The following is a 55,142-nucleotide window of genomic DNA, read 5'->3' as shown; positions in this document are numbered from 1 at the left end:
CCCTCCTCCGCGATGGAGCCTGCAACCCATGAATCCTCAAGCCCGCGAACGGCGCCGGCGCCTGCCCGCGCTCCTGGGCGGAGCACTGCTCCTCCCGGCGGCGGCCTTCGCGTTCGCCCCGCCCGCCTCGGCCCAGGACGACGTCGTCTACTCCTCCGACTTCGAGGACGGCACCGCCGGCGACTGGGCCCCGCGCGGCCCGGTCACCCTCGCCGTCGAGGACGGCGCCCTGCTCACCACCGGCCGCACCGCCGACTGGCACGGCCCCTCGGTCGACCTCACCGACGTCATCGCCCCCGGCGGCCTATACGAGATCGCCGTGTCCGTCCGCTTCGCCGACGGCAGCGCCGGCGAGGCGGTCAGCGCCACCGTCCAGCGCGACACCGCCGACGGCACCAGCTACGACAGCGTCGTCTACCAGGCCGCCGCCGGCACCGAGTGGACCGTGCTCTCCGGCGAGTACAGCATCGCCTCGCCCGCGACCGCGCTCACGTTCTACGTCGAGTCGCCCACCGTCGACGCCTCCTACTGGATCGACGACTTCACCGTCACCGAACTCGAACCGCCCGGGATCGAACCCGACATCCCGAACCTCAAGGACGTCCTCGCCGACGACTTCCGCATCGGCGCGGCGATCGACGGCCGCGACCTCGTCGAGTCCTCGGGGCAGCTTCTGAACAAGCACTTCAACCAGATCACCGCCGAGAACCACATGAAGCCCGACGCGATCCAGCCGACCGAGGGCGAGTTCACCTTCGACGCGGCCGACGAGCTCGTCGAGTACGCCGAGGCGAACGGCATGGAGGTCTACGGGCACACGTTCCTGTGGCACACCAGCCAGGTCCCCGAGTGGTGGTTCCAGTACCCGGCCGGGCACCCGAACGCCGGCGAGCCGCTCGGCAGCTCCGACGAGGACCGCCAGATCATGCTCGACCGGCTCGAGGCCCACATCGGCGCGCTCGCCGAGCACTACGGCGACCGGATCTGGGCCTGGGACGTCGTCAACGAGGTCATCAGCGACAACAACGCCGAGGTCTACCGCCACAGCCGCTGGTACGAGATCTTCGAAGGCCCCGAGTACGTCCACGAGGCGTTCCGGATCGCCCGCGAGGCGTTCGACGCGGTCGGCGCCACCGACGTGAAGCTGTTCATCAACGACTACGGCACCGAGAACCCCGGCAAGCGCGACAACCTCTACGGCCTGGTCGAGGACATGCTCGCCGCGGGCGTCCCGGTCGACGGCGTGGGCCACCAGACCCACATCAACCTGAACACCTCGATCGACCAGGTCGAGGACAGCCTCCTCAAGTTCGCCGACCTCGGTGTGCTGCAAGCGGTCACGGAACTCGACGTGGCCATCGGCGCCCCCGGCGAGGGCGAGGAGTTCCCCGAGTACGAGGCGCGCCTCATCGAGCAGGGCCACTACTTCCGCGACCTGTTCGCCATGTACCGCGAGCACGCCGACCTCCTCGAGTCCGTCACTGTCTGGGGCCTGCACGACGGCCGCTCGTGGCTGCGCTCCGAGACCCGGCCCCTGGAGAGCCCGCTCGTCTTCAGCGACACCCTCCAGTCCAAGTGGGCGTACTGGGGCATCGTCGACCCGAGCGTCCTCCCCGAGATCCCGGACGGCGAGGAGCCCGACTACGCGCGCGTCCAGGTCCCGCTCGCCGAGACCGCGCCCGCGATCGACGGCGCGAAGGACGCCGCCTGGTCCGAAGCCGCCACCGTCGCCACCGGGGTCAATGTGGAAGGCGACGCCGAGGGCGCCAAGGCCGACGTCTCGCTGCTGTGGGACGAGGCGGGCCTCTACGCCCTCTTCGAGGTCACCGACCCGTCCCTGGACGAGGCCAGCGCCAACCCCTGGGAGCAGGACTCCGTCGAGGTCTTCCTCAACCCGGGCAACACCCGCGAGGGCGGCTACGGGGAGGCCGACGGCCAGTACCGCGTCAGCTTCTCCAACGTGGTGTCCTTGGGCGGCAACGGACCCGAAGCCGGCGAGATCACCAGCGCCGCCGCCGCGACCGACACCGGGTACCTGGTCGAGATCGCCATCGCGATGGCGCCCGACCAGGCCGCGGTCGGCACCGAGCACGGCCTCGAACTCCAGGTCAACGACGCCACCGACGGGGTCCGGACCGCGGTGCACACCTGGTACGACCCGACCGGCCAGTCCTGGAGCACCAACGCCAACTGGGGCATCGCCGAGTTCGTGGAGGAGATCGAGGAGCCGGGCGGCGGCGGCAAGCTGCCGACCACCGGCGCCGCGCTCACGGCCGCGATCGCGGGTGCCGCCGTCCTGGCGGTCGCCGGAGCGCTGACGGTGTTCGCCGTCCGCCGCCGCCGTGCCGCCGCCGACTGGGGCGACTAGCGACACCGCTCGACCCTGCTCGGCCCTGCTCGACCCTGCTAGGCCGTGCTAGGCCGTGCTCGACTCGGTCAGGGCCGGGGCCCGGACTCGATCCGGCCCCGGCCGCCCAGGGGGCTCCCTGAGGGAAACCGTTGCGCCGCAACCGTTCCGGCCTCGGGGAGCCCCTTCAGCCGTCCATGCCGCGCACGGCTGCGGCCCGGATACCCGACCCGACACCGCTGCGGGCCGAACGAATCCCCCGCCCGGGGGATCCGAACGGCCCCGCAGGGGGAGCCCGACGGCTCGCGGCGCCAATAGGTTCGGGGCATGATCGAGACTGAACAGCGCGAACGATCCGCTTCGACGACCGCCGCGAGGCTCACCCGCCTCGCCGGGTGGTCGCTCATCGCGATCGCCGCGCTCCACACCGCCGTGTTCATCCCCCAAGCGCCCTGGGGCGACTGGATCGACGGGTCGCTGCGATCCGCCGAGGCCGACATGGAGTCCGTCGCCGTCTTCTGGGCACTGCCCGGAGGCATCGTGGTCCCCGGAGCGCTCGCCGGTGCCCTGCTGATCCGCAGCGCGGGCCTGGGGACGCGGTTCGGGCTCGGCGTCTCGCTCGCGCTCGCCGCGTGGGTCTCCGCCTGTCTGTGGCTCATCGGCCCGAGCGGCTTCATGTTCCTCTACGTGACCGCGGGCCTGCTCGCCGCGGCCGCCGTCGCGGACCGCCGCCGGCGCTGACGGCCGCGGTTCAGTCCGCGCGGGCGCCGCCGCGCGGCGCCGATGCGACCGCGTACCGCGGGGACCGGCCGCTCTCATGGGTGCATCCGCGCGCCCTTGACGGTGCGGTCGACCGCGTTGCGGGGACCGTAGATCCCGATCCCCACGAGGTCGAGCTTGTCGGCCGGGACCGCGCGCACTGCGGTGCGGTTCTCCAGGTCGTGCGTCGTGGTGAACAGCTCCGCGGTGAACAGCGCGAGCCGCAGGCCGCGCGAGAGTGCCTTGGCGCGGGCGGAGGCGAGCTGCTCGGCGGCGCCTTCGAGGACCGTCACCGGCTGGCGGAACATCGGCAGGTAGGCGTTCGCGTCGGCGTCCTCGTACGGCTCGCCGACCACCTCCGGCTCGGCCGTGCCGAGGCCGCTGACGAGGAACGCCGTGACGTTCAGCCGCTGCCAGACGGCGAGGTCGTCGCGGAGCAGGACCGCGATCTTGGTGTCGAAACGAACGGGCTCTTGATCCATGGGCTCCACGCTACGGACCGGCGGGCCCCGGAGTCTTGTACGTTTTAAGCGTGGTGGTCGAGGTCAAGGCGTGGCGCCCGGCCGTGGCCGGGGTGGCCGAGGCGTTCCATGCGCACTTCACCGACCACGCCTACCCGATGCACGTCCACGAGACGTGGACGCTGCTCCTCATCGACGAGGGCGCCGTCCGCTACGACCTCGACCGGCACGAGCACGGGGCGCTCACCGGGCTCGTCACGCTGCTGCCGCCGCAGGTCCCGCACGACGGCCAGTCCGCGACCGCACGGGTTCCGCAAGCGGGTGCTCTACCTCGACGGCACGCTCCTGGACGACGACCTCATCGGCCGCGCGGTCGACGGCCCCGAGATCGCCGACGCCGCGCTGCGACGGCAGGTCCACCGGCTCCACGAGTCGCTGCGCCTGCCCGGCGACGAACTCGAGGCCGAGAGCCGGGTCGAACTCGTGGCCGACCGGCTCCGGCGGCACCTGCTGCGCCGCGACCCGGTCGCCGAACCGGTGCGGGACCGGCGTCTCGCGCACCGCCTGCGCGACCTCCTCGAACGCCGGATCGACTCCGGGATCGGCCTCCGCGAGGCCGCGGGGGAGCTGCACGCCCACCCGGCCCATCTCGTGCGGGCGTTCGGCCGCGAGTTCGGCATCGCCCCGCACCAGTACCTGGTGACCCGCCGCATCGACCGGGCCCGCCGCCTGCTGCTCGCCGGGCTGCCCGTCCACGCGGTCGCCGCCGCCACCGGCTTCTACGACCAGTCGCACCTGACGCGGCACTTCAAGCGCGTGGTCGGCACGACGCCGTCCCGGTTCGCCGCCTGACCGACCTGTCTTCGGCGCCTCGCATCGCGGCCGAGAACGCCTTCCGCCGCTCGGATCCGGCCGATACTCCACTAAATCGAAGATCTTGACTGTTTCAATCTGTGGATGTTAGCCTTCACATCACCTGTTCCGGCTGCCTAGACCCTGATTTGGAGTGGCCATGTCCGCATCCCGTTCCGCGCGCCTCACCCGCCGCGGACTGTTCACCGCGGCCGCCGCCGCGCCCCTCGTCGCCGCGTTCCCGGAAGTCGCGGCGGCCCAGACCACGTACACCGGTTATCTCATGGCCCACTTCATCGGCGAGGGCACCGGCGGCGAGCAGATCTACCTCGCCCACAGCGACAACGGCCTCAACTGGTCCGACCTCAACCGGGGCCAGATCGTGCTGCGCAGCCCGATCGGCACCCAGGGCGTCCGCGACCCGATCATCGTGCGCAACCCCGCGGGCAACCGCTACTGGATCGTCGCCACCGACCTGCGGATCGGCTCGGGCACCTCCTGGGACGACGCCGCCAACCGCGGCAGCCGCAACCTCGTCGTCTGGGAGTCGACCGACCTCGTCAACTGGTCGACCCCGTGGCTGCTCGGCGTGGCGAACGCCATCGGCGACGCCGGCAACGCCTGGGCCCCCGAGGCCATCTGGGACGCCGCGGCCGGCAACTTCCTGCTCTACTGGGCCACCAACTCCACGGTGAACGGCGTCAAGAAGCACCGCATCTGGAGCGCCCGCACCACCGACTTCCGCTCCATCACCGCGCCGCAGGTCTACATCAACCTGCCCGGCAACGAAGGCCTCATCGACACCCAGATCGTCGAGGTCGCCGGCAGCACCGGCGGCTACCGCTACTACCGCGCCTCCAAGGCCGCCCAGATCGTCATCGAGGGCGGCAACTCCCTGACCGGCTCCTGGACCCGGCTCGGCGACCTCGCGAACCTCACCGGCAGCGGCGTCGAAGGCCCCATGTGGGCGAAGTTCAACGATCGCAGCGAGTGGGCGCTGTGGCTCGACCAGTACGCCACCGGCCGCGGGTACATGCCCGTCCTCACCACCAACCCGGCCAACGTCTCCGGGTACCGCACCACCTCCGGCTACAGCCTCGGTTCGAACCTGAAGCGCCACGGCTTCGTCCTCAACCTCACCCAGGCCGAGGAGACCCGCGTCCTGAACCGGTACCAGAACCCGGCGTGGAACCGCCTGCAGTCCTACAACTTCCAGGACCGGTACGTGCGCCACGCCAACTTCGACGTGCGCATCGACCCCGGTGTCAGCCCGGCCGCCGACGCCCAGTTCCGGCTCGTGCCCGGCCTGGCCTCCTCCGGCGCCGTCTCGTTCGAGTCGGTGAACTTCCCGGGGTACTTCCTGCGGCACGTCGACTACGACTTCGTCCTCGCACCGCGCCAGAACACCGCGCAGTTCAACGCGGACGCCACCTTCAACCGGGTCGCCGGGCTCGCCGACGGCTCCTGGAGCTCGTTCACCTCGTACAACTTCCCGACCCGCTACATCCGGCACTACGGCTACGCGCTGCGCCTGGACCCGGTCTCGACCGCGACCGAGCGGGCCGACGCCACCTTCCGCGTCACCGCCTGACCGGCCCGGGGCGGGGCGCCGAAGCGATCACGAATAAAGAAGCGCCGGTCCCCGCCCCGGAAATAGCCTGAAGACATGATGCACATCGAACACATCACCATCGAGGCCGCCGACGCCGAGGCCGCCGAAGCCTTCTACACCACCGCGTTCGGTCCGGACCTCCCGTTCGAGTTCCGCGCCTCCGAGGAGCCGACCTCCGGCTTCCGCGGCTTCACGCTCGACCTGATCGCCTCGCAGCCCGCGAACGTGGACCTCCTGTTCAACGCGGCCGTCGACGCCGGGGCTGAGGTCGTCAAGGAGCCCGTCAAGTCCCTGTGGGGCTACGGCGGCGTGATCCGCACCCCCGACGGCGTGGTCATGAAGCTGGTGTCCTCCTCCAAGAAGGACACCGCGCCCGCCGAGAAGCGGTTCGACGAGGTCGTCCTCCTCATGGGCACCGGCGACATGAAGGCCGCCAAGCAGTTCTACACCGACCAGGGGCTCGAGGTCGCGAAGAGCTACGGCGGCAAGTACACCGAGTTCGAGCCCGGCAAGGGCGCGGTGAAGCTCGCGCTCTACCCGCGCAAGTCCTTCGCCAAGACCGCGTACGTCGACCCGGCGGGCTCGGGCTCCCACCGGATCGCCGTCGGCGGCTCCGGCGGGTCGTTCACCGACCCCGACGGCTTCGTCTGGGAGGGCACCGGGGTCTGATGGACCTCCTCATCCACTCCACGTCCCTGCCGCACGACGACCCGGACGCGTCCCTCGCGTTCTACCGCGACGCCCTCGGTTTCGAGGTCCGCTCGGACGAGGGCGACGCGGCCGGGCGCCGGATCACCCTCGGCCCGCCCGGAAGCCCCGAGACGTCCCTCGTCCTCGAGCCCCCGGGCGCCCGCCCCGGCGTCACCCCGGCCGAGCGCCGCATGATCGCCGAGATGATGGCCAAGGGCACCTATGCGGCGATCACCCTCGCCACCGGCGACCTCGACGCCGTCCACCGGCGCCTGCTCGCCGCGGGCGCCGAGATCGCGTGGGGCCCGACCGACCAGCCCTACGGCGTCCGCGACTGCGCCGTCCGCGACCCCGCCGGCAACCTCGTCCGCATCAACCAGCGCTGACCCGCGCCCGGCCCCGGCCGGGCGCGACGGCCTCACCCCAGGTCCGCGGCGGTGCGGACGACGACCCCGTACAGGTCCGCGATCGTGGCGAGGGCGGCCTCGTGCAGCGACGCCGCGTCCGTCTCGGCGACCGCGGTCCCGAGCGGGCGGGTCGCGCACGCGTCGGCGACGACCGTCGGCCGGTTCCCGCGCAGGAACGCGCCCTGCGCGGTGAACTGGACGCACATGTGGGTCATGAACCCGGCGATCACCACGTCGGGGCGGCCCGCAGCGTCGACGACGTCCCCCAGCTCGGTCCGCACGAACGCGTCCGGGACCGACTTCACCACCACGGTCTCGCCCTCGACCGGGGCCACCGCGGGGTGGATCCGGCCGATCTCGGCGCTGTAGTCGTACGGTCCGCCCGGCCCGCCGTCGTTCGCGACGTGGACGATGCGGGCCCCGGCGCGCCGCGCCCGGTCGAGCAGACCGGCCGCGGCCTCGAGGGCGGGCTCCCAGCCCTCGAGCTCCATCACGCCGCGCGTGTAGGTGTTCTGGTAGTCGACCAGGATCAGCGTCGCCTCCGACAGCGTCGCGGGGGTCTGGTCCAGGCCGATGATCTCGCGCAAGGTGCTGGCGCCCATGGGTTTCCTCCTCATGTCTCCGGCCGCCGGCGGCGGCCCGGATCCACGCTACGGCCGCTCAGGCGTGTCCGCAATGTCATGCGACTTGCAGATACCGACATCCGCTGCTAGCGTCGCCCCGGAACGGAGGAAGCCATGGACCGCGCCGGACGCCTGATCGTCATCGTGCTCTTCGACGGCGTCGACCTGCTCGACGTGACCGGCCCACCCGAGGTCTTCGCCCTGCTCAAGCGCGAACTCGGCGACGAGGCCGACTACCGGGTGGTGCTCGCCGCCGAGACCGAGGCGCCCGTGACGACCTTCGCCGGGGTCCGCGTCCTGCCCGACCTCGCCTTCGACGCCCTCGCGGGGGAGCGGATCGACACGCTCATCGTCCCCGGCCGCGTCGAGACCGGACCCGACGGCCGCCTCCGGGCCGCCGCCGACCCCGGCGTCGTCGAACGCGTGAAGACCCTCGCCCGCCGCACCGGACGCCTCGCGTCCGTCTGCGTCGGCGCCCACGTCCTCGCCGAGGCCGGCCTCCTCGACGGCCGCCGCGCGACCACGCACTGGTCCACCGCCGCGCAGCTCGCCGCCGAGCACCCGGCCGTCGAGGTCGACGCCGACCCGATCTTCATCCGCGACGGCGACGTGTGGACCGGCGCCGGCATCACCGCCTGCCTCGACCTCACCCTCGCGCTGGTCGCCGAGGACTTCGGTGAGGCCACGGCCCTGAAGGTGGCCCGGCAGCTCGTCATGTACCTCAAGCGACCGAGCGGCCAGAGCCAGTTCAGCGTCCCGCTCGAACCGGTCTCGACCACCCGCCGCGTCGAGGAGCTGCGCCACCACATCGCCCGGCACCTCGCCGAGCCGCTCACCCTCCCCGACCTCGCCCGCCGGGCCCACCTCAGCGAGCGCCAGCTCACCCGCGTCTTCAAGACCGAACTGGGCCGCACCCCCGCCTCGTACGTCGAGGCCGCGCGGGTCGAGGCCGCCCGGCACCGCCTCGAAAGCGGCGACGACACCTTGGACCGCATCGCGACCGCCTGCGGCTTCAACACCGTCGACACCCTCATCCGGGCGTTCCGCAGGCAGCTCGGCACCACCCCCACCGAGTACCGCAACCGCTTCCGCACCGCCGCGTAGCCCGGACCGGCCCGCACTGTCGGACCCCGGTGGCACGATGGCCCCATGGCTTACGACGAGGCGCTCGCCGAGCGGATCCGCGACGCGTTCGACAACCGGCCGTACGTGGTCGAGCGGAAGATGTTCGGCGGCCTCGGCTGGATGGTCCACGGCAACATGGCCGCGGCGGCGCTCGGCTCCGGCGGGGCGATGGTCCGGGTCGGCAAGGACGACTACGAGGACCTCATCGCCGAACCGGGCGCCGAGCCCATGGTCATGAGCGGCCGCACCATGACCGGTTGGATCCGCCTCGGCGACGACGCCTGCGCCTCCGACGTGGAGCTCCGCACCTGGATCGGGCGCGGGATCGCCTTCGCCGAGACCCTGCCCCGCAAGTGACCGAACCGCCCGCGCCGGTCGCCCCGCAGGCCCTCGCCGGCGGTACCGCCCGCGCGGGCCGCTCAGCGCGCGGGTGAGAGCGGCAGCGGCAGCCACTCGAGCGGACCGGCGGTGTACAGGGCCGCGGGCCTGCCGCCGTTGCGGACCGTGGTCCCGTCCACGGGTTCCAGGAACCCCTCGATGCGCAGGACCTTCCGGTGGAAGTTGCCCGGGTCCAGCCGGGTCCGCCAGACGATCTCGTACACCCGCCGCAGCTCGGCGATGGTGAACTCCTTGGGGCAGAACGCGGTCGCCGCTGTGGTGTACTCCAGGCGCCGCCGGGCGTGCGCCACGGCGTCGCCGAGGATGCGGGAGTGGTCGAAGGCCAGCGGCTCCTCGAGCGCCCGCTCGACGGGGACCCACGCGGTCTCCGCGGCGTCCCCGCCCGCGCGCGTCTGCGGCGGCTCGGGCACGAGCGCGGTGTAGGCGACGCTGACGACCCGGCGCCGCGGGTCCCGGTCGGGTTCGGAGTAGACCCCGAACCGCTCGAGCAGCGACTCGCCGGCCTCGAACCCCGTCTCCTCGAACAGCTCCCGGGCCGCGGCGTCGTCGACGGTCTCGTCGGCCTCCACGAACCCGCCGGGCAGCGCGAGCCGCCCCCCGAAGGGGTCCTTGCCGCGCTCGATGAGGAGGACGCGGAACTCGCCGCCGGTGATCGTCAGGATGACGATGTCCGCCGCCACATAGCTGGTCGGAGCCGGTTCGTCGACCACGGTGTCCCCCTTATTGATGACTTGACAATAATTGCGCGGCGTCTTACGCTCGACTTGTTGTATTCAGAACAATAACTCGCGAGCAGGTGCGGGCGCGAGCCGCCCGCCCCACCGCGCCCCGCGGCCGGAACCGCGGGCGAACGACTCGGAGACCCCATGGCCGACCTCCCGACCGCCGTCCTGTGCACCCCGATCGACATCGAGCGGGCCGCCGTCCTCGACCTGCTGCCGGGCCGGGCCCTCACCGACGCCGAACGCGACGGCGTGCAGTACCGCCGCACCGAACTGCAAGGCCGCCGCAGCGACTGGAACCTCGTCCTCGCCATGGGCGGCCGCGGCAACGAGCGCGCCGCGGCCGCGGTCGAGCACGCCCTCGCCTCCTGGAGCCCCCGGATCCTCGTCCTCTGCGGCGTCGCGGGCGGCCTGCGGGACGCCGCGGTCGGCGACGTCGTCGCCGCCACCAAGGTCTACGGCTACGAGTCCGGAGAGGACACCGACGCCGGCCGCCTCCCGCGACCCGACGCGCTGCCGACCTCCTTCTCCCTCCACCAGTTGGCGATGCTCCTCGTCGAGAAGGGGGAGTGGGCGGCCCGCCTCGGCACCGAGGCCCCGCGGGTGTTCCACCGCCCCATCGCCTCCGGCGCCAAGGTCGTCACCGGCCGGCGCTCGGAGACGGCCCGGCTCATCGCCCTGCACAGCGGGGACGCCCAGGCGCTGGACACGGAGAGCCATGGCGCCATGGCCGCCGCCGCGCGCCGCAGCGGCGTCGAGGCGATCGTCGTCCGCGGCGTCTCCGACCTGGTCGACGGCAAGAACAAGGCCGACGACCTCCGCGACCAGCCCCGCGCCGCCCGCAACGCGGCGGCGCTCGCCCTGGCGCTCATCGAGCACGCCGCCCCCGGGACCGCCCCCGCGAAGGACCGCCACGGCACGACCTACATCGGCGCCCTCGGCGCCGGCGCCCGCGCCCACATCGCGGCGATGGGGCCGAACGCCAAGGGCAGCATCATCTTCCGATCCCGCGACCAGTTCGCCTGAGCCGAGAGGCCGCCTTCCGATGACCGCACCCCCCGCAGCACCGCCCCCGCCGATGCCCCCTCCTCAAGAGGCGGGCGGCGGGGCCGGCTCCGCCAAGAACGACGCGACGGCGCACCTGTGCGCCGCCGCGTACATCGACCGCACCTTCCGCGACCAGGTGATCGACGAGGTGTACCGCCGCCACGACCGGGCGATCGCACCGAATCCGGGCACCGACGCGGCGCCGATCCTGCGCCACGTCCTGCGCGCCCGCGCTCTCGACACGCTCCAGCAGGCGATCCTGTCGGTCCTCCTGCTGCTCGCCGTGTGCGCGCCCGTGGTGGACCGCGGCGGCCTGCTCGTCGCCCTCGCCGTGTGGGCCCTCATCGGGCTGCCGGTGCTGGCGATCGACCGCGGCTTCGCGCCCCCGCCCGAGCGCCCGGAGGAGGCCCCGAGCGGAGCGCGGCTCCTGGGGCGCGCCGTCCTCATCACCGTCGCCGCGGTCGGCGGCCTCCTCCTCGTGGTCACGGCCCTCAGGTACCTCGGACTGGACTACCAGGCGGAGCAGTTCGTCGAGGGGCTCTTCGGCCAGAGCGAGTACGAGGAATGCGTCGACTACTACGACGACTACTACGGCGACGGGTACGGCGCCTCGTACTGCGGCGCGGAGCCGCCGCCGACCGGTCCGGGCGCCGGATCGGTCGTGGTCTGGCTCCTGGTGTTCGCGGCGGTCACCACCGTCATCGGGGTGGTCCGGCGGCGCAGCCTCGTGTCGATCCCGACCGAACCGGAGCCGCCGGCGCCCGCGACGGCCCGGGCCGGGTTCATCGCGATGGCGCAGCGCGCCCCGGTGGTCAACTACAACGCCGGGCGGCCTCCGTTCGTCGGCTCCGGGGACGGGATCGCCACCTGGCAGTTCGCGCTCACCCTCGAACCCGCCGATCGGGGGAGCGGGGAGCCGATGACGATCGACCCCAAGGGCCTCAACGACTTCATCGCCGAGCGGATCCGGCTGCTCGGCTCCGACTCGCCGAGGTCCAGCCGCCTCCCGAACCTCGTCCTGGACGACCACGTCTACGTCTCCGGCCGCGACGCGGACCGGCCCGTGTACTACCCGAACGAGCTCCCGCAGGTCGGGTACCCGCAGTTCCAGACCATCGAGCAGGTCCAGCGGGACCCGACCACGCCGGTCCGCCACTACCTCCGGTGCGAAGTGGACGCGTGGGGCGGCGAGCTCGTGACCACCGTCTTCTTCCACTGCGCGCTCCAAGGCGAGACGCTCTACGTCGAGTTCTCGAGCTGCGTGCTCCCGCCGACCCGCGAGCGGTACCACGTGTTCGGGCGCGGCTCGGTCGCGCCGGGCGTCGGGGTGTTCCTCGGGTTCCTGCGCGGGCTCGCGCTGATGCCCCTGCTGCTGGTGCGCAGCCCGTTCGACCTGGCCGCCGCCGTCGGGCGCGGCTTCGGCCGCCGCTCCGGCCGCTGGGGCGAGCCGGAGGACCACGGCGCCCGCGTCAGCATCCGCGAACTCGGCACCGACCTCAAGGAGCAGAACTACTTCCAGTTCCGTGACGCGGTCAAGTACCTCGAGATCATGGAGCGCCAGATCCTCGACGCGCTCGTGCGCTACCTCCACGAGCACAACGTCCACACCGGCGAGCTCGAGGAGCGCGCCAACGTCATCGTCAACAACGGGGTCGTCAACTACGGCCGGCTCGCGACCGGTGCGGCCGGCGCGGGCGCGACCGCGAACGTCGGCGCGGTCGGCTCCGGCAGCCGCGGCTCCGTGAAGAAGGGGAAGTCATGAGCGACGAGCACGAGCAGGCCGAGGGATACGTCTTCAAGGGGACCGTCCAGACAGGGGCGATCGGGACGGGGGCGTCGGCCACGGTCGGCGCGATCGGCGACGGGGCGCACGGCGTGGTGTTCGCCGCCCGCGCCCGTGCCGAGGAGGCGCTCGTCGAGGAGATGCTCGACCTCGTCGCCGAGCTGCGCAGGCGCCTCGAAGAGCACCGCGACGGCGTCGGCGAGCGGTACGAGGCGATCAGCGACAACCTGGACGACCTCGAATCCTCCATAGAGGAGGACCAGCCGCAGGGGCGCATCCGGAGCCGCCTCAAAGCGCTCGAGCACCTCGTCAGCCCCTTCACCGCCCTCGTCGACCTGGTGCTCAAGCTCCTCCAGCTCGCCGACCGGCGCGGCGGGTGAGGAACGCCGCGGGTCTCACCCGGTCGCTTCCGCCTCGTCCTCCGTGACGCGGTCGCGGGCGTCGTCGAGATGGCCGCGGAGGGCTCGGCGTGCGGCGTCGTGGGTGTCGGGGTCGAGGAGGGCGGTGACGCGCTCGACGAGGGCTTCGGCGGCGTCGAGGTCGCCGAGCTCCCCGTGGGCGACGATCATGTCGTGCGCGGTCTGGACGCCGATCTCGGCGAGGAAGTCGCCGTCCTCGGCGACGGCGAGGACCTCCGCGCCCGAGACCAGGGTGCGGTTCGCCCACGCCTCCTCGGACTCCGCGTCGTCACTCTGCATCTGCGACTGCTGCATGAGGGTCTTCGCGTACTCGCGGCGGCACGACTCCCGATATCCTGCCGGGTGCTCGGCGTTGCGCCAGGAGCGCTCGAGATCCGTTGCGAGCGAGCGCATCTCGTCGAGGACGGTGTCGCGGTCGGCGTCGCCGCCGCGCAGGCGCGCCCACAGGGCGGCCCGGATCGGGTTGGCGGCGGCCGAGAGCGAGCCGAGGTCGCGCCAGGCGGCGGCGGAGCGACCATAGGCGTCCACTGCGGACGCCGCTTCGCCGGTCTGCTCGAGCAGTTCCCCGGCCAGGTGCGCGGCCTGCGCGTAGAACACGGCGCTGGGGTGCGCGAGGCCGCCGTCCATGAGCCGCAGCGCCTCGAGGACGTGCGCGACTCCGGTGCGGGCGTCCCGGATCCGCCGGTAGTTCTCGGCGAGCAGGTGGCGGGAGTCGAGGAGGCGCCAGTGCTCCTCCTCGTGCATCTCGGGCAGGTCGTCGAGGGCCGCCTCGAGGATGACGACGGCCTCCTCGCTGCGGTCCTGCATCGCGAGCGCCCGGCCGAGGAGGTGCCGGGCCACGCCCGCGCAGCCGGTCTCGCCGGCGCGGTCGTACCAGTGCGCGGCGAGGACGGCGTAGTGCTCGGCCGAGCGGGGGTCGCCGAGGTTGAGCGTGCACTCGGCGGCGGTCAGGTGGAGCGCGGCGATCGGGAACGGCGGGTACTCCGGCCGCACGGCGGCGATCCCGGTCTCGGCGGCCGCGAGCGCTTCGGCGAGCCGACCCGCCTGGTTCAGCATGGCGCTGTACTGGAGTCCGCAGATGAACGTCTCGTAGCCGAACCCGTTGCCCGAGGCCAGTTCGAACGCCTCGGCCATCGCCGCGGTCCGGGCCTCGGGGTCGGTCGCGAACGCGGGCTTCATCATGGCGAGCTGGGTCCGGGCGAGCGCGGCCCGCCGGTGCCCCGCGAGGGCCTCCAGTTCGGTCTCGGCCTCGGTGAACGCGGCGGCAAGGTCGTCGCCGGGCTGCTCGCCGAGCAGGGACGCCGCCTGGAACGTCGTCAAGAGGATCTGGGCCCGGGCGCGGGCGGCGTCGACCGGTTCGGTGCCGGCGAGCGCCGCGGCCTCGGCGAGGAACCCGGGTGCCAGCTCGCGGAACGCGGCGGGTTCGGCGCGCATGCCCCAGCCGGCCGCGGCGATCCGGCACAGGAGCGCCCGTCCGGGCCTGCCGGCCTCGGCGAAGAGGTTCGCGGCGAGCGCGGCGAAGTCCTGGGCCGCTTCGAGGTCGGCCTCCGGTTCGGCCTTCGAGAGGAGCACTTCGGCCTCGTCGGCCGGCGCGAGTCCGGTTCCGAGCGCTTCGGCGATGCGGGCCGCGTCGAGCCACAGCGCGTCGCGGTCCTCGTCGGCGTCCTCGACGGCCCGGCGGGCCCGGACCAGCGCGGCCTCCAGGGACGCGGCGCTCGCGGCGGCCGGAGCGGGCTCGGCCCGCCTCGGTTCGAGCTGCGGCATCGCCTTGAGACCCAACGGCACGTGCGGGTACGGCTGGGCGGGTTCGACGCGCTCCTGCGACCGGTCGGAGTGGACGGTGCTGCCGTTGCGGCGGTCGTAGCGCGCGCACAGCGCCCGGCGTTCGGCGTCGGCCCAGGCGTGCAGGTCGTCGGCGGTCCAGTCGCGTCCTTCGGGTCCGGCGAGCGCGGCGGTGCCCATGCCGCGGGCGCGCAGCGCGGCGGCGAGGGTCTGGACGCCTTCGAGCCACTCCAGCCGCGTGTCGGGGCTGAGCGCGAGGTCGTAGGCGCGGCGGTCGGCCGAGAGGATCTCGATCCCGCGGGCCTCGTTCCCGGTGAGCGCGCAGAACCGCAGGTGCCGGGCGACGTACGCGAGCATGTCGTCCCGGTCGCGGCTGATCCGGTAGCCGTGCAGGTGGTTGGCGCGGGCCTCGTCGAGCCGGCCGAGCCGCGCGAGCGGCAGGAGCGAGTCGGCGAGGGTGTTGTGCGGTTCGTGCGCGCAGCGCAGCTCGCCGTCGAGGAGCGGCCGCCATGCCCTGATCGCGGCCTCGTCGTCCCCGGCGCACGCGGCCATGTCGCCGATGTCGTTGACGCGGCAGGCTTCGCAGTCGCTCATGCCGTCCGGCTCGGTCGCGCGGACGAGCTCGGCCGCGCGGGCGGCCCGCTCGTCGTCGGCGATCGAGTACGCGAACCAGTACTCGGCCTCGTAGTACGGGTGCAGCGAGTGCCCGGCCTCCGAGTACCGCCGCCGGAACTGCACCAGTGCGTCCTCAATGGACGTCAACGGCACGTCGGGGTGGTTGCGCAGCTTGTACACGATCCACTTGAACTGCCAGTACACCGAGCGCAGCAACGCCGCGTCGAAGTGCTCGGGGGCGGTGTCGAGGTTGTGGAGGAGCCGCGCGTACGGGACGAGCAGCCGCGTCGAGTCGGTCGAGTACTCGTAGCAGTCCACGAGCGCCGTCAGGACGGCGTTCAGCAGCCGCTGGTCGCCGTCGGCCTCGACGGCGACCAGGTGCTCCTCCAGCGCGGCCAGGCGGGCCTCGCCCCGGAGCTGCCATCGGATCTCGTTGAGGCGGTTGCGGAGTGCGTCGGTGTCGGTCATGCGGCTTCCGTGAGGGTGTGGGGGCTCGGCGGTGACGGCCCGAGGGGAGAAGGCCGGGATGCGAGCAGTCTGCCACTGTGCACCGCGTGATCCACCCGTGGCCCGGCCCGCCCATGCCCGCGCCGCATCGGCACCGCGAACGGCCTGCCCCGCGCGTTGATCCTCGCGCGACGCAACTCGATGACCCGGCCGCCGCTCGATCACCGCGACCCGGTCGGTGTCGTGCGCCGTGCCGCGCCGGTGCGCGATGCTCACGACCGTGCCTCCGGGTCCAGGTCGACATCGGCGGCGTGGACGGCGTCGCCTCGCCGAGCACGACCACCTCGGGCGCCGCGGGGACGACCCGCGCGAGCGCCACCTGTTCCACGCCGCCGATGTGAGCGCGCGGTCGCGCCCGACGATCCTCGTGTTCGGCCCCGCCCCGAGGCGGCCGGACAGGTCGCCCGTGATCGGCGACCGCGAGCGCTTCCCGCGGCTCCGCGTCGCTCGCGTCCGGCGCTTCCAGGCGCGGGCGCGAACGCGGGCGAGGTCAGTCCACGACTCCCGCGTCGTTGACCAGCAGCGCGAGCTGCACCCGATTGTTCAACCCGAGTTTCGCGAGCGCCGCCGAGACGTGCGTCTTCACGGTCGGGACGCTCAGGTGCAGGGCCGCCGCGATCTCCGCGTTCGACCGGCCCCGGCCCACCTCCGCCGCGACCTCGGCTTCACGGTTGTTCAACGCCCGCAAGCGCTCCCGAGCCGCGCCGCGCCGGTCGCCGCCGCCTCCGCCGACCGCGAGGCCGATGAGCCGCCGCGTGACCTCAGGCGACAGCACCGGCTCGCCCTGCGCGACCCGCCGCACCGCCGCGACGATCTGGGCCGGCGGCGTGTCCTTGAGCAGGAAGCCGCCCGCGCCGGCGCGCAGCGCCCGCTGCACGTGCCCGTCCGCTTCGAACGCGGTGAGCACCAGCACCTCCGGCGCGCCGGGGTCCGCGCGCAGCCGCTCGGTCGCCGTCAGCCCGTCGACCCCGGGCATGTGCAGGTCCATGAGCACGACGTCCGGCCGCAACTGCGCGACGAGCGGCGGCACGTCGGCGCCGCTGCCGGCCTCCCCGACGACATCGAGGTCCGCGGCCCCGCCGAGGATCATCCGCAGGCCCGCCCGCACCAGCGGGTCGTCGTCCACGACCAGGACCTTCACACGCTCGCTCATGCCGTCCAGGGTAGCCACGCCCGCACCCGCCACCCGCCGTCCTCACGCGGGCCGTACTCGAGCCGCCCGCCCGCGAGCGCCGTCCGCTCCTCGAGCCCGATCAGGCCGTGCCCGGGCCGCTCCGCGGGCCGGTCGACCTCCCGGCCGGGACCGTTCGCGACCTCGACTTCGAGGCCCTCGCCGGGCCCGCCCGACACGGTCACGGCGACCGGCGCGCCCTCGGCGTGCTTGCGCGCGTTCGTGAGCGCCTCCTGCACGATCCGGTAGGCCGTGCGCCCCGAGCGCTCGGGCGCCTCGCCCTCCGCGGTCGACGCGAACGCGATCTCCGACCCGGGCCGGGCCTCCTCGACGAGCGCCCGCAGGTCCGCCATCGACGGCTGCGGTAGCTCCCCGATCGGGGCCCGGAGGACCGCGATGACCTCCCGCAGGTCCCGCATCGCCAGGTGCGACTGCTCCCGGACCACGCCGGCCGCGCTCGCGAGCTCCTCGGGGGAGAGGTCGCTGCGGTACTCCATGGCGCCCGCGTGCAGGCTCAGCAGCGACAGCCGGTGCCCGAGCAGGTCGTGCAGTTCGCGGGCGAGCTCTTCGCGCGCCCGCTGGCGGGCCCGCTCGCGTTCCTCCCGCTCCTGCTCGGCCGCCCGCTCCCGCAGGGCCCGGCGGTACCGCGTGACCATGCCCCAGCCGGCGATGGCGCCGTAGAGGACCACCGCGAACCCGAGGTTCCCGAGGACGCCCAGCTCCTGCGGCCGGATCCACGCATAGACGCCGGCGGCGGCGAGGGCCCCGGCGTACACCCAGGCCGCCGTCCGCGGCGGCCGCCGCACGATGACCGCGAACAGCAGCACGAGCAGCGGGAACGCGATCGTCTCCGAGAACGTCGACAGCGCGACGGCGACCGCGGCGGCCTGCGTGGGCCACCGCCGCCGCACCCACAGCAGCCCCAGCCCGACGATCCCGGCGACCTGGTCCAGCTCGAACAGCCACGCCGGATCCGGCAGGCCGAGCCGCATCCGGTCGCCGGCGATGCACAGCCACGAGAACACGCCGAACGCGAACAGCCCGGTGTCCGCCGCCCACCCGCGCGCCCCGCGCCGCTCACCCTGCATGCGCCGAAGGCTAACCGCCGCACGCCCCCCGTTCAACGTCCCGGCCCCGATCCGATACGGAAGTAGCCTTGGCCGATCCGAAGGTCGCGGCCTTGTTCGCGGCCCGACCGGGCGGCCCGGCCGCCGTGTGCGGCCGAACGGGCGCCGGGCGGACTAGGCTCGACCGGTCGCCATCGACCGAAGGGGGAGCCATGCCCGAACCGATCCCCGCCCCGCCCGGGATCGCACTCCGCCCCGTCACCCCAGCGGACGCCGAAGCGATCGCCGCGCTCCGGTCCGCCAGCCGCGACCACCTCGCCCGCTGGGAACCCGACGAAGACGACTCCACCTACACGCTCCCGGGCGTCCGCGACTCGATCGAGGCCGCACTGGCGCGCACCGAGGCCGGCACCGGCCGCTCCTACGTCATCCTCGAGCACGGCCGCCACGTCGGCGGGCTCCTGTTCAACACGATCGTCCTCGGCCCCTACGTCCGCACGTGCAGTGTCGGCTACTGGGTCGCCGCCGCCGAGACCCGCCGGGGCATCGCCACCGAGGCGGTGCGCCTCGCCAAGTCGATCGCGTTCGGCGAACTCGAGCTCGACAAGCTCCGGGCCGAGACCCTCCCCGACAACCTGGCCTCGCAGAAAGTCCTGGCGCGCAACGGGTTCCGCCGACTCGGCCTGACCCCCTGCTACTCGCTCACCACCGGCCGCCTGCGCGACCACGTCCTCTTCGAGATCCTCAACCCCCGAACGGAGCGCCCGTGAACCCGAACTACCCGGAGGTCGGCGCCACCCGCTCCGGCCCGCTCCCCGCCGGCTACCGCCACCTCGAACGCGCGACCGTCCTCGACGCCCCGCTCGCCCGGCCCGCCGAGATCCTCATGACCTGGGGCCTCCACGAACGCTGCGGCCTCCACCCCGCGGCCACCGCGCCCCGCGCGGCGGTCGGCGTCGACGTGACGCTCCGGTTCGCGGGCGTCCTGCGCATCCCCTGCCGGGTGGTGTGGGCCGAGGAGACGCCCGAGTTCGCCGGCTTCGGCTACGGCTCGCTGCCCGGCCACCCCGAACGCGGCGAGGCGGCGTTCCTCCTCGAGGCGCTCGGCGACCGCACCCGCTTCACCGTGCGGTCCTTCTCCGTCCCCGGCACATTCGCCAGCCGGCTGGCCGCGCCCGCGGCGCGGCTCCTCCAGGCCAAGGCCACCGACCGGTGGCTCACCGCCATGGCCGAGGCGCTGCGGTAGTGCCCGATTCGTCCGAAACGCTGAGGTAGCGGACCGGGGCCGTTAGATTGCGGTTCCGAGGGGAGGTGCGTCATGGACATCGCGATCATCGGCGTCGGCCATCTCGGTGAGGCCGTCCTCATCGGGCTGCTCGAATCGGGGATGCCGCCCGCGCAGATCTGGGCCACGGCCCAGCCGGCCGAGCGGGCCGCGATCCTCGCCGACGCGTACGGGATCGAAGTGGGGACCGACAACGCCGGCGCGGTCTCCGAAGCCGACGTCGTCCTCATCGCCACCCGGCCCGGCGCGGTCGAGCGGGTGCTCGACGAGATCGCGCCCGCCCTGGAGCCCGACGCGGTCGTCGTGTCGCTCGCCGCCGGCGTCCCGCTCGCGAAGCTGGCCGCGCGGCTGCCCGAGGGCACGATCGCGGTGCGGGCCATGACGAACGTCGCCGCCCGCGCACGCGAGGCCGCGACCGCGCTGACCGCGCCGGAAGGCACCGACCTGACCGAGATCGAGGACCTGTTCGACCGGGTCGGCGTCACGGTCACGGTCGAAGAGTCCTTGATGGACCTCGTCACGGCCGTGGGCGGCTCGGGGCCGGCGTTCCTGCTGTACCTCGCCGATGCGATGACATCGGCCGCGGTCGACGGCGGCATGGACCGCGCCGCCGCGCGCGTCATGGTCGAGCAGACGCTCCTCGGCGCCTGCCTGCACCTCCAGTCGAGCGACGAGCCGCCCGCCGAGCTCCTCGACCAGGTCACCACTCCCGGCGGCCCCACGGCCGCAGCCCTGGACGTCCTGAACGACGCCGCCGTCGGCGACGCCGTCAGACGAGCGGTCGCCGCCGCCGCGCGCCGCGGCCGCGGTCTCGCCCGCTAACGCGTTCGGCCGACACGCTCATGTCCCTTGCGGCGCATGAACATCGCCGCGACCGCCACTATCGCGACCACGGCGGCGATGACGAGCATCAGCACGTACGTCCCTCTGAGATCCGAGGTGAACGCGTCGTACGTCAGCGGCGCGAACGCCGCGTCCCCGGCCTGTTCGACGAACCGCTCCCGGCCCGCCGCCAGCGCGATCAGCGCCGCGCCCGCCATGACCGCGCCGAGGACGCCGACGACGAGCGCCGCGACCCACCGGCGCGGCGCGACCAGCACCGCGATCACCAGCAGCCCCAGGGCGATCCACGGCAGCCAGGTCGCGGCCCACTGCAACTGGTCGATCCGCTCCTGGAGCTCGGGGACCTGCTCCGAGTCCAGCAGCACGTAGTCGGCCTCGACTGCGGGGATGTCGGCCGCGTACGCGAAGTCGTTCTCCGCCAAGCGCTCCTTGACGACCTCGACCACGTGCCCGAGGTCGATCGCGAGCGTGTTCCCGTCCGCGACGAGCGAGCCGGCGTTCTCGCCTTCGAGGGCCGAGACCAGTGACGAGTGCGCCTCGGTCACCGCCGCGTCCCATACCTCGAGGAAGCGGGGGCTCGCGACGAACGCGTTCACCTCGGTCTCGATGCGGGCGCGCAGGCTCTCGGCCGCCGCGGCGACGAGGTCGCGGATGTACTCGGGCGGGTCCTCGGTGCCGACCCAGCCGGCCGCCTGGCGGGTGATCGCGTCGATGTCGACGGCCTCCTCGATCCTCGAGGTGATCAGGTCCGCGACGGCCGCCTGGACCTGCTCGTCCTCGGCGATCGGCCGGGTGCGGTCCACGAACTGGTCGGTCGTCAGCAGTTCGAGACGCGCATAGTAGGCGGCGACGGCGCCGGTCGCGGCAGCGACGGCGAGCACGCACGCGAGCATGGCCACGACCCACCGGACCGCACGTCCGATGCCGCCGCGCCGCTCGGCCTCGCCCTCGCCCTCGCCCGCGGGCTCGGCGGGGTCGGTCTCGGCCGCTCCGGTCGGCGTCTCGCTCACGGGATCCTCCACATCGGCGCTCGAATCGATCCTGGCCGGCCCGGATCCCCGGTGCGGGATCGGAACGGGCGGCGGGGGAGTGCCCCGCCGCCCGCAGTCGGCAAACCTAGACGTTCCACTCCAGATACGGCGCGATGAGCGGGTGGATCAGGTCCATGCGCGCCGCGCTGTTGGGGCATCCGCCGAGGTGGTGCAGGCCCACGACGGCGCCGGTCTCGCGGCTGATCACCGGCGATCCGGAGGAGCCGCCGGCGGTGTCGCAGTAGTAGGACAGGTCGGTGCGGGGGCCGTTGCCGTCGGCGCGGTTGTCGAGGATCTGGCAGTGGTCGGCCGTCCAGGGCCGCCCTTCGTCGCTGAGGGAGGAGATGCGCATCGGCTTGCCGCCGGGGTGCCCCGGGATGAACACCTTCTCGCGGACTTCGGCGTGCCGGGTGTCGATCGGCAGGTGCGGCAGGTGCGCGATGGCCTCGGGGTCGTCCACGGTGAACAGCGTGAAGTCGTACGTGGCGTCCGACGCCAGGACTTCATGGCCCCGCAGCTTGAGCGGCGTGCGGGCCTGCCCGCCCGTGCATTCGTAGCACTCGTACCCGAACTGCACCTCGGTCGCCCGCACCTCCTGCCCGTTCGCGATGCAGTGCTGGTTGGTCATGATCCGGTTCGCCCCGGCGATCCAGGCGGTGCAGTACGACTCGTCGTCGATGATGAGCCGGGCGACGGAGCGGCTGGCGTCCCACGCGACCGGGTCGGACTCGCGGTAGCAGACGGCGTGCAGCGAGTCGTTCTTGCCGCAGACGCTTTCGGGACCGCCGGTCGGCCTGGACGCGAGTTCGGCCTCGTTCAGGCCCCGGGCGTAGCCGGCGAGGCGGGCGGCGGCGGTCACGCCGTCGTCGGCGTCGTGGAGCACGACCTCGGCGGCGGCGCCGTCGATCGACAGCGTCCGCAGGGCCCCTTCGGTGATGTCGGCGGGCCCGTACTCGTAGGACTCGGCCCCGTCAGGGCTCGACACGGTGATGCGGTCGCGTTCGCCGAGTGCGACGCCGTCGAAGCGGGCCTTGATGAACGCGGCGTCGGCGTGCACGACCGCGTGCGGCGCGCCCGGCTCCAGGGGCACGTCGGCGGGTTCGAGCTGCGCGATCTGGTCGGCCCGGTACTGCGGGGCCTCGGCCGCCGCGGCGGGTGCGACCGTGAGCGCGGCCGCGGCGACGGCGCCCGCGGCCAGCGCCATGGCCGTCCTCTTTGTCCTGTCTGCTCCCATGGCCCCGAAGCGTAGGGGACCGGGGAGGCGGCGGCGGGGGATCGCGGAAATCGCACGATCCCCGCAGCGCCTAGTTGACCTGCTCGTTCCAGTTCTGCTTCCACTGGTCCCAGTCCGCGAAGGTGCCGGCGGCGACGCCGAAGACGACCAGGAGGACGAACAGGATGATCGAGATCCAGCCGAGGATGATGGCGGCTCTGGCCAGGCCGTCGCCGGAGTTGTTGCGCTTCCTGATCTGGCTCTTGGCGACGTAGCCGAAGATGAGCCCGAGGATGGCGATCGGGCTGCACAGGCCCACGATCGCGAGGACGAACGCCGCGATCGCGAGTCCGTTCATCTCGCGGGGCAACCTCGCCGGAGCCCCGGCCTGCTCGTAATCCTGCGTCATGATGCCCTCCACTGGAGACGGAAATGTGCGCAGTGTACGAAGCCGCGGAGCCCGTGAGCGGCGGTTTGGGGGAATCAGGCGGGGAATCCCGCCGGAATCAGCCCTGCCGGCGGAACCAGGCGAGCGTCGCCGCGATCGCGTCCTCGTGCGGGGTCAGGCGCGGTTCGCCGAAGGCCGCGCGGAACGCGGTGTCGTCGACGACCCAGTCGCGGTCGCGCTGGTACCAGGTCTCGCCGAGTTCCTTGACGATCGGGTTGAACGCGCCGATGAGCCGCTGCATGCCGCGCCCGACGGCGGCGCTCCTCGCCCGCCCGCCCGAGGCGTCCCGGACCATGTCCATGAACTCGCGGCCGGTGGGGGCGGTGAGCACCGGTAGGTGCCAGGCGCGCCCGTCCGCCTCGGGCCGCTCGCCGAGCGTGACCAGGCCCGCGGCGATGTCCGGCAGGTACGAGACGGTGTGGAGGACGTCCATGTCGCCCATCCAGCGGGCGGTCTTCCCCGCCGCCGCGGCCGCGAAGACGCTGGGGCCGAGCGTGGTGTTGCGGCCGCCGGGTCCGAAGTAGTCGGAGGCGCGGCCGATGGCGGCGCGGACGCGTCCTTCGCGGTGCGCGTCGAGGACGAGCGTCGCGGCCTCCGCGCGGGCCCTGCCCTTGGGGTTCTTCGCCGCGTACGGCAGGTTCTCGGTCATGGGGCCCTTCACAGGGCCGTACATGTAGAGGTTGTCGGCCATGACCAGGCGCGCGCCGGCCTTCTCGACGCCGCTGAGGACGGTGTCGGTGAACCCGGGGAACTCCTGCGCCCACCGGGCGTACGGCGGCTGCGCGCACTGGTAGACCACCGCGGCGCCTTCGCACGCGGCGGCGGCGCCTTCGGGCGTGGTGATGTCGGCGCTGAAGCCGCCGGGGCCTGCCGCGTTCCGGCTGACGGCGCGCACCCGGTGGCCGCGGGCGGTGAGTTCGGCGGCGACGGCCGCGCCGATGCCGCCGGTGGCGCCGAGGACGACGTGAAGATCGGACATTGGGGTGCTCCTGGTCCCTCGTTTAGTAACACCGTTATATAACCACGTTACGATACGCTTGTCAACATGCCCCGACCCAGGAAACGCGATTACGACTCGCTGCGGCGCGACCTCATCGACGCCGGCGGCCGCCTGCTCGCCGCCGAAGGCCCCTCGGCCCTGTCCACCAGGCGCGTCGCGCAGGAGACCGGCACCTCGACCACCGCCGTCTACAGCCTCTTCGGCGACAAGGCCGGCCTGGTCCGCGAGATGTTCCTCGAGGGCTTCGAACGCCTCGCCGCCGCGTTCGACGCCGTGCCCCGCACCGCCGACCCCGTGGCCGACCTGCTCGCCCTCGGCGACGCCTACCGCGCGAACGCCCGCGACAACCCGCACCTGTACGAGCTCATGTTCGGCCGACCCGTCCCCGAGTTCCGCCCCGACGCCGAGGCCGGCCGCCGGATCCGGCCGACGTTCGACGCTCTGGTGGCCGCGTGCGCCCGGTGCGTCGACGAGGGCGCCTTCGCGCCCCTGCCGCCCCACGATATCGCCGTCCAGCTCAACGCCCTCGCCCACGGCCTCGCCGGCCTCGAGCTGCGCGGCGCCCTCGGGGGCGGCGACGATGCGGACGCGCACTGGAAGCGCGCGTTCGCCACGCTCCTCAAGGGACTGGCGGCCTAGCGGACCCCTGCGGTCCGCCCGGTTCGGCACCGCCCCGCGCACTGCGCGACCGCGTCGGCGAAGCCCGCCGGCGACCCGTTCGGCGTCGGCGCGAGCGGGGGCCGTTCAGTGCCGGTCCGGCTCCCGGTGCCGGGCCGCGAGCGCTTCGAGACCGTCGAGAAGGAGTGCCAGGCCCAGGCGGAACATCTCGTCCAGGTCCATGTCGTAGCCGTCCGGGAGGGACCCGAAGTGGCCGAAGAGCTTCGCGAAGTGCGGGTAGCGGCTCATGACGCCGTCTCCGTTGACCGAGGGCACGTACTGGAGGTCGGTCCACTCCTCGGCCGAGAGCCCGGTGTCGGACACCGCCTCGTCCTCGCGCTCGAAGTTCGCGGCCAGTCCGACGATGTGGCTGTAGATGAGCACATGCGCGTCGAACTGGAGCTTCGGCGGCAGCCCGAGCGTCCCGAGGGTCCCCAGGAGGCTGTCGCCGATGCCGAGCAGGTTCGGCAGCGGCAGGGGCCGCGTCAGCGGATGCACCCGCCCGAGCCAGGGGTGGTTCCGGTGGACGCGCCACAGCGCGGCCGCGATCGCCTCAAGCCGGGCGCGCCACGGCGCCGACTCGTCGTCCTCGAAGGACAGCTCGCCGTACACGCTGTCGCACATGGACATCAGCAGGTCGTCCTTGCCTTCGACGAAGCGGTACAAGGTCATCGGCGCCACCCCGCACCGCCCGGCCACAGCGCGCATCGAGACCGCTTCCAGCCCTTCGGCATCCGCGATCGCCACGGCCTCGGCGAGGACGCGCTCCCGCGTCGGCTCGGCCGGCTCGCCGGACTTCGCCGCCCGTCTCGGCGCGACCACCGTGCCCGAGCGCGGGCGGGTGATGACCAGGCCCTCCGACCGCAGCACGTCCAGCGCCTTCGCGGCTGTGGCCAGTGCCACACTGAATTCCTGGGCCACCTGCCGCGTCGACGGCACCCTGTCGCCCGGCGCCAGCGCCCGCTCGGTGATGCGCCTGCTCAGCTCGGCGGCGATGCGCGCGTACGGCGGCTCGCTCGAATCGGCCACGGCGGCCCCTTCCTCGGTCTGTCCTACGACAGATCCTAGTCCCGGCCCGCCCCGGGGCCATCGCTGTCCTAGGGCAGATCTCGGACGTATTTGCAGGTCAGAAGGGTTTTCCATACGGTGGTGCCGGTCAAGGAAGTACAACGTATCCGGAGGAACCCCGATGAAGACCGTCCTCGTTTCCGGCTCCAGCGTCGCCGGCACCGCCCTCGCCTACTGGCTCCGCGAGCAGGGCCTCACCCCGGTCGTGGTCGAGCGCGCCCCCGCGCAGCGCCGCGGCGGCCAGGCGATCGACGTCCGCGGCGCCGCCCTCACCGTCATCCGCCGCATGGGCCTCGAAACCCAGGCCCGCGCCCTGGCGAACCACTCCGACGGCATGTCCGTCGTCGACCCCGCAGGCAACGAGGTGTTCCGCACCGAGGACTTCGCGCTCTCCTCCGGCAGCCTCGACTCCGACGACATCGAGATCCTCCGCGACGACCTCGTCGACCTCATGCACGCCCGGAACGACGGCATCGAATACCGCTACGGCGACTCCATCGCCGCGATCCACCAGGAGGACGACGCGGTCACCGTCGAATTCGAGCACGCCGCCCCGCGCCGCTTCGACCTCGTCGTCGGCGCCGACGGCCTCCACTCCAACACCCGCCGCCTCGCATTCGGCCCCGAAGCCGACTACATCGACCACCTCGGCACCTACCTGTCGGTCTTCGGCCAGGACAACTACCTCGGCCTCGACCGCTGGCAGACCTGGTTCAACGACGGGAGGAACGGCGGCGCCGTCATGACGGTGCGCGACAACGCCGAACTGCGGATCTACCTCGGGTTCGCCTCCGACCCGATCGAGTACGACCACCGCGACACCGCCGCGCAGAAGCGCCTCGTCGCCGAGCGCGTCACCGGCTTCGGCGGCGACGTCCCCGGGTTCATCGAGCGGATGTGGGGCGCCGAGGACTTCTACTTCGACTCCATGGCGCAGATCCGAATGGACACCTGGTCCGCCGGCCGCGTCGTCCTCGTCGGCGACGCCGCCCACTGCGCCGCCCCGACCTCGGGCCAGGGCACCAGCCTGGCGCTCGTCGGCGCCTACGTCCTCGCGTACGAACTCGGCCGCACCCCCGACGACCACGCGCTCGCCTTCGCCCGCTACGAGTCCCGCATGCGCCCCTTCGTCGAGGCCAACCAAAAACTCGCGTTCATCGACCGCCAGACCGTCGACCCCGAGGAGTCGGCCCGCCGCACCGACGCCGTCAAGGACCTCATCGACCTGGACGCCGCGATCGACTAGCGACCGGCCCGAGCAGACGACCGTCCACTGGAGAAGGCCGCGTCCGCACACCGCGGGCGCGGCCGGTCCCGCGCCCGCTGCCGAACCCTCGTGCGGCTGTCCCACCTCGGCGCCTCGCCCGCATCGCGAACGCGGCGTGCCTATCGCATCCGCTGCGCCGCGATCGCCTGGCGCCGTTCGAACTCCGCCTCGACCCGGTCGAGGAACGCGTCGACGGCGGCCATCTCGTAGCCCTCGCGCAGCCGCGTGGTCGTGAACAGCGAGTTCCGGACGTCGTCCGCGCTGAGCCGCTGCGGCCCCTCGACCGGCTCGACCAGCGCGAGCAGCACCCGGTCGAGGAACGCGTCGACCTCGTCCTCGTCGTAGCCCTCCGTCAACCGCACCGTGTTGAACCGGATGTCGCGGACCTCCTGGGCCGAGACCAGCGCTTCGGCCCGCACCAGGTCCGGCGCCGGCCCCTCCGGCTCCGCCTCGGGAACCGGGCGTTCGTCCCCTGCCCGCCCGGACCCGGCACCCGGCCGGTACCGGTTCACGGCGAGCGCGAGCTTGTCGGCGGTGTGGGTGACGCACTTCTGCGGCCGCGGGAGGTCGCGCTCGCGCGCCAGGCGCTCGAGCTCCAGGAAGAGGTCGTCCAGCGTCAGCAGCGCCCCGGCGCGCGGGCTCCCGCCGTCGAGCACGTCCAGGAACGCCTGCGTGAACGCGGTGTGCCGCCGCCCTTCGAAGGCGTACGAAGGCGAGTTCGCGGGGGAGGACGTCAACGTCACATGCCCCGAGATCCGGATCTGCCCCAGGATCGCCGACCCCTTGTCCGCGAGCACCTCAGTGGCGATGCCCGAGAAGCACGAGTCGAGCACGATCACCTTCGCCGTCGCCCGCGCCGACTGAATCGCCTTGTGCAGGAACGCGAACGGAATGCCGCTCCAAGGCAGCAGCTCCTGCGAGGTCTGCGGCAGCGCCAGGTGCAGCAGCCCGCCGGAGTCGACCAGGCCGTGACCGCTGTAGTAGACCAGCAGCAGGTCGTCCGCCTCCCGCGCCGCCCGCTCGACCGCCGCGCCGACCGCGGTGAGGTCGCGCGCGTCCGTCAGCGACTCGCAGTTGCCGCGCGGGATCCCGGCATGGCGGACCAGCGCCTCCCGCATGCTGTCCACATTGTTCTCCGCGGCCGGCACCGGGAGCAGATGCTGGTACGCGGCGGTACCGATGAGCAGGGCGCGGGACCTCGCGCCGTCCGGGAGCCGCATGCCCCTACCCGCCCGACCCGGCTTCGCCCATCGCGCACCTCCGCCCGCGATTCTCCCAGACCCCCGCACGCCCGAAAAATCCGCGGGAAGATATCCCGGCGCGTGCGATGAATCCGCGCGGCCCGCCGCGTCTCTATGGACGTACACAGCGAACACCCCTGACACAGGAGGAACATCATGACCGCCAACGAGAACGGCTTCAGCTACACGCTCACCGCCGAGGTCGACGCGCCCGTCTCCACCGTCTGGACCGCCTGGACCGACAACGCCCACTACGAGGCCTGGAGCTACTCCAAGCCCGGTTCCGTCGAGATGGACGTGACGCCGAACGGCCGCTACACCGCCACCGTCGTCACCCCCGACGGCCAGGAGTTCCCGATCACCGGCCGCTACATCGACGTCAACGAAGGCGAGTCCCTGGTCATGGGCATGGACACGCCCGACGGCGGCGAAGAGGTCATGCGCCTCGACCTCGCCGACCTCGGCGGCGACCGCACCCGCATCGTGATCTCCCAGACCCTCGACACGCAGGAGCAGCACGACATGGCCAAGCAGGGCAGCCAGATGCTGCTGGACTCCTGCGCCGCCTACGTCGCCAAGATGTGAGCACCCCGGCTCCGGGCCGGGCCGCCACGGCCCGGCCCCGCCCCGTGCCGTTACCGTCGCGTCCCGAAGGACCACCCCCACCTCAGGGAGAACGCGATGATCGGTGTGACGGGAGCGACCGGCGGGGTCGGCTCCGGAACCGTCAGGCACCTGCTCGCGGCCGGCCGGGACGACCTGGTCGCGCTGGCCCGCCGCCCCGAAGCGGTCCCGCCCTCGCCCGGCCTCGAGGCCCGCCGCGCCGACTACGACGACCCCGCCTCCCTCGAAGCCGCGATGCGCGGACTCGACACCCTCGTCATGGTCTCCAGCGACGGACTCGCCGAGACCATGGAGCGCCACCACCGCAACCTCATCGCCGCCGCCGAAGCGGCCGGCGTCGGCCGGATCGTCTACACCGGCATCCTCGACGCCGACCCCGGCTCGCGCTTCTACTACGCCCCCGGCCACCGCGCCACCGAGGCGCTCCTCGCGGACCGCCCCCACTGCATCGCGCGCACCTCCGTGTTCGCCGACTTCTTCGCCGACACCTGGCTCGACGACGCCCTGCGCACCGGCGAGCTCGCACTGCCGCTCGGCGACGCCGGCATGTCCCTCGTCGCCCGGGACGACGTGTCCCGCACCCTCGCCGCGGCCGTGCTCGCCGGCACCGAAGGCGTGATCGAGGTGACCGGCCCCGAGGACGCGACCGGCGAGCGGATCGCCGCGGCGGCCGCCGCGGCCGCAGGCACCCCGCTGCGCTACACGCCGATCGGCGACGCCGACTACCGCGCCCGCCTCGAAGCGGCCGGCGAACCGGACTGGCTCGTCGAGGCGTACGCGAGCATGTTCACCGCAGTGCGCGAAGGACGGTTCGCGTCCGCGCCCGGCGACGTCGAGCGCCTCACCGGCACGCCCCCCGCGGACTTCGGCGAGTACCTGGCCCGACGGTCCTGAACCGCCCTGTCGGGGCCGGCGGATAGCCTCGGCGCATGCAGCTCACCGCCCGGCGGCTCAACCGCGCGACCCTCGACCGCCAGTCCCTCCTGCACCGCGCCGGCACCGACGTCGTCGCCGCGGTCCGCGGCGCCGTCGCCGTCCAGTCCCAGACGCCGGTCTCGCCGTACATCGGGCTGTGGAACCGCGTCGCCGGATTCGACCCCGCCGACCTCGACGCCGCCTACGCCGAGCGGCGGGTCCTGCGCGGCAACCCCGTCCGCATGACCCTCCACACGGTCGCCGCCGACGAGTACCGGACGTTCCGCGAGGCCACCGAGCCGTCCCTGTACGCCGCCAAGCTCGGCGGCCGCATCGCGAAGTCCGGCATCACCGGCCCCGAGGCGTTCGCGCTCGCCGAGGAGCTGTTCGAGGCCCTGTTCGCGAACGGCGAGACCCGCACCGCCCGCGAATGCGAGGCCTGGCTCGCCGAGCGCCTCGACCCCGAGACCGCCAAGCACGTCTGGCCCGGCATCCGCCAGTACGCGCCGGTCCTGCGCGCCCCGAACGGCGGCCCGTGGGGCTTCGCCGAACCGGTCTCGTACGCCGCCCTGCCGGATCGCCCGGTCCTGCGCGACCAGGACGCCGCCGACGCCGCGCTCGCGACCCTGGTCCTGCGCCACATCGAGGGCTTCGGCCCGGTGAGCGTCGCCGACACCGCCCAGTTCGCGATGGTCCAGCGCGCCCGGGTCAAGCAGGCCGTCGCCGCACTCGACCTCGAGGTCCACCAGGGCCCGAACGGCGAAGTCCTCTACGACCTGCCCGGCGCGTCCCTCCCCGACGAGGACGTCCCCGCCCCGCCGCGACTGATGGCCATGTGGGACAACGTGTTCCTCGCCTTCCACGACCGGAGCCGCACCGTCCCGCCCGAGTACCGGACCACCCTGATCCGAGGCAACGGCGACGTCCTCCCGATGCTCCTGGTCGACGGGCACGCCGCGGGCGTCTGGCGGACGGTCGAGGACGGCATCGAGGCGACCGCGTTCCACCCGCTGCCCGACGACGTCTGGGAGGCCCTCGCCGCCGAGGCCAAGGGCCTCACCGCGCTGCTCGCCGACCGCGAACCCGACGTCTACCGCCGCCACCGGCACTGGTGGGACAAGCTGCCCGAGCACGAGACGGTCCTGCTGCCCGGCTCCTGACCGGGCGCACCGCCGCCGGTTACGATTCGGGCGAGCCGAACGGAAGGAGCCCGCCATGAGCGGCCGCGAGCACCACTACGAAGTCACCGTGAACTGGACCGGCAACACCGGTAACGGCACCGCCAAGTACTTCGACTACGGGCGCGACCACGACATCACCGCCCCCGGCAAGCCGCTCATCAAGGGCAGCGCCGACCCGGCGTTCCTCGGCCAGAAGGAGCGCTGGAACCCCGAGGAGCTGCTGCTCGCCTCGCTCTCGGAGTGCCACATGCTCACGTACCTGGCGCTGTGCGCGCGCGAGCGGATCGTCGTGACCGCCTACGAGGACGCCGCGACCGGCACCATGACCGAGGAGGCGGGCAACAGCGGGCGCTTCACCGAGGTCGTCCTCTCGCCGGTCGTGACCGTCACGGACCCGGAGAAGGCCGAGCGGGCCGCCGAACTCCACCACGACGCGAACCAGGCGTGCTTCATCGCGAGGTCGGTGAACTTCCCGGTCCTCCACAAGCCCGAGACCCGCATCGCCGCCTAGGCGGGCGCTCAGGGCCCGCGCATCGGAACGGTCGCCCGGCCCGTTCTCCCGCTCGCCCCGTCGACGGGCCTCGACACCGGCGCCTGAAGGAGCGAACGAACGGTCTCGGCTACCGCCCCGCGCTGATCCACAGGGCCGGCCCTATTCGGCCGGCGTGCACGGGACGGTCGCGGGCAGCTCCCAGTCGCCTTCGATGTCGGCCTGGAAGCTCGGGGCGGTGCTGGACCCGGGGTCGAGCGCGGCGTTGAACAGGATGTCGCCGTAGCGGTCGCCCTCGACGTGGTCGAGCCCCCACGTGGCGGTCACGTCGAGGTTCGCGAGGTCCAGCAGGACCTCCCAGCCGTCGATCGGATCGGTCCCGGTGTTGGCGACCTCGACGGTCACCGAGATCGAGCTCGACCACTCGTCGTCGAGCGTCAGCGTGGCCGTGCACTGCGGCCCGGCCGCGGCCGCCTCGGTCGTCGGCGGGGCCTCGGCCTCGGTGGTCGGCGCGGCGCTGGTGGGCGCGGCGGAGGACTCGGGGGTCTCCGGCGGCGACGGCGAGGGGCTCGGGGTGGGGCTCTCGGCCGCGCCGGTGAACCGGGGGCCTTCGGGGATCTCGGCTTCGGCGAGGTCGGGGTCGTGGTCGTCGCGGAGCGACCCGAACTGCCACACGGCGACGGCCGAGACGAGGACCGCGACGGCGATGAGGACCAGGAGCAGACGTCCGTGGATCCGCCCTCGCAGCACGCGGCGGTCCTTCCAAGCACGCATGGGGCCTCCTCCGGAGGGGTCGGTCGGGCAGCAGTGGACGCGTTCGCGCACAAGGCCCGGCGGAGGGGTGCCGTGTCCACGATGAAGCGTACAAGGCGCCTGTGCGCTGCCGAAACGCCCCGATTGAGGTATGTCGATCCCCTTGTGCCGGGCGCACTTTCGGGTGACATCGCGCCGCGGCGCCCCGGTTCTCGTCGGACCCGGGAGGGACGCTGGGCCCTGCCCTCTCCCCGGGCGGGTGGGGTTCGGGACGGCAATACGCGCTTTGCGGCTTTCGAACCGCCGCATCGGGGTACGCAAACCGGTGTAGATTCAGGCCGGGCGCAGCCGGGCGCCCGACGGGATGAAGGGGACCCCATGCGCGCTGTCGTCATCACCGATTTCCACACCGAGCCCAGCCTCGCCGACCTCCCCGTCCCCGAGCCCGGACCGGGCGAGGTCCTGGTCAAGATCGCGGCCGCGGGCGTCAACCCCTTCGACTGGAAGGTCATCGAGGGCGCGATGCGCGATTCGGTGCACCACGAGTTCCCGCTCGTCCTCGGCTCCGACGGCTCCGGCATCGTGGTCGCCTCCGGCGAACCCGAGCTCACCGATCCCCGCTTCGAACCCGGCGAGCGCGTCTTCGGCCAGTTCATGGACGTCGAGCGCGGCCGCGGATCCTACGCCGAGTACGCGGTCGTCAAGGCCGCCAAGCTCGCCCGGATCCCGGAGAAGCTCGACTTCCCGACCGCCGCGGCCCTTCCCACCGCGGGCGCCGCCGCCCACGACTTCGTGGAGGGCACCGGCGCCGGGCCGGGCCAGTGCCTGCTCGTCAACGGCGCGTCCGGCGGGGTCGGCCAGGCGACGGTGCAGCTCGCCGCCGGCCAGGGCATCCGCGTCATCGCCACGGCCGACCCGGACACGGGCGACCTGCTCCGCGAACTGGGCGCCGTCGAGATCGTCGACTTCACCGCCGGCCCGACCGCCGAGCAGGTCCGCGCCGCCCACCCCGACGGCATCGACGCCGTGATCGACCTCGTGTCGACGCCCGAGCAGATCGACGAGATCGCCTCGCTCCTGAAACCGAACGGCGCCATCGTCTCCGCGAACGGCGCGGTCGACCGCGAGCGCTTCGCCGCCCGCGGCCTGCGCGGCTCGAACCTCTACGCGAACGCCCGGCCCGCGACGCTCGCGTCGCTCGCCGACGCCGTCCAGAGGGGACAGCTCCGGCTCCGCATCGACTACGAGGCCCCGCTCGAAGAGGCCGCCGACGCCCTCGCCCGCCTCAAGGCCGGCAAGTCCCGCGGCAAGACCGTCCTCACGGTCGAGAGCTGACCCGGTCGGGCTCCAGCGGGCAGCCCGTGCCGGCCCGCGCGGCGAGCTCCGCGCGGAGCGCCGACAGCTCCGCCAACTTCGCGTCGACCGCCGCGATCCGCTCCGCGAACAGCGCCGACAGGGCCGCCGCCGAATCCGGGGCCTCGCGCAGCTCGGCGCCGTGCCGGGCGATCTCCGCGAGCGAGAACCCCAGCCGCTGCGCCGTCCGCACATAGTCCAGCCACGGCAGGACCTCCTCCCCGAACTCCCGGTACCCGTTCGGGGACCGGCGCGACTCGACCAGCCCGATCCGCTCGTAGAACCGGATCGCGTCCCGGCTCAGCCCCGTCCGCTCCGACAGCTCCCCGATCCGCACGGACCCTCCTCGCTCGACTTGACATTGGAGTGCACTCCAGCGTTTACGGTAGCCCGGTCGAACGAATGGAGGCCGACATGTCGGCAACGATCACCGCAACCATTGCGCCGCAGCGATACTCATACCTCACCGTGGTGCGCGCCAGCGCCGCCTACGACCTGGTGGTGACCGCCGGGTTCGCCACGCCCTGGACGTTCGCGCTCGTCCACGCCGCCCTCAACGGCCTGAGCGGCGCGCTCGGCCTCGGGGCCTTCCCCGAACTCGACCTCATGCAGGTCCTCTACGCCAACCTGATGGGCTCGGTCGTCGTGGTCTGGTCGCTGCTGCGCCTGCTGCGGCCCGAACGCGTCCACGGCCTCTTCGACGCCGCCGCGCGCGTCCTGTTCTCCGCCTGGATGGCGAACGCGCTCGCCCACGGGGGACCGGACCTGCTGTGGGGCTTCCTCGTCGTCGAGGTCTCGTGGGGCGTCGTGCAGACCGCACCCTGGCTGCGGCGCCTGCGGACGCGCTCGCGAGCCGGGGCCCGGGCGGGCGTCACGGCCGCCAGATGACGACTTCGACGTCGTGGACGCGCTCGGCGAACCGGCCGTCCGGCGCGGCGTCGCGCAGGAGGGCCCGGAGGTCGGCCTCGAACGCGGGGAGGCGGTCGCCGAAGTGGTGCGGGGCCGAGCTGGAGAGCGAGAGCACGGCCGCGACGATCTCGTCTTCGCCGCGCTCGGCGATGCGCCCCTCCCGGACGACGATCCGCTCCGGCCCCGTATAGCCCGCGCGGGGCATGACGTCCTCCTCGAACCGCTTGGTGAACTGGGGGAACCGCCCCTGCCCGGCGCGGCGGACCGGGCCCAGGTAGCGGGTCACGAGCGCGTCGATCGCGTCCCACGGCGGGGCCGGGAGCGGCAGGGGCTCGCCGGTGTCGGCGCCGCGGTGGGTGGTGGCGCCGATGTGGACCCAGGCGCCTTCGGGGCAGAGCATCCCGCGGACCCGCTCGGCGACGAGGTCCTGGTCCATCCAGTGGAAGGACTGCGCGAACGAGGCGACCCGGAAGGTCCCGAGCCCTGCGGGGAGCTGCTCGGCGCGCATGCAGTGCCAGTGGATGCCGGGCGCCTTGAGCTTCGCTTCGGCGATCATGCCGGGGTCGGCGTCGACGCCGACGGCCTCGGCGAACAGGGGCGCGAGCAGGACGGTCAGCGATCCGGGCCCGCAGCCGACGTCGAGGAGGCGGCCGGTGCCGTCGAGGCCGAGCGCGTCGCGCACGGCGTCGGCGACGCCCTGCGGGTACGGCATCCGACCGGTGCCGTAGTGCACCGCCGTGCCGGCGAAGAGCGTCTCGTCCCATTCCCAGGAGTCCATGCCGGGATGCTACCGGCGGGTGCGGTCCCGGGCGGCGCCCGCCCGCCGCGCTACCCCGGCAGGCGCCCGGTGAACGCCGTCTCGAAGCTCGCGTGCTTTCCCATGTGCGCCAAGTACCTCGGGTCGGTCACTTCGATGGTGAAGTCGGCGTGCTCGCCGTAGTCCTCGGGCTCGATGGTGAACGAGGCGATGATCGCCTCGGTGCGCTTGAGGAACTCGTCGCCGCGCGGCTTGGTCGTGAGGATCGTGTACTTGCCCCAGGCGCCCGCGGTGCCGTCGAGCTGGCCCTCGTACGCCTTGTACGCGTTGACCTTCGGCTCGACCGGTTCCTTGGTGTACTCGTCGAGGACGTAGCCCTTGGCGTCGATCCACACGCGCTTGCCGAGGAACAGCTCGAAGCACTCCTCGAACTCCTTGGCGGTGCCCGCATCGATGTCCACGGCCCCGAAGCCCTGGAACCACGCGTCCATGAGCAGCTGGAGCCCGAACTCCGGGCCCCGGTAGAACCGGGCGTCCCTGCCGATGAGGCTCGTCAACCGCCCGTCGAGCGTGTTCCCGTCACGGCCCCAGGTGATGACATCGAAGATGTACGTCATGGCGGTGAATCATAACCAGTGCGGGCAATTCCGGCGCAGGTGGTGGTTCATCACTCCCGCGTCGAGCGTTCGCCCGGCCGCAGCGGCGCACCGCGGCCGGCGGCCCCGCCGCGGGGGACCACCGCGCCGAGCCGCCGCGAGGGCGCTCGCGAAGCGGCGCGGGCGTCCTCGGGGTGTTCGGCGGGCCGAGCGCGGTGTGCCCCTGGAGCGCTCGCGATCCATTGGGCGGCATCGGTTCAGTGGCGCGGGGCGGCGGGGGCGGTCCAGGCGTCGAGGAGCCGGAGCGCCTCGGCGCTCGGCGAATCGGGTTGGACGTTGTAGACGCACAGCCCCTGGTCGGGGTCGTCCGGCGGCTCGAACGACTCGTACGCGAACTCGATCTCGCCCGCGACCGGATGCCGGTACGTCTTCGTGCCGTGGGTGCGCCGCAGCACCTGGTGGTCGTTCCACCAGCCGCTGAACTCCGGGCAGCCGAGGGTCAGCTCGCCCACGAGGTCGGCGAGCTGCCGGTCGTCGGGATGCCGTCCCGCGTCGAAGCGCAGCACCGCCACCGTGTCCCGCGCGGCGGTCTCCCAGTCCACGACCCGCTCGCGCGCCTCCGGGTCGAGCAGATACCACCGCGCCATGTTCCGGCGCTTCGCCGGCATCGCGTCGAAGTCGGCGATGACCGCCTTCGCCAGCCGGTTCGACGCGAGCACGTCCATGCGCCTGCCGATGATGAACGCGGGCACCGATTCCAGGCTCTGGAGCGTCAGCAGCAGGCCGGGCCGGACCCGCTGCGCGGCGAGCGGTCCGCGCCGCCGCGGGGTCCGGCGGCCCGCGAGGTCCACCAGGTGGGCCCGCTCGGACGGGTCCAGCCGCAGCGCCGTGGCGAGCGCCTCCAGGACCTCCGGCGACGGGTTCCCGGCCCTGCCCTGTTCGAGCCGCGTGTAGTACTCGACGCTCATGTTCGCCAGCCGCGCGACCTCGTCGCGGCGCAGGCCCGGCACCCGCCGCACCCGGCCGTCGTCGTCGATGCCCGCGTCCCGCGGGTTCACGCGGGCGCGGCGGCTCCGCAGGAAGTCGGAGATCTCGGCGCGCTGGTCCATGCCCCAATTCTGCCCCGGCCCCGCAGGCTCCGGCGGCGCCTGACTGGTACTGCCGGTACCAGTCGCGAGAGGGGGCTTCTCGGCCCGTTCGCGGGCCCGATTCGGTGCTGTACTCGAACAAGGGGCGGATCGACCGCCTTGAACAGCAACGACACCGAAGGAACACCATGTCCACTGTGAACCAGATGCCGCTCGCCGGACGCGTCGCCGTCGTCACCGGGGCCTCCAGCGGCCTCGGCGAGGCCGCCGCCGAACTCCTCGCGGAGCGCGGCGCGAAGGTCGCCGTCACCGCCCGCCGGGCCGACCGCCTCGCCGCACTCGTCGAGCGGATCGAGCAGCGCGGCGGCACCGCCCTCGCGCTCCCGGTCGACGTCACCGACGCCGACGCCGTCACGGCCGCCGCCGCCCGCGTCGAAGCCGAGCTCGGCACCGCCGACCTCCTGTTCAACAACGCCGGCGTCATGCTCCCGGCGAAGATCGAGGACGTCCGCGCCGACCTGTGGCGCCGGCAGGTCGACCTGAACATCGGCGGCTTCCTCAACGCCGTCGCCGCGTTCGTCCCGCAACTGCGCAAGGCCGCGGCCGAACGCGGCGTCGCCGACCTGGTCAACACCTCCTCGATCGGCGCCCAGAACCTCTTCCCCACCTTCGAGGTCTACTGCGGCACCAAGGCGTTCGTCACCCACTACTCCCGCAACCTGCGCATCGAACTCGGCGCGCAGGGCGTGCGCGTCGCCGTCATCGAGCCGGGCATCGTCCGGACCGAGCTCGCCGACCACGTCACCGAGCCCGACGCCAGCGCGTGGATCACCGAGGCCCGGGCGACCATGGACGTCCTCGAACCCGCCGACGTCGCCGAAGCGGTCGCCTACCTCGCCGCGCTCCCGGCCCGCGTCAACTTCGAGCGCCTGACGATCATGCCGACCGCCCAGCCGAACTAGCCGCCGCCGCAGGCGGATCGAACGGCCGTCCGCATTCAGGTGCGGTCTCCCGGGGTGTGTGAAAGGATTGCTTCGGAAATCGGCCCGGCTGCGCCGGACCAGGCGGCGCGCCACCGCGCGCCCCGGGAGAACGACCACGGAGGTTCCACATGGCCAAGCTCGGCAGGACCGGCATCGAGATCTACCCCCTCATCCTGGGCACCAACACGTTCGGATGGACCACCGGGGAAGCCGAGGCCCACCGGATCCTCGACGCGTTCGCCGACGCCGGCGGCACCCTGGTCGACACCGCCGACTCCTACTCGGCCTGGGCGCCCGGCAACACCGGCGGCGAATCCGAGACCGTCATCGGCACCTGGCTCGCGAAGCACCGCGACCGGCTCCTCATCGCCACCAAGGTCTCCCAGCACCCCGAGTACAAGGGCCTCTCGGCCGCGAACGTCAAGGCCGCCGCCGAAGCCTCGCTCCAACGGCTCCGCACCGACGCCATCGACGTCTACTACGCCCACTTCGACGACGCCGACACCCCGCTCGAGGAGACCGTCGCCGCCTTCGACGCCCTCGTCACCGAAGGCAAGGTCCGCCACATCGCCGTCTCCAACTACAGCCCCGAGCGCCTGCGCGAATGGCTCGACATCACCGAGGCCACCGGCGCGGCCCGCCCGGTCGCGCTGCAGCCCAAGTACAGCCTCGTCAGCCGCGCCTCCTTCGAGGCCGGCCTGCGCGACATCGCCGTCGCCGAGGACCTCAGCGTCTTCCCGTACCACGTGCTGGCCAGCGGCTTCCTCACCGGCAAGTACCGCACCGAGTCCGACCTCGAGCAGAGCGTCCGCGGCGGCGCGGCCGCCAAGCACCTGAACCCGTCCGGGCTCGCGATCGTCGAACGGCTCGACCGGATCGCGCAGGACCGCGGTGTCGCGACCGCCTCCGTCGCCCTCGCATGGGCGCGCAGCCGCCCGGGCGTCACCGCGCCGATCGCCGGCGCCCGCGCACTCGACCAGCTCGCCCCGCTCCTGGCCTCGGCCGAACTGGAGCTCACGCCGGACGAGATCGACGAGCTCACCGCGCTCTCCGACGTCGTCGGCTCCTGACCGGGCGACCGGAGGGGTGACAGAGCGTCCGCGTCGGACCTCCGCCCCCACCGGACGCCGACCGATGATCCGGAACGCCACGGGCCCCACCGCCGACCGCGGTGAGGGCCCCGCCTCCCGGTCGCCCGGGATGCTCGAACGCGACCAGCGTTTGCGATGTCTTGGAGTCAGTTGCTGATGATGGTGACGCGGACGGCGGCGAGGTAGCCGACGGCGGGTTTGCCATATCGGGTCGCGGCGGCGCGGTGCTGTTCGGGGTGGGCGATCGTGCGCTCGATCGAGGATCGGCCCGGTAGCGGTCGGCGTCGAATGCCGGTGGCCTGCCGCCTTGGGCACTGCGATCTTCGCGGCCTGCGATCTGGCCGGCCGGTTCGGGAACGGTGGCCCTGACCTGGTGGCCGTGTAGCCAGGCGGCTTGGTCGACCAGCTGCCGCGTGAGCGGCCCAGAGTATGGCCTGCGAACCGGCGCCCGGCCACACCATCGACTTGTCGGAGGCCGGTGTTCGATCAGGCAGCGACGACCGGGTGCGTATGTGGTTGCGGGTGCACGCCGGGGGTCGGGTCGCGATCCGTGCCAGGTCCGGAGGCACCGATGACGGGTTGAGCCGCACGCATCGAAGGCGGGTTGCCGTGGCCGGGTCTGCTCCGCCCAGCGTCGAACCCCATCAATGGCCTGCGAACCGGATCGCGGTCGCGCCCTGGTCGCGGCGGGGCCGGTGTTCGATCAGGCAGCGACGACCGGGTGAGTGCATGGTTGCGGGTGCCCTCCGGGGCTCGGGTCGCGATCCGTGCCAGGTCCGCAACGGCACCGATGACGGGGCGCATGTGTCGGAGGCGTGTTGCCGTGGCCGGGTTCGCTTCGTCCGGCGTCGAACCCCATCGAAGCGCTGCGAACCGGAGCCCGGTCGCGCCCGGGTCTGGTCGGGCCGGTGTTCGATCAGGCAGCGACGAACCGGGGAGCGCGCGGTTGCGGGCGCGCTCCGGGGGCCGGGTCGCGATCCGTGCCAGGTCCGGACAGGCGCCGATGACGGGTCGAGCCGCACGCATCGAAGGCGCGTCGCCGTGGCCGGGTCCGCTTCGCCCGGGCACGCCGTCGCCTGCGAATCGAGTTCGGTCCGTCGCTGGAACGGTCCCCGCGGTGCGCCACGGCCCCGCATGGCCTGGCCTGGAGTGACCGGGCTCGGCAGTGCATGCTCGGCCTTGGCTGCCTGGCGCTGCTCTGCTCGGCACCGCTTCACGCCATGCCGGGGCGCTTCCAGTACTCACGGCAGGCTCGCGCCCTCGCCCCGGACTCCGTCACTGTGCTCGCACCGCCGGGCCTGCCCGCTCTCGTGCAGCGATCAACGCCTCACGGCAGGCCCGCACACTCACCATCATTCCCCACTCCGCCACTGTGCTCGCGTCGTCTGGGTCTTCCCGCTCGCGTGCGGCGAGCCCGACACCGATGCGACCCTGGCGAACCACGAACACTCCGAGCGCCGCTGACTTCGCGCAGCCCTGATCCGATCGTGCTCGATCCCAATCGCTCCGGCACGCACGGCTTTCCCGGCTGCGGTTTGAGTGCGCGCTCGCGCGGCACTCACCGCTTCCCCTGGCCCCTCGTGCCAGACCCGGCGCGGCCCTGCTCGCTTCCATCCAGCGCGCATCCACTCTGCGCGCCTCCATCCAGTGCGCACCCCTGCGGTGGCGCTTCTTGGTGCATCCCCTGTTGAGTTGTGAAGGCAGCAGCGACATCGGCTGGTACTCGCTCATGCCCCGGCCGGGCGCTATCGCGCAGGCCGCAGCACCGAGTCATCCTGTCGTGCTTGCAAGTCTCGTCGTCTCCCATGGCCTTGCCGGTCTTGTGCCTCGTTGGAGCACTGCCGCCGGCGGGGTGATCCCGACCGGTCGATCCCCCGCCCGATCACCTCCCCACCCCCTCCATGGGGTGGGGCCGGTTGACTGCTGCGGGTCCCGATCGCAGTGAGGGATGAGATCGACCCGGATCCGACCGCTTGCGTCGGGGGGCCCTGCCTCGAAGTCAGTGTGGTCTACCGGCCGGCCAGAGGCTTGTCTCAGTCTGCTTGCACCGCCCTGCACCTGCACCGAACTCCCTGTCCCTGTGCGTACCCCAATTATCGCACCCCTGTGCGACACCGTCATCACCCACACGCGCACAGAACACTCACATTCGAGCACCAGTCGCCAAGCGCCCCAAGGAAACCGTCACCGGACCTCAACTCGCCCCGTTTGGTACCGGCTTTGCCGATCCGAGCCGTCCGGCACGAGCGCAACCGGCCCCCGCCCGAGCCTCGAACACTCGCCCAGCCGACACCCCCTCGTCGCTGCCGCTCTGACCCCGACCCGAATGCACCCGCAGCACGCCCCCGAGCCTGCGCCATGCACCGGCTGTCGCCGCCGCCGCTCTGACCTCAGGCCGCGCGAACCGGTAGCACGCCACCGAGCCCGTACCGACTCCCGCCCCCTTCGTCGCCTCCGCCCTGACCGCAACCCGTGCGAACCGGCAACACGCCACCGAGCCGACACCGGACTCCATTGTCCCGGCCGGACCGGGGAGCGGAGGGTGAGTCAATAACCGACGAAAGCCGCCGGAGAACGAGACGCTTCATGCTTGACCGGAATCGCGCAGGCGCGAAGAGCGTGCATCGACTAAACCGTGTTCGGTGAGTCGCGGAGCCAGTCGAACGCGGGTGGCCTGCCGCCGGCGGCCCGCGCCCGTTGCGGCCCGCGATCTGGTCGGCCGGTTCGGGAATGGTCTCCTTGATGTGGTGTCTGCGCCACCAGACGCGGCGCAGCTGCTCCCATTGGTCGTCGGTCAAGGCCCTGCGTGCACTTGCGCTCGACAAAGCCTCCGGTCAAATCAGTTGCAGCACAACAGATTCAACCGGAGGCTTCCTCAATTCCCGAACACGCCTAGGCGGCCGGAGCCTTCGCGTAGACCTCGATCTCGCTCAGGATGATCCATCCGGCGATGTCACCGCTGTCGGCGGTCATCGCCACCCGCACCGCCGACGTCTTCGCGTTCACCTCGACGTCGACGACCGGTGCGGCGCTCGTGTCCGGCGGCACGTCCACCGGGTCGCCAGCATTCTGCCAGTTCCCCTCCGAGTCCAGGTACTGCACCTGGAGGGTGTCGGCGTAACTGGGCCGGCCGCCGTCGCTCCAGAAGTAGGAGACGACCCGGGTCACGTCCCGCTCCTGCGGGAGCGTCACGGTGATCGTGTCCGCCGTGTTGAACGCGCCGGACTTCCAGTTCGACCAGGCCTTGTCGGTGAGGACCCCGTTGCGCAGCCCCTCGGTCGAGTAGCCCGGCTCGGTGAAGGTCGCCGACGTGGTCACCCCGTCGCCGGTCGCCACGTTGACCTCGATCGGATCCGTCACCTCGATCTCCACGGTCGCGGGCAGTTCGGTGCCGTCGATGAGCGTCGCGGTGCCCTCGAGCGTCACGGTCCCGTAGTCGTCGAACGCGCCGGCCGGCGGCTCCTCCCACTCCACCGGCACCGACGCCTCAGTGCCCCGCGAGCCCAGCGCGACCACCGTCCCGGGCAGCTCGGGAGTGAAGCCCGGGTACGTCTTCGCCGAGGCCGGCGCGGTCTCGGCGAACGTGTCGACGCTGACCTTCGCCTTGGTCTTGAACGTGTTCCCGAGCGGGTCGGTCGCCACGCCCTTGACGTTCACGGTCCTCGTCTTGTCCCACACCGACTCGTCGGGCATCGTCCACTCGACCGGCAGCGCGCCGCGCGTCCCGTCGCGGTAGACGCCCGCGACCGTCGCCGGCAGGTCGGGCACGTATCCGGGGACCGTGTAGGTCTCGATCTGCGCCGCGCTCAGCACGGTCTCGTCGACCACGGTCCAGCGCTGGTTGCTCGCCGACGTGGGCGTGTACGTCTGGACGGGGGAGCCGTCGGCGGTCGCCTCGCCCCAGACGTCGAGCACCACGCCGGCGCCGACGTTGACGGGCACGTAGGTGCCGTCCCCGGTGGTCGACAGGTACCACTTCGCCGCGTCCGAGGGCTCGCCCTCAGCGGATTCGAGCACCGCCAGGCCGTCGGCGACCGCCAGGCGGGTCCCCGTGCCGGCGTTGACGATCTGGTACTGCTCGCGGTTGGAGACGCCGTCGGTGAGCTGGTCGATCTCCCACAGCTGCGCGGCGCTCGAGGCGTCGTCGGTCTGGAGGACGATGCCGGTGCCGTCGGCGGACGGGGCGATCGACTTGCCGCTCTGCACGCCGTCGAAGCGGTACACGTGGCCGTCCTGCACCATGGCGGCGTCCTCGGCGACGCCCGAGACGCCGTCGATCAGGAACGTCGTCACCGACTTGCCGGGGACGGTGAGGGTGGCGGAGCCGCCGTCGACGACCACCGGCTCGCCTTCGACGAGCGCGCCGTCGGCGCTGGTGACCACCGGGGTCACGGTCGCGCCGGAGTCGACGGAGCCGAACTTCGACAGGTCGAGGGTCACGGCGACCGCGCCCTCGGCGTTGTTGGTGTACACGGCGACCGCCGCGTCCTCGGAGTCCTTGACCGCGGCCACGGTCGCGGTGTCGTCGGTGCCGATCACGTGGTCGCCGGGCTCGATGTAATGCGTGAAGTTGCGGATCGTGTCGTACTTGGTGTTCGTCTCGATCTCGCAGGTCTCAAGGGTGTCCTCGGCGGTGCAGTCGAACGGGATCTGGATCTCGCCCCAGCTGTGGCCCTCGTTCTTGTCCTCGATCGGCTGCCACAGCACCCACGCGGACGGCTCCAGCTCGCGCAGGTCGTCGGTGATGCGGGTGGCGATGCCGAGGCCGTTCTCCATGGACGTGTAGTCCTGGCCCGGCGTCCACGCGCCGCCGACCTCGCTCATCCACAGCGGCTTGTCGCCGCCCTTGGCGAGGTCGCGCGCGCTGGTGCGCTGCCCGGTGCCGTAGGTGTGGACGTTCATCTGATCGACGTTCGCCCGCGACTCCTCGGTGTACGCGTTCCAGTTGCGCACGAACGTGCCCGGGTTGGTCTCGTCCATCGCCGCGATCACGGTGTCGAGCTCGGACTCCGAGAGCTGCTCGGCGAGCGCGTTGATGACGAGCTGCTGGAGCTCGGGCCCGGCGTGCGCGCCCTCCTGTCGGCCGCCGGTGGGCTGCACGCCGTCCGGCCCGAGCTGGGTGCCCCAGTAGTTCGTGTTCGGCTCGTTCAGCGGGTCGACGGTGTCGAACTCGATGCCGTGCTCGGCCTCGACGTGCTCCATGACCTCGGTCAGGTAGACCGCGAACTCGTCCACCGAGTCGGCGCGGATCTGGTCCTGGCTCGCGTCGAATCCGCCCGAGACGTAACCGGAGACGGTCTGGAAGTACGGCGGCGAGTTCGAGAACGCCTCCCAGTGGGTGACGTCGTCCTTGACCCGGTCGATCCACCACCGCTGGTTCGCGTCCGCGTCCCAGTTCCAGTGCTCGGGGTTCTCGGGGTCCCACCAGTCCTTGTCCTCGTGGGTGGTGCCCTCGGGGGCGGCCCACCAGCCGGGGACGGCCGAGGCGCCGCCGCGCAGGTACTCGTTGTCGATGTTCGGGGCGTTGCCGCCGCCGATGTTGTACCGCGCGATGTTCAGGTTCAGGCCCTCGTCGCCGAAGACCATCTCGGCGAGCTCGTTCCGGATCTCGTCCGGGTAGCCGCCGGTGGCGTTCGCGAACCAGACCAGGCTCGTGCCCCAGCCCTCGAACTCCGCGTGCTGGTACGACGGGTCGAGCGTGACGGTGACCGCGCTCGCGGCGGTCTCCTCGGCGCTGGCGCCGCCGTACAGCGCGGGCAGGGCGGACGCGGTGAGGACGACCGCGGCGAGCCCGGTCGCGGCGGCCGCGGTGCGGCCGCGTCTGGAGCCGTTGCGGCGCAAAGGGAGCGCACGCAGGGGACGGGGGGACGACATCGTTGTCTCCTTCAGGGGGCTTCAATCGAATCATCTGGATGTTCACACAGAATCGAACGCTTGTAAACACCCTTCGTCTAACGGATTGAAAAACTCGTCCGCGGGACCGCTCCCGCCGCGCCACCGGACACCCGGGTCACCGCCAGGATCGACACGTCGTCGTCCATCCGCGTCGCCCAGCGCGTCGCGTCCTCCCACACGAACTCGACGAGCCGCCGCGGCGAGGGCGGCACGAGGCCGTCGAGGTGCTCGGCGAGCGGGTAGTAGTTCCCCTCGTCGTCGCGGGCCTCGACCAGGCCGTCGGAGAACGCGAGCAGGGTCTCGTCGACGCCGAACGGCAGCGCGAGCGCCTTGCCCGACCGCGAGGACGCCGACAGCCGCAGGCCGAGCACCGGCGCCGGCTTCAGGTCGACCTCCTCGACCCCCTCCCCGCGCAGCAGCAGCGGCGGCGGGTGCCCGCACGAGAGCAGCCGCACCTCGTCGCACTCCTCGGAGAACTCGGCGAGCAGGACCGAGGCGAAGACCTCGGGGATGTGGCCGTGGTCGGCGTCGTCGACGAGGCGGCGCTCGAGCCGCCAGGCGATCCCGCCGAGCTCCTCCTCGTCGAGGATCGCCTCCTGGAAGACCGAGAGGAGCATCCCGGCCGCCCCGACCACCGGGAGGCCGTGCCCCTGGACGTCGCCGAGGATGAGCCGGGTCCCGAACGGGCTCGGCCGCAGGTCGTAGAGGTCGCCGCCGATGCTCGCCCCTTGCTGCGCCGAGTGGTAGAAGCCGGCGCACGCGAGTCCGTCGACGCGTTCGGGCAGGTCGGGGAGGATCGCCCGCTGCGCGGTGTCCGAGACGCTGAGGACGGTCACCAGACCGGCCTCGAACCGCCGGCGGAACCACGAGATGCCCACGGCGGTGAGGAAGACGATGCCGACCACCGCGGTGTCGCCGGAGTCGAACCGCTGGGCGACCGGGTACGGGGAGACGACGACCGCGAGTGCGAGCGCGGCGATGACGGCCGTCCAGACGGGGCCGAGCACGATCGCGGCGAGGACGGGGACGACCGCCAGGGCGATGCCGGCTTTGAGCCGGTCGGCCCCGAAGAGCTGGACCGAGGCGGCGATGAACAGGGCGCCCAGCGGCAGCAGCCGGACCCACAGCGGCAGTACGGGCCCTGGCCGCAGTCCTCTCAGGAACGAGGTCCGCGTGGGCATGACCTGAGTCTAAGTGCCGGGGCGCCGCCGACCTGCGGATTCGGTCAGTTCGAGCGAGGTGTCAGGACGCCGCGGCGTGCTCGGCGTCGTATCCGGCCTGGGCCTGGAGGACGGTCGGCATCTGCTCGTAGAGGTAGCGGACCATCTCGCGCAGCCGCGCCTCCATGCCGGCGCCGACCTCGGTGAGCCGGTACTCGACGCGGGAGGGGAAGCCGTCGGAGGCGTGCCGGGTGACCAGGCCGTCGCGTTCGAGCTGCCGCAGGCCCTGCGACAGGGCCTTGTCGTTGATGCCCCCGACCGCGCGGCGGACCTCGCTGAAGCGCCTCGGCCCGTCGTGCAGCGACAGCATGATGAGCGTCCCCCAGCGCCCGGTCACGTGGTCGAGGACCGGGCGCGACGGGCAGCCGTCGGCGAGCACCTGGAACTCGCTGAGGACGTGGTCGGAAGAACGGGTGGCCATCGCTCCATGTTACCTCTGTGATAGTACTTTCCAAACGATTGCACTTTCATTTTGAAAGTGCAATGATCGTCGGACCGACAACCTGAAGGAGCACAGATGATCGTTGTGACCGGAGCCACCGGCAAGCTCGGCACCCTCGTGGTCGAGGGCCTCCTCGACCGGGTCCCCGCCGAGGAGATCGCCGTCCTCGTCCGCGACCCGCGCAAGGCCGCCCGCTTCGGCGAGCAGGGCGTCCAGGTCCGCGTGGGCGACTACGACGACCCGGGCTCGCTGACCGGCGCGTTCGGCGAAGGCGACAAGGTCCTCCTCGTCTCCGGCAGCGAAGTCGGCCAGCGCATCCCGCAGCACAAGGCCGTCGTCGACGCGGCGAAGGGGGCCGGCGTCGCGCTCCTGGCGTACACCAGCATCCTCGGCGGGCCGGCCGCCGACTTCGAGCTGGCCCGCGAGCACCAGGTCACCGAGCGGTACATTCTCGACTCCGGTCTGCCGTACGTGCTGCTGCGCAACGGCTGGTACCACGAGAACTACACCGACGGCATCGGTCAGGCCCTCGCCACCGGCGGCCTGCTGACCAGCGCCGCCGAGGGCGCCCGGGTCGCGTCGGCCTCGCGCGCCGACTTCGCCGCCGCCGCGGTCGCGGTGCTCGTCGGCGAGGGGCCCGAGAACGCCGAGTACGAGCTCAGCGGCGACGTCGCATGGTCGTTCGAGGAGTACGCGGCGGAGGTCTCCCGGGTGCTCGGCAAGGAGTTCCCGCTCAACCGCGTGACTCCGGAGGTCCACCGCGGCATCCTCGAGGGCGCCGGCCTTCCCGACCCGCTTCCGGCGGTGTTCGTCGGCGTCGACGAGGCCGTCTCGCGCGGCCTGCTCGCCGTCCGGACCGGCGACCTGTCCCGCCTCATCGGCCGTCCCACCACGCCGATCGCCGAGTCGATCGCCCTGGCGGTCAAGCACCTCTGACGGTCGCTTCGACCGGAACCGCTCTTCACACCGACGGGGGGAGTGCGGCCCGCGGGCCGGGTGTCCCGCGGGCCGCACTGCGATCGCCGCGCCGCCCGCGGCGACAGCGCAGGCGGGGACCGGGTTCCGGGACCCCGGTGCAGATCCTGGGCACCGGGGCCTGGTGCGACGCCGCGGCGTCCCGCGGGTGACGCGCGGCCGCATCCCGAAAGGTCGAGGGCCGCGTCCGCGCATCGTCGGACCCCGCGGCATGGTCCTCGCACTCGGTTCAGCGGAAGGCGTCGGCGTGTTCGCGGGCCCATTCGGCGAAGGTCCTCGCGGGCCTTCCGGTCACGCGCTCGACCGTGTCGGAGGGGCGCTGCGTCCACGCCGGCGGGTCGGCCCGCCAGCCGAGCACATAGTCGATGGTCGGCTCGTCGTAGCCCAGGGCCTGCATGCGCAGCCGGCCCTCGTCCTCGTTGAGCGCCTCGAACCGCACGTCGCGGCCGGTGGCGTCGTTGATGGCGCCGATCTGGTCCGGCAGGTTCAGCACCTCCGGCCCGGTGAGCGGGAGCCGCTGCCCCGCCAGGTCGTCCGTAGTGAGCGCGACCGCCGCGACGGCCGCGATGTCGCCCTCGTGGACCGGCGCGTGTCCGATGTGGCCGAACGCTTCGCGGACCACGCCCTCGGCCTTGATCTCCTCGGCCCACGTGAGCGCGTTCGACATGAACTCGCCGGGCTGCAGCTCGGTCGGGTTCAGCGCCGCGAACGCCTCTTCGACCGGTCCCCGGTACCCGTTCCACAGCAGCGTCACCCGCTTGACCCCGGCCTCGAGCGCGGCGGACGCGAGCTGCGCGCTGTGCGGGACCGTCTCGTTCTTCGGGCCGAACGCGGTCATGAGGTGCAGCCCCGTGGCCCCGTCCAGCGCCCGCTCCAGGCTCGCGGTGTCGGCGAAGTCGCCCTCCACCGCCTCGACGACTTCAGGGAACCGCGCCTTCGCGGGGTCCCGCGTGAGCGCCCGGACCGGGTGCCCCGCCGCGGCAAGCTGCTCCACCAGGTGGCGGCCCACATTGCCCGCCGCACCCGTGACCAGGATCGTCATGTCTCCTCCTCGGATCCGCCCGAACCGGGACCGGTTCGGCGAAACCCAAGGCTACGAACGGGAACGGCGCGCGCCCTCGGTCGCGCGTCCCGGTTCGGCCTGCACCGCTGGTCCTAAGACCTCCGGTCCACCGCCTCGGAGGCTTCGGAGCCGCGATCCGCTCCGCCGCCGTCGGCCTGCCCCGGATCAGCCGACCTGGTACCAGATCTCGAACGCGTCGAACGTGTGGATCCCGGGCGCGCCGCCGATCGTCTTCACCGCCTGCTGCAGCTCCTGAAGCTGCTCCACCGTCATCGGCAGTGCCGCCTCGTCCGGCTGGTACGTCCATCCGCGCGGGTACGAGACGCCCGGCTGGACCGACATCTCCACATGGCAGCCGACGACGTGCGACACCGGATGCGACTCGCACCAGGCCGCCAGTCTGTCCACAGTGGACTCGAACGCGTCCCAGTCCTGGACGTACAGCCGCCCCGGATAGACGGTGTCGCCGGTCAGCAGCAGCCGCGTCCACCGGTCGTAGAAGACCGTCGCCGACGGGTGGTGGCCCGGCCCGGGGATCACGTCCACCACCCGGCCGCCCAGGTCGATCTCGCGGGGCGTGGCGGGCCAGTCGTCGAACCCGTAGTGCGCCACCACGTCCTCCAGGCCCGGACCGACCACGGTCGTGCGCGGCCGGTCGGCGAACTGGGCGTCCGCGGCCTTGTGGTCGCCGTGCCCATGCGTGTGCGCCACGAGGAGCCGGTACTTGCGGCGCGGGTGGCGCGAGAGCCACGCGTCGACGTGCTCGTCCACCGTGCGCCGCAGCGGGAAGTACTCGGGCTCGGGCGTCGCTCCGGTGTCGATCAGCAGCGCCCGCTCGTTCCCGAACAGCAGGAACATGAACGGCGCCTCGAAGTTCACCGACTTGTTCTGCCGCATGACGACCGTGTGCTCGTCGGCGGCGTGCGACTGGATCTCCGGCGCCGGGTCGTGCTTCGCCGACGGCCAGCCGGCGTGCCAGTCGACGTCCAGGTCGGGCTCGCACCCGTCCGCGTCGAACCCGATCTGCCGCGGCGGCTCGGCGGCCGCGGCGTCCATTGCTGCAGTGCTGATGGCGATCCCTCCAAGTGTCCCGGTGATGAGCGTACGACGGCGGGCTGCGGTCACGGGCGTCCCTTTCTCGCGGCGGACTCCAGCGTCGCCGACCCGGCCCCGCACCGCCTCGATCGCCCGGATGAAATGCGCCCCAACGGCTCCCGACCAAAGCGGCACCGCACGTACGACGAAGGTCGCATCCCGCCGGCCGCAGACCGACCGGCCGGCCAGTTTCTGAAATGGTTGGAAAAACCACTGGACAAACTCCGCGGCCCCCGGGGATACTTGGCCGCGGACGCTCCGGGGGCACCTCGTCTCGCCCCCGGAGACCCGTCCAGCGGAAACCACGCCGAGAGGACCCCCGTTGCCGACCACCACCGCCCCCGACCGGGCCCCGGCCGCCGGCGGAACCCGACGGCGCCGCGCCCTCGCCATCGGCGCACTCGCCCTGGGCGCCTTCGGCATCGGCCTCACCGAATTCGTCGTCGTCGGCCTCCTCGGCCCGCTCGGCGACGACCTCCGCGTCTCCGTCTCCACCGCCGGGCTCCTCGTCACCGGCTACGCCGCCTCCGTCGCGATCGGCGCCCCGATCATGACCGCCGTCGGCGCGAACCTCCCGCGCAAGACCATGCTGGTCCTCCTCATGGCCCTCTTCGTCGCCGGCAACGTCCTCGCCGCCTTCGCCACCACCTACGGCGTCCTCATGGCCGGCCGCATCGTCTCCGCCCTCTGCCACGGCACCTTCATGGGCATCGGCCCGATCATGGCCGCGAGCCTCGTCGCCCCCGAGAAGCGCTCACGCGCCATCGCGCTCATGATGACCGGCCTGACCCTCGCCACCGTCGTCGGCGTGCCCTTCGGCACCGCCGTAGGCCAGCGGTTCGGCTGGCGCTCCACGTTCTGGGCGATCGTCGTCATCGGCGCGCTCGCGCTGGCCGCGATCCTGCTGTTCGTGCCGGCCCGCCCGAACGACGCCGGCGAAGGGCTCCGCGGCGAACTCGCCGTCTTCCGGCGCCCGCAGGTGTGGCTGGTCCTGACGATCACCATGCTCGGCTGGGGCGCGGCCTACGCCGCGATCACGTTCCTGGAGCCGATCCTGACCGAGGTCGCCGGGTTCGCGACCTCCGCGGTCCCTTGGCTGATGCTCCTGTTCGGCGTGGGCCTCACCGCCGGCAACCTGCTCGGCGGACGCCTCGCCGACCGCGCGGTCATGCCCGCCCTCTACGGCACCATCACCGCGGCGACGGCCGCCCTGATCGTGTTCGCCTTCGCCGCGCACTCGCCGGTCCCGGCCGCCGTCATGGTCTTCGTGATCGGCGCCGCCGGCTTCGCCATGGTCCCGGTCCTCCAGACCCGCGTCCTGGACGCCGCCGAAGGCGCCCCGTCGCTCGCCTCCTCCGTCAACGCCTCCGCCTTCAACGTCGGCATCGCCCTCTCCGCCTGGTTCGGCGGCCTCGCCATCGACGCCGACCTCGGCCTCACCGCCCCGATCTGGATCGGCGTGGCCATGGGCGTCGCCGCCCTCGCGGTAGCCGCGGCCGCGAGCGCCGCCGCCCACCGCCGATCCGCCGCGGACCGATTCGCCGGCACCGCTCCGGGGTAATCGACCGGGCGTGCAATGCCCGATCGGGACCCGGAAGGGAGACGGACGTGGACGACACGAGGATTCGCCACCGGTACGCCGAGGTGGCGGGGAACCGGCTCCACTACCGCGAGGCCGGGAGCGCGACGGCTCCGGTGTCGCTGGTGCTGCTGCACGGGTTCCCGAGCTCGTCGCACATGTTCCGGCACGTCATGGAGCCGCTGGCCGAGACCGGCGCGCGGGTCCTGGCGCCGGACCTGCCCGGGTTCGGGCTGTCGTCGGTGCCGGGTCCGGGCGTCGAGTACGGGTTCGCGTGGCTCGCCGACGTGGTCGAGGAGTGGCTGCGCGGCCTCGGCGTCGGCCGGAAGATCCTCTACCTGCACGACTACGGCGCCCCGGTCGGCTACCACCTCGCGATGCGCGACCCCTCCAGCGTGCGGGGGCTGATCGTCCAGAACGGGAACGCCCACGAGGAGGGCCTCGGCGAGCAGTGGGACGCCAGCCGCGCCTACTGGGCGGACCCGAGCGAGGAGAACCGGGCCGCGATCGAGTCCTGGCTGCACTACGAGGGCACCCGGCACCAGTACCTGTGGGACCTCCCCGAGCGGATCGCCGAGCTGGTCCCGCCGGAGACCTGGGAGCTCGACTGGCGGGCGATCTCCCGCGACCTCGACGCGCACTGGCGCCTGTTCACCGACTACCGCTCGCACGTCGCCCGCTTCGACGCGATCCGCGACTACCACCGCGAGCACCGGCCGGAGACGCTCATCGTCTGGGGCGTCCACGACCCGTACTTCGACCTCGACGAGATCCTCGCCTACCACCGGAACCTCCCGACTGCCGAGAGCCACCTGCTCGACGCCGGGCACTACCTCCTGGAGACCCACAGCCGCGAATGCGCGGACCTGATGCGCCCCTTCGTGTCCCGGCTCGTCCAGGAGCACCGGTCGCAGGGGGCCGTCCTCAGACCGGTGACTTCTGGCTGAACGCGCAGCGCCACGAGTCGCCGCTGCGGACCCAGACGTCGCTGATCCACTCGTCGGCCCGGTACGGCTCGCCCTCCCACAGTCCGGTACTGACGCGGCGGCTCGTCACCAGCAGCGCATCGCCCACCACGACCGCGCGTTCGGGGCTCACCGCGTCCATGGTGTGGTGCGCGAGTCGGCCCGAGGCGATCCAGCCGATGAGATCGGCCTTGGGGACCGGGCCCTCCGGGCCCACGTACACCCAGTCGTCGGTCATGAACGCCGCGATCGTGCTCGCGTCGTTGCCGACCAGCGCCTGGTCGAACGCCGCCGCCACGGCCCTGACTTCGGATTCGATGGACATGCCGCCTCCAGTACGACTCGGGTCAGACGAGTGTGGCAGCGCCCTCCGACATCGAGCCGATCCAACGGATCCTCAGCCCGCGTCAGACACCCGCGCCGCGACTCGGACCGACCGGCCGAACCGGGACGGCGCTCAGCCCGCGTCAGGCGCCCGCTGCCCGAGGCCGACCCCCGAACAAGCGAACCGCTTGCCTCGCAGCCCTATTGACTCTCCTCGGTCGGCGAGTCCGCTCGCAGCGGCCGACCCGGACCGCGGGCGCCCGATCCCGTCGGCGGGGTCAGACCGGTGGCGCGCAGGGTCAGGTTGAGCCGACCGGTGAGGCCGAGCCATGCGGGGGCGGTGCCCGGCAGGATCCGGGGTACGCCGTGGAACGCGAGGCGGGACGGGCCCCCGAACACGAACAGGTCGCCGCTGTGCAGTTCCAGGTCGGTATATGGTCGTGAGCGCGATTCGGTGTTCCCGAAGCGGAAGACGCACGTGTCGCCCAGGCTGAGCGATATGACCGGGGCCTTCGACAGCTCATCCTTGTCCTGATGCATGCCCATGTGCGCCTTGGCATCGTAGAAGTTGAGCAGCGCCATGTCGTACTCGAGGCCGTCGTCCGGCACCCGGCCGAAGACGTCCTCGGTCGCCCGGCGGGCGAGCTCGCCGAGCTCGGGCGGGAACGGCTTCACCGGCGAACCGTCGTCGGCCGTCTTCGAGAAGTAGTAGGGGCGCCACTGCCAGCCGAGACCCACCACCTTGGCGGACATGACGCCGCCGCCCGGCGTCCGCACGGTGCGCATGCCCGCCGGAGGCCGGGCCCATTCGCGGCACGCCGCGACCAGTTCGCGCTGCCGCTGCTCGTCGAGCCAGTCCGGCAGCAGCACCGCACCCGGAGCGACCTCGGTACGGTCCCTCGGGAACAGCTCGCCGTCCATGCCTCCGAGCCTAACCGGGACCCCCGACATCGCCGCCGAACGAGGTGAACGCCCAGGTCACCGAGTCGTCGCGCCCGCGGACCGCCACCGGTGGCCCGCAGCACGGTGACACCGGCGATCACGGCGTCACCCGGCACGCGCCGACGGCACCGCCCGAGTCCGACGCGCGCCGTGCCGCGACGCCCATAGTCTGGAAGCCGTACCCGGGCATGGAAGGCGGTTCCAGCATGAGCGCACTCTCGCCACGTCTCGCCGCGATCGTCGAGGCCCTCCCGCTCAGGCAGGGGATCCGCGTCCTCGAGATCGGCGGCGCCCCGGGAGCAGCGGCGAAGGCGGTCGCCGAACGGATCGGCGACGGGCACATCCTGGTCATCGACCGGTCCGCCACCGGAGTCGCACAGATCCGGCGGAACGCCGCGGCCGACATCGAGTCAGGACGACTCAGCACCCGTCAGGTCGCCGCGGAGGAGTTCGAACTCCTCCCTTCGGAAGCGCCCTTCGACCTCGCCTTCGCCGTCCGCGTCGGCGCCTTGGACGGACGCCACCCCGAAGCCGGAGCGATCGCGAAGCGGCGCATCGCGGCCGCGCTCACGCCGAACGGACGACTCTTCATCGACGGCGGGAACCCGCTGCGCGAGATCGAGCTCTGAGGGCCCGAACCGCATTCGCCAGGCGTCACCGGAGCGACCCATCCGCAGCCGCCGCCGGACACGCGCAGCGCGGTGGTTCCGGCCCGGAACCACCGCGCTGCACGCGTCGACTAGCGCGCCCGGTCGTAGACCAGGGCCATCTCGCCCAGCTCGCCGGTCTCCTGATACGTCAAGGTCCACTTCGTGGACGGCAGGCCGTCCTCGAACAGCCGCCGGCCGCCGCCGGCGATCTCAGGGACGATCATGAGGTAGAGCCGGTCGATCAGGTCCGCCTCGAGCAGCGGCTTGATGACGCTCGCGCTGCTGTTGACGAGGATGTCGCCCTCGCCGCTCGCCTTGAGCTCGTTCACGACCTCCGCGGTCGGCGCGTTCACGATGCGGGTGCGTTCCCAGGGCGCCTCGGTCAGCGTGGTCGACAGGACCACCTTCTCCGCGTCCACCAGCCACCGGGCGTAGCCGCGATCGCGCGGATCGGCGTTCTCGTCGGCGGCGACATGCGGCCAGTAGCCCAGGAAGCCCTCCGCGTTGAGGCGGCCGAGCAGCGCCGTCGTCGCGTGCTCGTGCAAGCGCCGCATGTGCTCCCGTGCGACCTCGGTGGTCGCGTAGGCGACGATCGCGCCGAGGTCGCCGGGCCCGCCGGGGCCGTTGTAGCGTCCGTCGAGGGTCAGGTTCAGGTTCGCGGTCACTCTGCGACCGGTCGAGTCGTTCATTTCGTGCTCCTCGTTTCAGTAGTGGTGGTGTCGTGCGAAGCCGCGGCCACAGCCGCGGCGAGCTTGTCGAGCGTCTGGCCGAAGCCGATCTCGATGCCCGCGATGAAGTCCGCGGACTCGGT

General features: G+C 72.5%; 53 protein-coding genes and 1 pseudogene (1 of these 54 only partly in view). 28 read left to right on the top strand and 26 right to left on the bottom strand.

The annotated features are described in order from the left end of the window. The first annotated feature begins 28 nt into the window (after positions 1-28). On the top strand, positions 29-2,368 hold the full coding sequence (locus GFD30_RS10675) for an endo-1,4-beta-xylanase (protein ID WP_153025176.1): 2,340 nt from the start codon (positions 29-31) through the stop codon (positions 2,366-2,368). Between the two features lie 306 nt (positions 2,369-2,674). Further along, entirely contained in the window at positions 2,675-3,088 is a 414-nt protein-coding gene (locus GFD30_RS10670) for a hypothetical protein (RefSeq protein ID WP_153025175.1), read from the top strand. A gap of 74 nt (positions 3,089-3,162) precedes the next feature. On the opposite strand, the gene GFD30_RS10665 is transcribed toward GFD30_RS10670, so the two are convergent. After that, on the bottom strand, positions 3,163-3,588 hold the full coding sequence (locus tag GFD30_RS10665) for a DUF2000 domain-containing protein (protein ID WP_153025174.1): 426 nt from the start codon (positions 3,586-3,588) through the stop codon (positions 3,163-3,165). Positions 3,589-3,623: 35 nt separating this feature from the next. On the opposite strand from GFD30_RS10665, the pseudogene GFD30_RS10660 reads away from it, so the two are divergent. From GFD30_RS10660 to GFD30_RS10645, 4 genes and pseudogenes are all read left to right on the top strand, one after another. After that, positions 3,624-4,419 (top strand): annotated as a pseudogene (locus GFD30_RS10660) (AraC family transcriptional regulator). A 160-nt stretch (positions 4,420-4,579) separates the two neighbouring features. Then, a complete protein-coding gene (locus GFD30_RS10655) occupies positions 4,580-6,010 on the top strand; it encodes a glycoside hydrolase family 43 protein (protein WP_153025173.1) in 1,431 nt (476 codons plus the stop codon). Positions 6,011-6,085: 75 nt separating this feature from the next. Beyond that, a complete protein-coding gene (locus GFD30_RS10650) occupies positions 6,086-6,700 on the top strand; it encodes a VOC family protein (RefSeq protein WP_153025172.1) in 615 nt (204 codons plus the stop codon). Beyond that, positions 6,700-7,107, top strand: coding sequence for a VOC family protein (locus GFD30_RS10645; RefSeq protein ID WP_153025171.1), 408 nt, complete (start codon positions 6,700-6,702; stop codon positions 7,105-7,107). The genes GFD30_RS10650 and GFD30_RS10645 overlap by 1 nt, the downstream gene beginning before the upstream one ends. 32 nt (positions 7,108-7,139) lie before the next feature. Here the strand turns inward: GFD30_RS10645 and GFD30_RS10640 are convergent, their stop codons facing one another. Continuing rightward, entirely contained in the window at positions 7,140-7,730 is a 591-nt protein-coding gene (locus tag GFD30_RS10640; protein WP_153025170.1) for a cysteine hydrolase family protein, read from the bottom strand. Positions 7,731-7,865: 135 nt separating this feature from the next. Here GFD30_RS10640 and GFD30_RS10635 point away from each other — a divergent pair, with 135 nt between their 5' ends. Further along, complete coding sequence (locus GFD30_RS10635; RefSeq protein WP_153025169.1) at positions 7,866-8,855, top strand: GlxA family transcriptional regulator; 990 nt, start codon at positions 7,866-7,868, stop codon at positions 8,853-8,855. A 45-nt stretch (positions 8,856-8,900) separates the two neighbouring features. Next, entirely contained in the window at positions 8,901-9,233 is a 333-nt protein-coding gene (locus GFD30_RS10630; RefSeq protein WP_153025168.1) for a TfoX/Sxy family protein, read from the top strand. Positions 9,234-9,295: 62 nt separating this feature from the next. Here the strand turns inward: GFD30_RS10630 and GFD30_RS27895 are convergent, their stop codons facing one another. Further along, a complete protein-coding gene (locus GFD30_RS27895) occupies positions 9,296-9,985 on the bottom strand; it encodes an NUDIX hydrolase (RefSeq protein WP_322633142.1) in 690 nt (229 codons plus the stop codon). A gap of 156 nt (positions 9,986-10,141) precedes the next feature. Here GFD30_RS27895 and GFD30_RS10620 point away from each other — a divergent pair, with 156 nt between their 5' ends. Genes GFD30_RS10620 through GFD30_RS10610 form a run of 3 tightly spaced genes read left to right on the top strand, consistent with a single transcriptional unit; the run spans position 10,142 to position 13,207 of the window. After that, positions 10,142-11,023, top strand: a complete 882-nt coding sequence (locus tag GFD30_RS10620; protein ID WP_153025167.1) for a 5'-methylthioadenosine/S-adenosylhomocysteine nucleosidase family protein — start codon at positions 10,142-10,144, stop codon at positions 11,021-11,023. A 19-nt stretch (positions 11,024-11,042) separates the two neighbouring features. Continuing rightward, positions 11,043-12,806 (top strand): hypothetical protein, encoded by a 1,764-nt coding sequence (locus GFD30_RS10615; RefSeq protein ID WP_153025166.1) that lies wholly within the window; start codon positions 11,043-11,045, stop codon positions 12,804-12,806. Continuing rightward, positions 12,803-13,207, top strand: coding sequence for a hypothetical protein (locus tag GFD30_RS10610; RefSeq protein WP_153025165.1), 405 nt, complete (start codon positions 12,803-12,805; stop codon positions 13,205-13,207). The genes GFD30_RS10615 and GFD30_RS10610 overlap by 4 nt, the downstream gene beginning before the upstream one ends. 15 nt (positions 13,208-13,222) lie before the next feature. On the opposite strand, the gene GFD30_RS10605 is transcribed toward GFD30_RS10610, so the two are convergent. The 3 genes from GFD30_RS10605 to GFD30_RS10595 all read right to left on the bottom strand — a co-directional run bounded on the left by GFD30_RS10605 (position 13,223) and on the right by GFD30_RS10595 (position 18,409). Further along, positions 13,223-16,111 carry a hypothetical protein gene (locus GFD30_RS10605; protein ID WP_153025164.1) on the bottom strand — a complete coding sequence of 963 codons (2,889 nt, stop codon included), beginning with the start codon at positions 16,109-16,111 and terminating at the stop codon, positions 13,223-13,225. A gap of 529 nt (positions 16,112-16,640) precedes the next feature. Continuing rightward, positions 16,641-17,303 carry a response regulator transcription factor gene (locus GFD30_RS10600; protein ID WP_153025163.1) on the bottom strand — a complete coding sequence of 221 codons (663 nt, stop codon included), beginning with the start codon at positions 17,301-17,303 and terminating at the stop codon, positions 16,641-16,643. Then, entirely contained in the window at positions 17,300-18,409 is a 1,110-nt protein-coding gene (locus GFD30_RS10595) for a sensor histidine kinase (RefSeq protein WP_153025162.1), read from the bottom strand. The genes GFD30_RS10600 and GFD30_RS10595 overlap by 4 nt, the downstream gene beginning before the upstream one ends. A 191-nt stretch (positions 18,410-18,600) precedes the next feature. Between GFD30_RS10595 and GFD30_RS10590 the strand changes: the two genes are divergently transcribed. From GFD30_RS10590 to proC, 3 genes are all read left to right on the top strand, one after another. Then, entirely contained in the window at positions 18,601-19,158 is a 558-nt protein-coding gene (locus GFD30_RS10590) for a GNAT family N-acetyltransferase (RefSeq protein WP_153025161.1), read from the top strand. After that, positions 19,155-19,634: a DUF1990 family protein gene (locus tag GFD30_RS10585; protein WP_322633141.1), complete on the top strand. Its 480-nt coding sequence runs from the start codon at positions 19,155-19,157 to the stop codon at positions 19,632-19,634. Before GFD30_RS10590 ends, GFD30_RS10585 begins: the two co-directional genes overlap by 4 nt. A 72-nt stretch (positions 19,635-19,706) precedes the next feature. Further along, positions 19,707-20,495, top strand: a complete 789-nt coding sequence (gene proC / locus GFD30_RS10580) for a pyrroline-5-carboxylate reductase (RefSeq protein ID WP_153025160.1) — start codon at positions 19,707-19,709, stop codon at positions 20,493-20,495. On the opposite strand, the gene GFD30_RS10575 is transcribed toward proC, so the two are convergent. From GFD30_RS10575 to GFD30_RS10560, 4 genes are all read right to left on the bottom strand, one after another. Then, entirely contained in the window at positions 20,492-21,526 is a 1,035-nt protein-coding gene (locus GFD30_RS10575; protein ID WP_153025159.1) for a hypothetical protein, read from the bottom strand. The two genes, proC and GFD30_RS10575, sit on opposite strands and share 4 nt — an antisense overlap. A gap of 106 nt (positions 21,527-21,632) precedes the next feature. Next, positions 21,633-22,751 (bottom strand): trypsin-like serine peptidase, encoded by a 1,119-nt coding sequence (locus GFD30_RS10570; protein ID WP_153025158.1) that lies wholly within the window; start codon positions 22,749-22,751, stop codon positions 21,633-21,635. A 100-nt stretch (positions 22,752-22,851) separates the two neighbouring features. Continuing rightward, positions 22,852-23,169, bottom strand: coding sequence for a DUF4190 domain-containing protein (locus GFD30_RS10565; protein WP_153025157.1), 318 nt, complete (start codon positions 23,167-23,169; stop codon positions 22,852-22,854). Between the two features lie 97 nt (positions 23,170-23,266). Beyond that, positions 23,267-24,187: an NAD-dependent epimerase/dehydratase family protein gene (locus tag GFD30_RS10560; RefSeq protein WP_153025156.1), complete on the bottom strand. Its 921-nt coding sequence runs from the start codon at positions 24,185-24,187 to the stop codon at positions 23,267-23,269. Between the two features lie 66 nt (positions 24,188-24,253). Between GFD30_RS10560 and GFD30_RS10555 the strand changes: the two genes are divergently transcribed. Beyond that, entirely contained in the window at positions 24,254-24,847 is a 594-nt protein-coding gene (locus GFD30_RS10555) for a TetR/AcrR family transcriptional regulator (protein ID WP_153025155.1), read from the top strand. A gap of 105 nt (positions 24,848-24,952) precedes the next feature. On the opposite strand, the gene GFD30_RS10550 is transcribed toward GFD30_RS10555, so the two are convergent. Further along, the gene (locus tag GFD30_RS10550; protein ID WP_322633140.1) at positions 24,953-25,894 is read right to left on the bottom strand and encodes a GntR family transcriptional regulator; all 942 of its coding nucleotides are present in this window, start codon (positions 25,892-25,894) and stop codon (positions 24,953-24,955) included. A 160-nt stretch (positions 25,895-26,054) separates the two neighbouring features. On the opposite strand from GFD30_RS10550, the gene GFD30_RS10545 reads away from it, so the two are divergent. Next, positions 26,055-27,179 (top strand): FAD-dependent monooxygenase, encoded by a 1,125-nt coding sequence (locus GFD30_RS10545; protein WP_153025154.1) that lies wholly within the window; start codon positions 26,055-26,057, stop codon positions 27,177-27,179. 140 nt (positions 27,180-27,319) lie between these two features. Here GFD30_RS10545 and GFD30_RS27890 read toward each other — a convergent pair whose 3' ends face one another. Further along, positions 27,320-28,420: a caspase, EACC1-associated type gene (locus tag GFD30_RS27890; protein WP_153025153.1), complete on the bottom strand. Its 1,101-nt coding sequence runs from the start codon at positions 28,418-28,420 to the stop codon at positions 27,320-27,322. Positions 28,421-28,597: 177 nt separating this feature from the next. On the opposite strand from GFD30_RS27890, the gene GFD30_RS10535 reads away from it, so the two are divergent. From GFD30_RS10535 to GFD30_RS10520, 4 genes are all read left to right on the top strand, one after another. Further along, positions 28,598-29,026 carry an SRPBCC family protein gene (locus GFD30_RS10535; RefSeq protein ID WP_153025152.1) on the top strand — a complete coding sequence of 143 codons (429 nt, stop codon included), beginning with the start codon at positions 28,598-28,600 and terminating at the stop codon, positions 29,024-29,026. A 96-nt stretch (positions 29,027-29,122) separates the two neighbouring features. Next, entirely contained in the window at positions 29,123-29,959 is an 837-nt protein-coding gene (locus tag GFD30_RS10530; RefSeq protein WP_153025151.1) for an NAD(P)H-binding protein, read from the top strand. 35 nt (positions 29,960-29,994) lie between these two features. Beyond that, positions 29,995-31,140 carry a winged helix DNA-binding domain-containing protein gene (locus GFD30_RS10525; protein WP_153025150.1) on the top strand — a complete coding sequence of 382 codons (1,146 nt, stop codon included), beginning with the start codon at positions 29,995-29,997 and terminating at the stop codon, positions 31,138-31,140. A 55-nt stretch (positions 31,141-31,195) separates the two neighbouring features. Further along, positions 31,196-31,672 carry an OsmC family protein gene (locus tag GFD30_RS10520; RefSeq protein ID WP_153025149.1) on the top strand — a complete coding sequence of 159 codons (477 nt, stop codon included), beginning with the start codon at positions 31,196-31,198 and terminating at the stop codon, positions 31,670-31,672. 141 nt (positions 31,673-31,813) lie between these two features. Here GFD30_RS10520 and GFD30_RS10515 read toward each other — a convergent pair whose 3' ends face one another. Then, entirely contained in the window at positions 31,814-32,425 is a 612-nt protein-coding gene (locus GFD30_RS10515) for a cellulose binding domain-containing protein (protein ID WP_153025148.1), read from the bottom strand. A 357-nt stretch (positions 32,426-32,782) separates the two neighbouring features. On the opposite strand from GFD30_RS10515, the gene GFD30_RS10510 reads away from it, so the two are divergent. Further along, complete coding sequence (locus tag GFD30_RS10510) at positions 32,783-33,739, top strand: NADP-dependent oxidoreductase (protein WP_153025147.1); 957 nt, start codon at positions 32,783-32,785, stop codon at positions 33,737-33,739. Here GFD30_RS10510 and GFD30_RS10505 read toward each other — a convergent pair. Further along, positions 33,723-34,094, bottom strand: coding sequence for a MerR family transcriptional regulator (locus tag GFD30_RS10505; RefSeq protein WP_322633139.1), 372 nt, complete (start codon positions 34,092-34,094; stop codon positions 33,723-33,725). The two genes, GFD30_RS10510 and GFD30_RS10505, sit on opposite strands and share 17 nt — an antisense overlap. 77 nt (positions 34,095-34,171) lie before the next feature. On the opposite strand from GFD30_RS10505, the gene GFD30_RS10500 reads away from it, so the two are divergent. Beyond that, positions 34,172-34,645, top strand: coding sequence for a hypothetical protein (locus tag GFD30_RS10500; protein WP_153025145.1), 474 nt, complete (start codon positions 34,172-34,174; stop codon positions 34,643-34,645). Here GFD30_RS10500 and GFD30_RS10495 read toward each other — a convergent pair. The 3 genes from GFD30_RS10495 to GFD30_RS10485 form a co-directional block, all read right to left on the bottom strand. Next, on the bottom strand, positions 34,629-35,444 hold the full coding sequence (locus GFD30_RS10495) for a class I SAM-dependent methyltransferase (protein ID WP_153025144.1): 816 nt from the start codon (positions 35,442-35,444) through the stop codon (positions 34,629-34,631). The two genes, GFD30_RS10500 and GFD30_RS10495, sit on opposite strands and share 17 nt — an antisense overlap. Before the next feature lie 50 nt (positions 35,445-35,494). After that, complete coding sequence (locus tag GFD30_RS10490) at positions 35,495-36,040, bottom strand: hypothetical protein (RefSeq protein WP_153025143.1); 546 nt, start codon at positions 36,038-36,040, stop codon at positions 35,495-35,497. Between the two features lie 236 nt (positions 36,041-36,276). Further along, the gene (locus GFD30_RS10485) at positions 36,277-37,128 is read right to left on the bottom strand and encodes a helix-turn-helix transcriptional regulator (protein WP_153025142.1); all 852 of its coding nucleotides are present in this window, start codon (positions 37,126-37,128) and stop codon (positions 36,277-36,279) included. A gap of 167 nt (positions 37,129-37,295) precedes the next feature. On the opposite strand from GFD30_RS10485, the gene GFD30_RS10480 reads away from it, so the two are divergent. Both GFD30_RS10480 and GFD30_RS10475 read left to right on the top strand, forming a co-directional pair. Next, a complete protein-coding gene (locus GFD30_RS10480; RefSeq protein WP_153025141.1) occupies positions 37,296-38,069 on the top strand; it encodes an SDR family oxidoreductase in 774 nt (257 codons plus the stop codon). 149 nt (positions 38,070-38,218) lie between these two features. After that, positions 38,219-39,160, top strand: coding sequence for an aldo/keto reductase (locus GFD30_RS10475; protein ID WP_153025140.1), 942 nt, complete (start codon positions 38,219-38,221; stop codon positions 39,158-39,160). A 2,913-nt stretch (positions 39,161-42,073) separates the two neighbouring features. On the opposite strand, the gene GFD30_RS10470 is transcribed toward GFD30_RS10475, so the two are convergent. The 3 genes from GFD30_RS10470 to GFD30_RS10460 form a co-directional block, all read right to left on the bottom strand. After that, positions 42,074-45,055, bottom strand: a complete 2,982-nt coding sequence (locus GFD30_RS10470) for an RICIN domain-containing protein (RefSeq protein WP_153025139.1) — start codon at positions 45,053-45,055, stop codon at positions 42,074-42,076. 77 nt (positions 45,056-45,132) lie between these two features. After that, positions 45,133-46,257: a PP2C family protein-serine/threonine phosphatase gene (locus GFD30_RS10465; RefSeq protein ID WP_153025138.1), complete on the bottom strand. Its 1,125-nt coding sequence runs from the start codon at positions 46,255-46,257 to the stop codon at positions 45,133-45,135. A gap of 61 nt (positions 46,258-46,318) precedes the next feature. After that, positions 46,319-46,717 (bottom strand): winged helix-turn-helix transcriptional regulator, encoded by a 399-nt coding sequence (locus tag GFD30_RS10460; RefSeq protein WP_153025137.1) that lies wholly within the window; start codon positions 46,715-46,717, stop codon positions 46,319-46,321. Positions 46,718-46,813: 96 nt separating this feature from the next. Between GFD30_RS10460 and GFD30_RS10455 the strand changes: the two genes are divergently transcribed. Beyond that, on the top strand, positions 46,814-47,674 hold the full coding sequence (locus GFD30_RS10455; protein ID WP_153025136.1) for an NAD(P)H-binding protein: 861 nt from the start codon (positions 46,814-46,816) through the stop codon (positions 47,672-47,674). A 268-nt stretch (positions 47,675-47,942) separates the two neighbouring features. Here the strand turns inward: GFD30_RS10455 and GFD30_RS10450 are convergent, their stop codons facing one another. Together GFD30_RS10450 and GFD30_RS10445 are read right to left on the bottom strand one after the other, a co-directional pair. Beyond that, a complete protein-coding gene (locus GFD30_RS10450; RefSeq protein ID WP_153025135.1) occupies positions 47,943-48,755 on the bottom strand; it encodes an SDR family oxidoreductase in 813 nt (270 codons plus the stop codon). Between the two features lie 186 nt (positions 48,756-48,941). After that, complete coding sequence (locus GFD30_RS10445) at positions 48,942-49,901, bottom strand: MBL fold metallo-hydrolase (RefSeq protein ID WP_322633138.1); 960 nt, start codon at positions 49,899-49,901, stop codon at positions 48,942-48,944. A 292-nt stretch (positions 49,902-50,193) separates the two neighbouring features. On the opposite strand from GFD30_RS10445, the gene GFD30_RS10440 reads away from it, so the two are divergent. Continuing rightward, entirely contained in the window at positions 50,194-51,432 is a 1,239-nt protein-coding gene (locus GFD30_RS10440; protein ID WP_153025134.1) for an MFS transporter, read from the top strand. Between the two features lie 47 nt (positions 51,433-51,479). Then, positions 51,480-52,397, top strand: coding sequence for an alpha/beta fold hydrolase (locus tag GFD30_RS10435; protein ID WP_322633137.1), 918 nt, complete (start codon positions 51,480-51,482; stop codon positions 52,395-52,397). Here the strand turns inward: GFD30_RS10435 and GFD30_RS10430 are convergent. Further along, the gene (locus GFD30_RS10430; RefSeq protein WP_153025133.1) at positions 52,375-52,740 is read right to left on the bottom strand and encodes a nuclear transport factor 2 family protein; all 366 of its coding nucleotides are present in this window, start codon (positions 52,738-52,740) and stop codon (positions 52,375-52,377) included. The two genes, GFD30_RS10435 and GFD30_RS10430, sit on opposite strands and share 23 nt — an antisense overlap. Positions 52,741-52,940: 200 nt before the next feature. Next, positions 52,941-53,660, bottom strand: a complete 720-nt coding sequence (locus tag GFD30_RS10425; protein WP_153025132.1) for an alpha-ketoglutarate-dependent dioxygenase AlkB family protein — start codon at positions 53,658-53,660, stop codon at positions 52,941-52,943. A gap of 227 nt (positions 53,661-53,887) precedes the next feature. On the opposite strand from GFD30_RS10425, the gene GFD30_RS10420 reads away from it, so the two are divergent. After that, positions 53,888-54,310: a methyltransferase domain-containing protein gene (locus GFD30_RS10420; RefSeq protein ID WP_153025131.1), complete on the top strand. Its 423-nt coding sequence runs from the start codon at positions 53,888-53,890 to the stop codon at positions 54,308-54,310. 110 nt (positions 54,311-54,420) lie between these two features. Here GFD30_RS10420 and GFD30_RS10415 read toward each other — a convergent pair whose 3' ends face one another. Both GFD30_RS10415 and GFD30_RS10410 read right to left on the bottom strand, forming a co-directional pair. Beyond that, positions 54,421-55,020 carry a dihydrofolate reductase family protein gene (locus tag GFD30_RS10415; protein ID WP_153025130.1) on the bottom strand — a complete coding sequence of 200 codons (600 nt, stop codon included), beginning with the start codon at positions 55,018-55,020 and terminating at the stop codon, positions 54,421-54,423. After that, on the bottom strand, positions 55,017-55,142 hold the 3' end of the coding sequence (locus GFD30_RS10410; RefSeq protein WP_153025129.1) for a metalloregulator ArsR/SmtB family transcription factor. 729 nt of this gene lie beyond the right edge of the window; the window shows 126 of its 855 coding nt (coding positions 730-855); the start codon falls outside the window, past its right edge — the gene reads right to left on this strand; the stop codon is at positions 55,017-55,019. The genes GFD30_RS10415 and GFD30_RS10410 overlap by 4 nt, the downstream gene beginning before the upstream one ends.

Origin of the sequence: Glycomyces albidus (assembly GCF_009451885.1) — a bacterium.
GTDB lineage: Bacteria > Actinomycetota > Actinomycetes > Mycobacteriales > Micromonosporaceae > Glycomyces > Glycomyces albidus.
The sequence above is the reverse complement of the archived record's forward strand: the minus strand, read 5'-3'. Positions and strand labels throughout refer to the sequence as shown.

Excerpts from the sequence above, each read along its gene's own strand:
- GFD30_RS10510 (WP_153025147.1), top strand. The coding sequence starts at position 32,783 with ATGCGCGCTGTCGTCATCACCGATTTCCACACCGAGCCCAGCCTCGCC.
- GFD30_RS10490 (WP_153025143.1), bottom strand. The coding sequence starts at position 36,040 with ATGACGTACATCTTCGATGTCATCACCTGGGGCCGTGACGGGAACACG.
- GFD30_RS10460 (WP_153025137.1), bottom strand. The coding sequence starts at position 46,717 with ATGGCCACCCGTTCTTCCGACCACGTCCTCAGCGAGTTCCAGGTGCTC.
- GFD30_RS10415 (WP_153025130.1), bottom strand. The coding sequence starts at position 55,020 with ATGAACGACTCGACCGGTCGCAGAGTGACCGCGAACCTGAACCTGACC.
- GFD30_RS10515 (WP_153025148.1), bottom strand. The coding sequence starts at position 32,425 with ATGCGTGCTTGGAAGGACCGCCGCGTGCTGCGAGGGCGGATCCACGGA.
- GFD30_RS10475 (WP_153025140.1), top strand. The coding sequence starts at position 38,219 with ATGGCCAAGCTCGGCAGGACCGGCATCGAGATCTACCCCCTCATCCTG.
- GFD30_RS10455 (WP_153025136.1), top strand. The coding sequence starts at position 46,814 with ATGATCGTTGTGACCGGAGCCACCGGCAAGCTCGGCACCCTCGTGGTC.
- GFD30_RS27890 (WP_153025153.1), bottom strand. The coding sequence starts at position 28,420 with ATGCGGCTCCCGGACGGCGCGAGGTCCCGCGCCCTGCTCATCGGTACC.
- GFD30_RS10495 (WP_153025144.1), bottom strand. The coding sequence starts at position 35,444 with ATGGACTCCTGGGAATGGGACGAGACGCTCTTCGCCGGCACGGCGGTG.
- GFD30_RS10535 (WP_153025152.1), top strand. The coding sequence starts at position 28,598 with ATGACCGCCAACGAGAACGGCTTCAGCTACACGCTCACCGCCGAGGTC.
- GFD30_RS10485 (WP_153025142.1), bottom strand. The coding sequence starts at position 37,128 with ATGGACCAGCGCGCCGAGATCTCCGACTTCCTGCGGAGCCGCCGCGCC.
- GFD30_RS10640 (WP_153025170.1), bottom strand. The coding sequence starts at position 7,730 with ATGGGCGCCAGCACCTTGCGCGAGATCATCGGCCTGGACCAGACCCCC.
- GFD30_RS10425 (WP_153025132.1), bottom strand. The coding sequence starts at position 53,660 with ATGGACGGCGAGCTGTTCCCGAGGGACCGTACCGAGGTCGCTCCGGGT.
- GFD30_RS10620 (WP_153025167.1), top strand. The coding sequence starts at position 10,142 with ATGGCCGACCTCCCGACCGCCGTCCTGTGCACCCCGATCGACATCGAG.
- GFD30_RS10565 (WP_153025157.1), bottom strand. The coding sequence starts at position 23,169 with ATGACGCAGGATTACGAGCAGGCCGGGGCTCCGGCGAGGTTGCCCCGC.
- GFD30_RS10520 (WP_153025149.1), top strand. The coding sequence starts at position 31,196 with ATGAGCGGCCGCGAGCACCACTACGAAGTCACCGTGAACTGGACCGGC.
- GFD30_RS10500 (WP_153025145.1), top strand. The coding sequence starts at position 34,172 with ATGTCGGCAACGATCACCGCAACCATTGCGCCGCAGCGATACTCATAC.
- GFD30_RS10430 (WP_153025133.1), bottom strand. The coding sequence starts at position 52,740 with ATGTCCATCGAATCCGAAGTCAGGGCCGTGGCGGCGGCGTTCGACCAG.
- GFD30_RS10570 (WP_153025158.1), bottom strand. The coding sequence starts at position 22,751 with ATGGCGCTGGCCGCGGGCGCCGTCGCCGCGGCCGCGCTCACGGTCGCA.
- GFD30_RS10465 (WP_153025138.1), bottom strand. The coding sequence starts at position 46,257 with ATGCCCACGCGGACCTCGTTCCTGAGAGGACTGCGGCCAGGGCCCGTA.
- GFD30_RS10530 (WP_153025151.1), top strand. The coding sequence starts at position 29,123 with ATGATCGGTGTGACGGGAGCGACCGGCGGGGTCGGCTCCGGAACCGTC.
- GFD30_RS10600 (WP_153025163.1), bottom strand. The coding sequence starts at position 17,303 with ATGAGCGAGCGTGTGAAGGTCCTGGTCGTGGACGACGACCCGCTGGTG.
- GFD30_RS10450 (WP_153025135.1), bottom strand. The coding sequence starts at position 48,755 with ATGACGATCCTGGTCACGGGTGCGGCGGGCAATGTGGGCCGCCACCTG.
- GFD30_RS10650 (WP_153025172.1), top strand. The coding sequence starts at position 6,086 with ATGATGCACATCGAACACATCACCATCGAGGCCGCCGACGCCGAGGCC.
- GFD30_RS10655 (WP_153025173.1), top strand. The coding sequence starts at position 4,580 with ATGTCCGCATCCCGTTCCGCGCGCCTCACCCGCCGCGGACTGTTCACC.
- GFD30_RS10605 (WP_153025164.1), bottom strand. The coding sequence starts at position 16,111 with ATGACCGACACCGACGCACTCCGCAACCGCCTCAACGAGATCCGATGG.
- GFD30_RS10675 (WP_153025176.1), top strand. The coding sequence starts at position 29 with ATGAATCCTCAAGCCCGCGAACGGCGCCGGCGCCTGCCCGCGCTCCTG.
- GFD30_RS10630 (WP_153025168.1), top strand. The coding sequence starts at position 8,901 with ATGGCTTACGACGAGGCGCTCGCCGAGCGGATCCGCGACGCGTTCGAC.
- GFD30_RS10670 (WP_153025175.1), top strand. The coding sequence starts at position 2,675 with ATGATCGAGACTGAACAGCGCGAACGATCCGCTTCGACGACCGCCGCG.
- GFD30_RS10420 (WP_153025131.1), top strand. The coding sequence starts at position 53,888 with ATGAGCGCACTCTCGCCACGTCTCGCCGCGATCGTCGAGGCCCTCCCG.
- proC (WP_153025160.1), top strand. The coding sequence starts at position 19,707 with ATGGACATCGCGATCATCGGCGTCGGCCATCTCGGTGAGGCCGTCCTC.
- GFD30_RS10610 (WP_153025165.1), top strand. The coding sequence starts at position 12,803 with ATGAGCGACGAGCACGAGCAGGCCGAGGGATACGTCTTCAAGGGGACC.
- GFD30_RS10555 (WP_153025155.1), top strand. The coding sequence starts at position 24,254 with ATGCCCCGACCCAGGAAACGCGATTACGACTCGCTGCGGCGCGACCTC.
- GFD30_RS10525 (WP_153025150.1), top strand. The coding sequence starts at position 29,995 with ATGCAGCTCACCGCCCGGCGGCTCAACCGCGCGACCCTCGACCGCCAG.
- GFD30_RS10480 (WP_153025141.1), top strand. The coding sequence starts at position 37,296 with ATGTCCACTGTGAACCAGATGCCGCTCGCCGGACGCGTCGCCGTCGTC.
- GFD30_RS10615 (WP_153025166.1), top strand. The coding sequence starts at position 11,043 with ATGACCGCACCCCCCGCAGCACCGCCCCCGCCGATGCCCCCTCCTCAA.
- GFD30_RS10635 (WP_153025169.1), top strand. The coding sequence starts at position 7,866 with ATGGACCGCGCCGGACGCCTGATCGTCATCGTGCTCTTCGACGGCGTC.
- GFD30_RS10665 (WP_153025174.1), bottom strand. The coding sequence starts at position 3,588 with ATGGATCAAGAGCCCGTTCGTTTCGACACCAAGATCGCGGTCCTGCTC.
- GFD30_RS10590 (WP_153025161.1), top strand. The coding sequence starts at position 18,601 with ATGCCCGAACCGATCCCCGCCCCGCCCGGGATCGCACTCCGCCCCGTC.
- GFD30_RS10560 (WP_153025156.1), bottom strand. The coding sequence starts at position 24,187 with ATGTCCGATCTTCACGTCGTCCTCGGCGCCACCGGCGGCATCGGCGCG.
- GFD30_RS10470 (WP_153025139.1), bottom strand. The coding sequence starts at position 45,055 with ATGTCGTCCCCCCGTCCCCTGCGTGCGCTCCCTTTGCGCCGCAACGGC.
- GFD30_RS10595 (WP_153025162.1), bottom strand. The coding sequence starts at position 18,409 with ATGCAGGGTGAGCGGCGCGGGGCGCGCGGGTGGGCGGCGGACACCGGG.
- GFD30_RS10645 (WP_153025171.1), top strand. The coding sequence starts at position 6,700 with ATGGACCTCCTCATCCACTCCACGTCCCTGCCGCACGACGACCCGGAC.
- GFD30_RS10545 (WP_153025154.1), top strand. The coding sequence starts at position 26,055 with ATGAAGACCGTCCTCGTTTCCGGCTCCAGCGTCGCCGGCACCGCCCTC.